The sequence below is a fragment of the Mycobacterium sp. NGS29 genome (genome assembly GCF_059812965.1).
Window position 1 is genome coordinate 57,672 of record NZ_JCALDR010000001.1, and the last position, 55,930, is coordinate 113,601.

Here is a 55,930-nt window from a genome sequence, read left to right on the forward strand (position 1 = left end):
TCCTGGTCAATCGACATGCAGCGCTACAACTTTCAGTTCACCGGGCAACGCTTCTACCGGATTCGCGACGGTGCCCTGTACGGGCAGCTGCGCGACGTCGCCTACCAGGCCACCACCACCGACTTCTGGAACTCGATGGAAGCAGTCGGTGGCCGCTCGACCTGGCGGCTCGGTGGCGCGCTCAACTGCGGCAAGGCTCAGCCCGGTCAGATCGCCGCGGTCAGCCACGGATGTCCGTCGGCGCTGTTCCGCGGCATCAATGTGCTCAACACCCGGACCGAGGGCGGCCGATGATCACACCTCAGCACGTCGTGAACATCGTCCTGGACGAGGCCGCCAAGAACGGCCGGGCCGACGAGACCATGGTGTTGGTGACCGACAAGGTCGAGGCAAACCTGCGCTGGGCGAACAACACGATGACCACCAACGGCGTCGCCGTTCAGCGCAGCGTGACGGTGATTTCGATTGTGCGCAAAGGAGACAGCGCCTACGTCGGCTCCGTGGTCTCCGGGGAGGCGGACCCGTCGGTGCTGCCCGGGCTGGTGGTGTCCTCGCAGGACGCCGCGCGTTCGGCGCCGGAGGCCGGGGACGCCGCGCCGCTGCTCGCCGACACCGGGGAACCCGCGGATTGGGATGCGCCGGTGCCCGGCACCGGGGTGGGGGTGTTCACCGGGATCGCCGGCCCGTTGAGCAAGGTGTTCCGGGGCCGCGACACGTTGTACGGCTATGCGCACCACAGTCTTTCGACGACGTTCCTGGCGTCTTCGACGGGACTGCGGCGGCGCTACACGCTGCCGACCGGGTCGATCGAACTCAACGCCAAACGGGGCGACGCCAGCGCGTGGGCGGGTATCGGCACCCCGGATTTCGTTGACGTGCCTATTGATTCGCTGCTGTCCGATCTGTCGACGCGGCTGGATTGGTCGTCGCGGACGGTAGAACTGCCCGCCGGCCGGTACGAGACGTTGATGCCGCCGTCGACGGTGGCCGACATGATGATCTATCTGGCCTGGACGATGGCCGGGCGCGGCGCGCAGGAAGGGCGCACAGCGTTGTCGGCACCCGGCGGCGGGACGCGGGTGGGGGAGCGGCTCACCTCGCTGCCGCTGACGTTGTTCTCCGATCCGATGGCCCCGGGCCTGGTGTGCACGCCGTTCGTGGCGGTGAGCAGTTCCTCGGAGACAGCGTCGGTGTTCGACAACGGCATGGAGATCGGGCAGGTCGACTGGATCCGCGACGGCGTGATCAACGCGCTGGCCTATCCGCGGGCGACCGCCGCCCGCTACGACGCCCCGGTGGCGGTGGCCGCCGACAACCTGGTGATGACCGGCGGCACCAACGAGTTGGCCGACATGATCGCGTCCACCGAGCGCGGGTTGCTGCTGACCACGCTGTGGTACATCCGCGAGGTCGACCCGACGTTGTTGCTGCTGACGGGCTTGACCCGGGACGGGGTGTATCTGATCGAGGACGGCGAGGTGACCGGCGCGGTCAACAATTTCCGGTTCAACGAGAGCCCGCTGGACCTGTTGCGGCGCGCGACCGAGGCCGGGGTCAGCGAGAAAACGCTGCCGCGGGAATGGGGTGACTGGGCGACGCGGGCGGCGATGCCGTCGTTGCGGATCCCGGACTTTCACATGTCGTCGGTGAGCCAGGCGCAGTAGCGTTGGGCTATGACCGGCCTGGATGCTGACTATTTGGCGCGGTTCGTCGCGCTGTCGGCCGGGGACGGGCGCCTGGCCGGGATGGTGCGACGGGTGTGCGCGCAGGCGTTGGGTTTGCCGCCGCTGCCGTCGGGCCCGGATGATGACGGAGTCTCCGAGGCGGACGCGGTGGTCGCGGCGTTCGCCGAGCAATTCAGCGTCGACGTCTCGGTGATCACCGTTGAACAACGCTCGCAGTTGCTGAAGTACTTGGGGGACAGGGCTTTTCGAACCGTTGTCTCGATCTTCATTGCCGACTTCGTGCCGCGGGTGCGGGCCGGGTTGGAAGCGTTGGACGTCGGGTCAGAGTATCTGGGCTGGGTCGGTCAGCCGGTGGTGTGGGACCACGACAGCGACCCGTCCGCGGTGTTGCTGGGCGAGTTCGCGCCGGCGGTGGCGCGGCTGCGGGCGCTGGATCCGGTGACTTCGGAGCTGGTGCGGTTGCGGGTGGCTGGTGCGCATAACTGCCGGCTGTGCAAGTCGTTGCGCGAAGGCAACGCCCTGGATGCCGGCGGTTCGGAGACGCTGTACGACGAGCTTGCGCGGTTCGAGAAGTCCGCGGTGCTGGACGCACGCACAAAAGCAGCGCTGCGCTATACGGATGCGTTAATTTGGACCCCTGCGCACCTCGCCGTCGACGATGCCGCCGAGGTGCGCTCTTGGTTTAGCGAGGCCGAGGCTGTGGAGTTGACCTTCGACATCATGCGCAACTCGAGCAACAAGATTGCGGTGTCGTTGGGCGCGGACGCGGCGCGGGTGGAGTCCGGCACCGAGCGGTACCTGATCGATGTCGATGGCCAAACGGTGTTCAGCTGAGATCGTGGTGAGGCGGACGGTTTTCGCGCTGGCGCTGGTGTGTGCGCTGAGCGGATGTTCGGGTGGGGGTTCGACGGCCCGGCCTCCGGTTGCGCCGCACGACACCGCGACGTCTCATCTCGAGCCGATCTATCCGGGCACGACGGTGTCGATCCCGCCGTCGTCGTCGGGCACGTCGACGTCTTCGACTCCGACGACGACCACCACTGTTGCCGGCCGCAGCCTGCCGGGGGACGGCACCTTCCGGATGGGCGTCGATCTGCAGGCCGGGACGTATCGGTCGCCGGGTGGCGAGTCCTGCTATTGGGAGCGGCTGCGCGGGTTCGGGGGACAGACCGCCGACATCATCGTCAACGGTGCGGGAATTCTGCCGCAGACGGTGAAGATCGCGCCGACGGATGTGGGGTTCCGGACGCAGGGTTGTGGGCGGTGGACGTTGGATGAGGGGGCTTCGCCTTCGCCAGTTGCGTTGCCGCCGGGGGCTACGGCGTGCCCGTCGACGTCCGGGCCGGCGGGCGGATTCGCGCACTCCGCGGTCGGGTCCGGGGACACCACGTGTCCGTTCGCCGAAGCGGTACGGGCGGCGTATGGCGCGGGTGGTCCTGCCGGTTCGGCTCCCAGGCAGGTCGAGGCGGTCAGCCCGGTGACCGGCCAGCGCTACACGATGACGTGTGCGGCGAACGGGTCGCTGGTGGTGTGCAACGGTGGAAATGGGGCGGTTGTCTATGTCTACTGATGGGAGCGTGGGGTGATCGGGGAGATCCTGGAAACCGGGCACAGCTATTGCCTGCGGTGCCGTGCTGACGCGGAGTATCAGGTCATCGACATGACCGGCAACGGTGACCGGATGGATCGGCAGTGGATGTGTCCTGGCGAGCACCGCGATACCCATGTGCAGGACGAATATCCGCAGCACACGTGGGAAGCGCGGCGCGAGCGGGCGAAGAAGGAGCAAGGTTGATGGCGGCGTTCCTGGGTACGGTCTGACTGTGTCTTTTCGGCGAGAGAGTCGGGTTCGCGGGCGGCGGTTGCGCTTCCATGAGGCGCTCGGCGAGCGCCTGGCAATGAGTGCTTTGGGCTACCAGCTCGCGGTACATCTGGCACCGCACATCGACAAGGTGCTCATTCCCCGGACCAACGGTCGGCTGAGCTCGGCGGGGTTGAACCGGGCGGGTCTGGTGGTTTCTGTTGGCGCCAAGACCGGGCAGCGGCGGGCGACGCCGCTGGTGCTGGTCGAGGATGCGGACGGCCTGCTGGCGATCGGCTCGAACTATGGCGGACCGAAGCATCCGGGGTGGAGTGCCAATCTGAAGGCGAATCCCGAGTGCACGGTCGAGTACAAGGGGCCGCCGCGCCGGTATCGCGCTGAGTTGCTGACGGGTGCCGAGCGGGAAGCCGCGTGGGAGACGGCGGTCGACTTCTACGCCGGGTACGAGGCGTACCGGGAGAAGGCGGCGCCGCGGGAGATTCGGGTGTTCCGGCTGCGGCCTATTGAGTGACCGGCTGTTGCTTGGTGGGGGCTGTTGCCGCGCTAGGGTGGTCGTGCTTCGCAGGGGCGGTAGCTCAGTCGGTTAGAGCCGCGGACTCATAATCCGTTGGTCGTGGGTTCGAGCCCCACCCGCCCCACAATGTGGTTGACCTGCGATGTTCGGCGCGTTGTTGCTTCGGGTGCCATGTGACAGCATTTCGGCCGATGCTCGACAGTTGTATCGGCTGATCCTTCACACTCCTTCGTTTTGAAAGGACGGAGTACGGCCGAGGTCGTGATGTTTTTCCGACTCCGGTTATCTGCTCGTCCTGTCCAGGCCGGTCAGCTCACTCCTCGAGGGCAGCCTGCTCGACGTTGGGCTTGGAACGCACCGGCGGCCGCGTCGACCGTCGCCTGGGAATGCGTTCGGTGATGCCACTGAGCGAGTTGACCATCCTGTTGAGGGTATCGACGGCAGACTCAAGGGTGTCGGCGGTGGGCGTCATCCTATCCATGGCGGGCTGCAGTCGGCTGAGGATTTCTGCGGCCTCGGTCAGTTGTTCAAGCGGGCCGTTCTTGGCGAGCAGCTTGTCGACGATGCCGTCCTCGGCAAACATCCGCTCGATGATGCCGTCCTCGGCGAGCATGCGCTCCATCGGACCGTCCTCTGCGAGCAGCCGTTCTACGAGCCCACCGGGCGCGAGGATCCGCTCAAGCGAGGCGCTACCTCCGACAGATGTCCGATCGAGTAACCCGCCGGGCGCGGTCAACAAATCGACCACCCCCCCGGGACGCATCAGCTTGTCCGCCGGCCCGCCGCGGACCAGAGCGCGCCCCATCGCCCTATCTTTTTCGGTGAATTCGGCGACTCGGTTCGCGCCTATGAGAGCGCCGCGTATGGGCAATAGATCGGTAATCGGGTCTACCGACTTAGGGCCGTCCTCGCCCAACGATTGCTTCACGGCCCCGAGCGCCATAGTCGCAGCGGCGAGTCCCGCGTCGGCCACTTTGACGCCGGCCCGGACGGGGGCTATCACTACACCGACAAGGAGCTCGTTGATGTTCACTCGGCAACTTTATAGCTCAGCATTGTCACCGAGGAATGGCCCATTTGTACGGGCAGCGCGTCAGCGGCGGAGCACAGGAGGCTGAAACAGTGATCGTCTATTCATTGTGATGAGCACCGGAGAGGTTGCTGCCGCACTGGTCTTCGTCGCGAAGGTGAAACTGTCCCCGGCGCCGCGCGGCGGGCGGTTAGTTCGCTAGGTAGAGCGAATAGTGCCCTGGCCCAGTTTCGTAACAGTACGAGTGTCGGTTGCTGGTGGCGTTCGCCTGTTGAGCCGCTCGCTGGCAGCCCGCTCGATCCGTCCCATAGTCTATGTAGCTTCCCGCGTTCGCTTCGGCTGCGCTGGTCATCGAAATTGTTGCTGAGATGATGCCGAGAAAAGCCAGCTTTCCAAGCGATTTCATCAGAATTGTTCCTTGTCCAGCGCCTGTCGACGTTGTGTTTTGTGCGACGTGAGTGTTTCGGCTGAAACTTGCAGTTGCGTCGCGAGATCCGCGACGCAAACAGGAACCAGCTCGGCGCCCTGACCGGCGACGAGCTGGGCTCCTGTGTTATTTCTCGCAGGCGATTCCGTCGTTATCCCGATCAAGCCATTGCCCGTATGCGGCATCGCCTCGCGGGATGTTGTATCTGCCATCCTTGGCTGCTGCTTTGCAGTTGGCGTACGGCGGGTCCGCTTGTGCTGCCGGTGCCGCGGACGCGCCGCCGCCCAAAATGGCGACGGCTGCTGCTGCCGCCAGAATCAGATTCCGGATCGACATCGATCCTCCCCCTTCGTTGGTGTTGAACGATGTGAGAGTACGAGACAAACCGGTACGCACGTGCCAAAACGACGAAAATATCTAATCTCGATTACTTTTTCGAAAGCGTCCGCGATCACTCTCTGCCCGCGTAAACTCCGCTCACCGCAAGAGGTGGTTTGCTGTGTCATGAGGTGCGGTTGCCGGAGGTCAAATAACAATTCGCGCGGGAACCGCAGCCATCAGCGAAAGCTCGAGACAACTTGTCGGCTCACTTACTCTGTCTCCGGCGGGAACGCTCCGTCGCGGTAACGCGGACGAAAGGATCGTAGGTCGCAGTGCCCGCCACTGACCCAGCCATGCACGCAGGAGTCTACGAATCGCTGCTTACGGGACGTCTCTACCAACAGCTCGCCGAACAGGATGGCGTGCGCGCGCTGTACGCAAACATCGACGAGGCCGAACATGCATTGGCGATCGCCCGTCACCTCGAGCCAATCATTGAGCGCGCCATGCGCGCAGCTGCGACCTCGGAGGCGCGCGTAGAACTCGTTCGGAAGATCCTGGCAGTGCTGCCGGATGCCTCGGCAGCAGTCGAGACCCTGCATCCGCTGGAACCCTCCACCATCACACGCCTCGAGGAAATTGCGAACGCAACCGAACTCAATGTCGCCCGTCTCCCACGACCAGCTACCCCTTTTTCCGATGCAGCGCTCATGACCAATGCGCGGAACGAACCTACGCTCGCTGCTGAGCTTCGCGCCGAACTCGCTAGTGCTGACAACGTCGATCTGCTTTGTGCGTTCGTCAAGTGGCAAGGCCTGCGTCTGCTAGAGGAACAGCTGAATGGATTGCGTCAACGCAACATCCCGCTTCGGGTCATCACAACGACGTATCTCGGTGCCACGGATGCGCGAGCTCTTGATGCGCTGGTAAACGAGTTTGGGGCCGAGGTTCGAGTCAATTATGAAACTGATCGAACACGCTTGCATGCCAAAGCCTGGATGTTGCGTCGTAACAGCGGCTTTCATACCGCCTACGTTGGTTCAAGCAATCTTTCACATGCTGCCTTAGTGGACGGACTTGAATGGAACGTTCGCCTCTCGGCAATGTCGACACCGCACCTGCTTGAGAAGTTCCGGGCTACGTTCGATTCCTACTGGGAAAACAGAGAATTCGAACTCTACCGCCCGGACGATGATGGCGACCGCCTGCGCATTGCGCTTGAGACGGCGTCCGGGACCCGAAAGCGTGACCCTCTCGCCGTGACTCTGTCGGGTTTGGAGGTTCACCCCAAACCCTTTCAGGCTGAGATGCTCGAAGAGCTTGACGGCGAACGCACTATCCACGACCGTCACCGCAACCTCATCGTGGCAGCAACTGGCACCGGCAAGACAGTCATCGCCGCTCTGGACTACCGACAGCTGGTGCGGGACGTGCACGGCCGGAACCTCACGCTGCTTTTCGTCGCGCACCGTAAGGAGATCCTGGCTCAGTCACAACGCATCTATCGAGAAGTTTTGACGGATGCAACATTTGGGGAACTGCTTGTTGATGGAAACGAGCCGTCCTCGTGGCGTCACGTGTTCGCCAGCATTCAGTCGCTTACCCACGCGAGAATTTCCCGCATCAAGCCAGATCACTTCGATGTGGTGGTGGTTGACGAATTCCATCATGCGGAGGCAGCTTCCTACCGAAGACTACTTCAACACATCAATCCTGTTGAGCTGCTTGGTCTTACCGCGACTCCGGAGCGGACAGATGGTGTCGACATTCGCAACTTTTTCGATGGACGAGTCGCAGCAGAGCTGCGGCTGTGGGAGGCGCTTGAGCAGAACTTGCTTTGCCCGTTCCACTACTTCGGTATCCACGACGGGACTGATCTCGAGCAAGTTCAATGGCGCCGCGGGGGCTACGACCTGTCAGCTCTAAGTAACATTTACACCGCGGATGACGCCCGTGTACGCATCGTGTTGAAGGAACTAAACGACAAGGTCGCCGACGTCGCTGCTATGCGCGCCTTGGGTTTCTGCGTCAGCGTTGAACACGCTCGCTACATGGCCCACCGGTTCGTCGACGCTGGAGTGCCTGCCCGCGCCATTTCAGCTGACACATCTGCTATCGATCGTCGCGAGGCACTCAAGGCGCTGCGCGACCGTGACGTCAACGTGCTTTTCGCAGTCGATCTCTTCAACGAGGGCCTCGACATCCCAGAGGTCGACACGGTGCTGTTTTTGCGCCCCACCGAGAGCGCGACGGTGTTCCTGCAACAACTGGGTCGCGGACTGCGGCTAGTCCAAGGCAAGACTGTGCTTACGGCGCTGGATTTCGTTGGACATCAACGACGAGAATTTCGCTTCGACCACCGGTTTAAGGCACTCTCCGGGGTCAGTGGTAGGAAGTTGCAGCAACAAATCAAAGAAGGCTTTCCGTTTCTGCCGTCGGGTAGTCAGATCGTGCTCGATTCCGTCGCGCGCGAATTGGTGTTGGAAAACGTGCGACAACAGGTTGCTCCTAAGCGTGCTGCGCTTGCAGCCGAGGTACGCGATTTCACCGGAAACCAGCTCGCGCCGTACCTCAGTGAGTTCGGGCGAGCCTTGGAAGATGTGCTCAGAAGTGATCGGTCATGGACCACGCTGTGTCGTGATGCGGGAAAATTGGGTCCTACCGTCGGTCCCAACGAGGCAACGCTAATCAGACGAGTTCGAGCCGTTGCGCACGTCGACGACCGTACGCGTTGGACGGCCTACCGTGCGATCCTTCGTGGAACCGCCAGCACGGATAGTGTTGCCGAGCAACGGTTGGCGGACATGTTGTTCTACTCGTTGAATCCTGCTGGCGGCGGATTCCCCAGTCCTGCAGCAGGTCTCGAGACCCTTCGAAATGAGATTGTCGTGGATGAGCTCGACCAAGTGATCGACATTGCATTCGACGGCGCTCGCCGAAGTACCTATCCCCTGGGAAGTCTCATCCCCGCCCTGACACAAGTACCGCTGGAACTCCACGCGAGTTACTCTCGCGAGGAAATCCTTGCTGCACTCGGGTTTGCGTCGCTGAGGCGCACCCCTAGCACGATGCGAGAGGGAGTCGCCTGGTGCGATTCGGTTAGCGCAGACGCTTTCCTGATCACGCTGAAGAAAACCGATTGCGACTATTCGCCAACGACGATGTACCGCGACTTCGCGATTAGTCCGGATCTGTTTCATTGGGAATCGCAGTCGACCACGTCTTCGACCTCACCGACGGGGCAGCGATACATTCATCACCACGAACGTGGTTCTCACATATTGCTTTTCGTGCGGGAATCGAAAACAAGTGCCTTCGGTGCTTCACCTTACGTGTTTCTAGGTCCAGCGCAATATGTTTCGCACGAAGGGGACCGGCCCATGGCGATCACCTGGCGGTTGTTCCGGTCAATGCCGACCGAGGTTTACCAAGCAGCCACCGTGGCGGTGGCGTAGCTGGCACTGTCGACGAAATACTGACTGAACGTGAAGAGCTAGATCCACGCGGGCGGAAAGCTGATGTCGAGGCGCGCAGACCGCTTATAGCCTGACCATGTCGGAATCCCTGCGGGTTGCCCCCGGTAGATACCTCTGGCAGCGGATACGACGCGCGTGTGCTGGGTCGGCCATTGCAGGTCTGAGGCAATCTGTTCGAGAATGTCACGTTCGCGGCCAAGTACCCGGTCAATAATGGCGACCGCTGGCAGAGCGCCACTCTTGTCCCCGTTGCAACGTGCGCACGCTAGTACCAGGTTCGAAAGTCCGTCAATGCCAACGATCGACCACGGGAGCACGTGATCAATCGGATTGTTGGCCGGCAGTTGCGTTTCGCAGTAGAAGCATTTCGGCCCGAACGCTTCTTTGAACGGCTCGCGCACGGCCCCCAACGCGGTGCGTTCTCGACCAAACAGATGCCCCGCTACGTCAGGAACCGCGGCGTCGAGGAACTTGTTCATGCGGCGAACGTCGTTGACCCACATGATTTCCAAGGCAGGCTTCAACAGGCCCGCCAGTCGGGCAAGGCCGTGGGCCACACCGGGTTTTAGCTGGATTGCGTCACCGTGTGCGCGCAGCGTCGATCGCGAAATCTGATCATGCAGGAACGAGTCGTCGTAGAGAAATTGGTCGCTCGTCGACGAGCCCCGTAGTTTCTGCAGCCGGTGCAGCGGCTGCTGAGCCAGGCAAGACACCACCTCATCGATGGCGCGGTCATACGCCGCTGGGGCACGTAGCCGCGCCGTGTCGACTGAGCTCGTGCCGCGACCAGCTACAGCGCGCAAGCCCAGGGTGGCGGACAGTATCCGTGCGCGAGGCTGCGTTGATTGCCGCAATTCTTGGCCGTCGAACGGTTTCACCTGCTGCCAGTAAATTTCCAGCACTCGGTGTGCCAGCTCGGCGAGGGGCACATCGAGGACGTCGCCAGGCTGATCAGGGAGATTTTCGATGCAGTGCTCGATGAGAGACATCAATGTCGCCAGCTTGTAGGTGGCTGTGCGCAGCCCTGTTTCGAGGATCGCGACTACTCGCTGGCCGAGCACCAGGGCATCATCGTCCATTACTGCAAACCCAACCTGGTGGTGACAACACCCCGTGATCCTGCACCTACCTAGTATGGCGAGGCGCCCCCTAGTCTGGGACAAGGGCGACCTGCTCTCCGACATCATCGGCAGCGTGCGCCCGTCATCAATGCCCGAAGAGCGGGTTACTGTCGGGGCCGCCACCCGCACGCCCCGCCCGACCTTCCACCCGCACGTCGCCAACCAGCGCAAACCCCGGCGGATTTACCTCCTACAAGCACTTCACGCTAACGTCGCATGCGCGGCGCGCTGCCGCGTTTGCTCGGAGGGATTCACATATGCGCCTGTTCAACGTCGCCGTACTCGTCACGGCTGGCACCATCTTCAGTTCTCCTGCCCTCGCGGTAGCCGCACCAAAGGATTACTGCGCCGACCTCAAGGGCAACAGCACCGGCAGCTCGTGTGAGATCCAGGTCACCGACCCCGCGTACACCGTCGACATCAGCATCCCGCTCGATTACCCCAACCAGCAGCCGATTGCTGACTACATCTCCCAGACCCGCGAGACGTTCATTAACGCGGCCAAAGGCGCGCCCCAAGGCCAACCCGCCGAGCTGAAGATCAAGCCGTCGGAATACAGCTCGGCAATTCCGCCGCGCGGCACGCAGGCTGTGGTGTTCAAGGTGTACCAAAACGTGGGCGCACAACCGCGGACCACGTTCAAGGCGTTCAATTACGACCAGACCTATCGCAAGGAAATCCTCTACACGGCCAAGCCGGACGACAAGAAAAATACGCCGTTGTGGCGGGTCGACGATCCGCTGAGGGTCGTAGCGCCCGTCGTCCAAGCGGAACTGCAGAAGCAGCAAGCACCGCCCGCACCGCCCGCGCAACCGGGACAGCCGGCCACGACCGCACCGGCACCGGCGCCGGCATTGCCGATCTCACAAACGGCGTTGAACGACCCCGCCAACTACCAGAATTTCGCGGTGGTCAACGAAGGGGTGATCTTCTTCTTCGACCAGGGCACCCTGCTGCCCGACGCGGTGCAGGTGTTGGTGCCTCGGTCGGCGATCGACCCGATGCTTGCTTGACGACCCACCTCGCACCCGCAGCACCTCAGTCCCGCTCGAACAAACTGAGGTAGCCAACTACTCAATCCCACTGCGATTCCCCTGGTTACGGTCGAAATCTCGACGTCGTCCAGGTCGGCGAAGAAACCCCGGACACCGTCCCGGGCCGATACGCGGTAGGAGAACAGCAGTGTCGTACGTATTTGCTGTGCCGGATTGGGTGGGCTCGGCGGCTGCGGACATGGCGCGCATCGGATCGTCTCTGCAAACCGCGAATGCGTCCGCGGCGGTCTCGACCAGCACCGTCCTCAGTGCGGCCGGGGACGAGGTCTCCGCCGCGATCGCCGCCATGTTCTCCGACTACGGGCGGGAGTACCAGGCGCTCAGCGCCCGGTTGTCGACATTCCACGATCAGTTCGCGACCGCTCTTTCCGGGGCCGGAACTGCCTACGCCGCGGCCGAGGCGGCCAGCGCAAACCCGCTGGAAGCCCTTGCACAGGGCGTGCTGAACGTGATCAACGCGCCCACCAACGCTTTGCTGGGCCGTCCGCTGATCGGCAACGGCGCCGACGGCGCGGCCGGGACCGGTCAGAACGGTGGCGCAGGCGGATTGCTGTTCGGCAATGGCGGCGCCGGCGGCTCAGGAGTTGCCGGCGGTGGCACCGGCGGGCGAGGCGGCGATGCCGGGTTGTTCGGTGACGGCGGCCGCGGAGGGGCCGGTGGAATCGGTTCGACCGGAATCCAGGGCGCCGACACCGTCACGCGCAACGGAGGCGTCGGCGGCACCGGTGGCCGGGGCGGGGCCGGCGGCACCGGCGGATTGCTGTGGGGCAACGGCGGCGCCGGTGGCACCGGAGGTGCCGGTGGCTGGGGAGGCTACGGCGCCACGGCCCCGAACGCCGGAGTTGCCGGGGGCACCGGGGGCACCGGTGGCACCGGAGGCATGGGCGGTCCCGGCGGCGCCCACTTGTCCCTGCTCGGCCACGACGGCGCCGCGGGACAGCTGGGCGACGGCGGCCGCGGCGGCAACGGCGGCAGCGGTTCCATCTACGGTGGCACCGGCGGCCTCGGCGGTGACGGAGGCATGGGTGCCAACGGTGGCCGCGGCGGCGACGGTGGCAGTGTCTCGGCCGAAGCGAGCGGCACGAATAGCACCGACGTCACCGGCGGTATCGGCGGCAAAGGTGGCACCGGCATCGCCGGAGTTGGCGGAGACGGCGGCAACGGAGGCAGCGCGTACATCCGGGCCGGCAGCGGAACCGGAAACGCCATCGGCGGCCAAGGCGGGATGGGCGGCACCGGAACCACCGTCGGCGGAAACGGCGGTGACGGGGGACCCGGCTCGCTCATGGGTTACAACTATGGCCCAGGCGGGGGAAGCGGTTATGCGATCGGCGGTGCCGGTGGCATGGGTGGAACCGGCCCTACCGGCGGCCGCGGCGGCGACGCCGCTTACGCCTTGAACTGGGGAAGCGGCACCGCCACCGGCGGCCACGGCGGCTACGGCGGTACGGGCAATCCCGGTCACGGAGGTAGCGGCGGAGAGGGCGGCGACGCCATGGCGACCACGCTGGCAAAAGCCTCCGCAGGTTCTGGTGGCATGCCCGGAACCGGGGGAGGCGGCTCAGTCGGCGAGTCGGGAACGGCCAGCAAGCTGTAGGTCCCGGACAACAGATGCGATTTACGTCATCGAAAACAGCTGCTGCATCACGATCACGCTCGCCACCCGCTGCAGGCCGCCTTCTACTGCGATCCGCTGATCGTCGGGCGACTCGAGCAATTGATCGAGCGCCGTGGAAACTCTGTTCATGTCGTAGATCGGCTGGTCTTTCGCCGCTTGCGAAGCAAAAGTATCCCGGTAGAAAGCGAGCATCGGGTCGTTCGGGTCGCGCGTCGGCGGCGTGGTGAACGGATGCTTCTGTCGGTCGTACACCTCGGGTATCAGCACGTCTTTCGCCGCTTCGCGCAGCACATGCTTTTCGCGAATTCCCTTGATTTTCATGCTGACTGGCACGCGGGCCGCGGCCTCGGCGACACGGTGGTCCAGGAACGGCACCCGCCCTTCGATGGAGTGCGCCATCTCCATCCGATCGGCCAGGTAATTCAGGATGAAGTTCGGCAGGACCGTTTTGGCGTTGATGTACAGCACCTGATTCAGGTGATCGCGTGCAGTGACGCGCTGTGCAATCGGCAACCGATCCAGCGACGACACCAGCGGCTGGTACGCCCGGACCCAGTCCGGCAGGTCGTCGCGCAATAATGGCGCCACGCTATTGGTCTGCGCCGCACCGACATTCAGCGTTGCCGGCAGCCAGCCGAGTCTGCGCTCCACCGCCTGCATCTCGGGGCTGCTTACCTGTTCGGGCATCATCAGCGCACGCGTTGCAGCATTGGCGCCGAGCATCTCATCGAGGAGTTTCAATCTCTGGTCGGCGCGCAATGTCTTGTCGTCGTTCAGCGCATCGACGCGGTAGTAGGGATACCCGCCCAGCATCTCGTCGGCGCCCTCACCGGTGAACACCACCTTGATGCCGGCGGCCCGGACGGCACGGCTCAGCAGATACTTGGCCACGCCGTGGCCGTTGAACATCTGCGTCTCGGCATGCCAGATCGCATCCGCGAAGGACTCGGCGATCTCACGCCCGGTGATCGGAATCGGGTGATACGTCGCACCGACCCGCTTGGCCTGTTCTTCGGCGACCCGGGCCTCGTCGTAAAGCGGATTCTCGAAGGTGAGGGTGAACGCGCGAATGGGCCGGTTCAGTTCCTGCTGCGCCAGCCCCAGGACGGCACACGAGTCGATGCCACCGCTGAGATACGACGCGACCTCGACATCGGCGACCAGCCGCTCCCGCACCGCGTCCTGCAGCGCGTGACGGAAGTCGGCGACGACCTCTGCTTCACTTCGTGTGTCTGCGCGCATCTGATCAGCCGTCGGGATCTCCCAATCCCAGTACGCATAGATGCGGACAACGCCATCTCGCGCAATCGCATAACACCCCGGCGGCACGGTGCTGATCCCGGCGAACTCGGTCTTCTCGTGGGATCTGCCGAACCCTCCGGTAGCACCCTCGAGGTCCCATCGGGCCGGCACGCCCAACGCCAGCAACGCCTTGATCTCCGACGCGAAGTACACGTCGCCGTCCACCGCCGCGTAGTAAAGCGGTTTGACGCCGAACCGATCCCGGATCGCATACATGGCGCGCTGCCGTTCGTCAGCGATGATCACCGCGAACTCGCCGCGCAGCTGCGTCGCCGCCTGGATACCCTGCTCGGCGTAGAGGTGCAGCGCGATCTCGCTGTCGCTGGCGGTGGAGAACGAATACCCGTTGGCACGAAGGCGCTCGCGAATCTCGCGGTAACCGTAGAACTCACCGTTGACGACCAGGTGCACCACGCCATCCGGGCTTGTCATCGGCTGAGTCCCGTTGTGCAGACCGATGATTGACAACCGTGTGTGTCCGAGCGTCCACTGCCCGTCGCGCGAGGTCCAGGTGCCACAGCCATCGGGCCCGCGGTGCTCCAACAGCTTGAGCGCGGCGTCACGCCGCTCGGTCGCAAGGCCGCGGCGCGTCATCGCAGCGAAGATTCCGCACATCGGTGTGCCCTTTCAAGACGTCCACGGTCACGCGCCAACTGGGCACGAACACACGTCACCGAGTCGGCAACGCTGCTGTTGGAGCCTAACGCCGCGGGCCTTCCGGCCAGCACATCAGTCGTGTTTCGCTGCGTACCGCAGCAGGACCGTGCCACCCGGAAAGGTGCGATTCTCCAACAGCCGCAACGAGATCCACGACGGCAGTGTCGGGAAGAACGGGATGCCGCCGCCCACCGCGGTGGGCGCCACCACCAGCCGGTATTCATCCACCAGTCCGGCCGCAACGATCGGTGCGGCCAGCGTCGCGCCGGCCACCTCCAGGGTGCCGTCGGTGTCGGCCTTCAGCTTGCGCACCACCTCGACCGGGTCGCCGCGTTCCAGCCGGGAGTTCCAGTCGACGGACTCCAGGGTGCGCGAAAACACGACCTTGGGCATATCGCGCCAGGTGCGGGCGTAGTCGACGATGAATGGGGTGGCGTCCGGGTCCTGGTCGGCGGTCGGCCAGTACGCGGACATCAGTTCGTAGAGTCGCCGCCCGTAGAACGACAGGGCGGTCTCCCGCTCGAAGTCGTTCCAGTACTGGTGCAGTTCGTCGCTTGGTGCAGACCAGTCGATGTTGCCCTGCGCGTCGGCGATGTACCCGTCCACCGACACGTTGAAGCCATAGATGAGTTTGCCCATGCAGATCAGACTGCACCGCAGGACCACATTCATCGCGGCGCCACGCGAGCGGGCAAGACTGCACGCAACGGGCAACTCCATTTACTCCGTCACTGTGCTATAGCAAATTGAGGAGCTCACACGTCATCAGGGAGGACTCGGCGTCATGTCAATCTCACGAGGCATCGTCACACTCGCCCTGCTTGCCGGGTGGGGGACGGTCGGGTCCGCCGGAACCGCGTGGGCGGCACCCGTAATGAGCGGACACTACCTGTCGACCGTGACTTCGGATTCGGGTGAGATCACCACGAGCGATTGGTATTTCACCCCGTGCGGGGAAGGGTGCGCGTCGGTCGCCAACACACCCGGCGCCCCAGCCTTCGGCAACGCGCGCATGGTCAACGGTCAGTGGACACTGGTCTGGCATTCGGACGCGTTCTGTCCGGGCGGATCGCGGGTTCCCGACGTGTACGTCAGCTACGCGACCTGGGATCCGATCACCCTGGAAGGCAAAGACGACTCAGGCATCGCCACCCCGATCTGCGGGTCGGGTGGTAGGCCGCCGCGCGTGACGCAGCATCTGCAACTCACTGCAGTCGGGTGAGCGGCTTGGGTTAGCCGTCGAGCCCGTACTTCGGCGGCACCTCGATGAGCTGGCCGGCGGCCAACAGGTCTTTCACCCTGGTGTTGCCGAGAAAGTACTGGTAGCCACCGCCCGGCTGGCCGGCGAAGTCTTTGATTTTCCCGTACTGGACCGTCAGCTCTTTCACGACGCAGTAAACGTGATAGTTGGCTTCGGGGGAGCCTTTGTAAGTGTTGAGGGATTGCGGCGGCAAACCCCGAGACGCGAACGGGGTGTGCTTCTCGTTGGCGAGGAAGTTCGCTTCGTCGGGTTTCCCGAACCGGTCGAACAAGTGACCCTTCTTCATGGTGAACGGCTTAGCTTCACCGGCGAACCCGAAGTTGGTCGGCCATTTCCACCCGTTGGTTTGGTCGTAGTACTTGTCCAGAAAAGCTTTGGGTTCCAGCGGCGGCGTGCCGAGTCGTTGGTAACCGACCAGCAGTCGCTTCACCGGCCCGGTGGGCAGAGTGTTGGGTCCCAGGATGTTGCCGGAATACGGGGCCGGGACGGGGAAAGGCTGGGAGTCTGCCGCTGCGGGTTCTCCGGTCCCGGCTTCCGGGCACTGCTGGTCCGCCTTCGCGGTAGCGGGAGATACGAGAGAAAGGCACACTGCGATCAACGCGCCGATGACCAGAGATTGGCTCCGCATCCAAAGCTCCTTCAGATTTGCTGTCTAGGCCCGAATATGGACCCTAGCGGATCGCTGCGTTGTCGTCCTCCTGTTCGCCCGGCCCCTACTTCTCCTCTTCCGCAATCCGCGGAATCAACCCACCGGCCAACACATCTTTCACCTGGCGCGGTGAAAGTCGGTGTCGCACAGTAAAAGTCGAGTCTTTGTCGACGATCGAGACCTCGAAAGACTCCTCTTTCTCCAGCTGATCGAGCCCCTCGATGCGCAGTTTGTCGTCCTGGTCGACAGCGTCGTAGTCATCCGGATCGTCGAACTCGAGTGCCAAAATCCCGTAGTTGGCCAGGTTTTGCCAGTGGATGCGCGCGAACGACTTGGCGATCACCACCCGCAGCCCCAGATAGCGCGGTGCGATCGCGGCATGCTCGCGAGACGAGCCCTGCCCGTAATTCTCGCCGGCCACGATGATGTGCCCTGTCTCCTCAGCCTCCTGCGCCCGCTTCGGGTAGGAGTCGTCGACCCGCATGAAACTGAACTCCGCCAGCTTCGGGATGTTGGATCGGTAGGGCAGCGCCTGCACGCCGGCCGGGGAGATCTCGTCGGTCGAGATGTTGTCCCCGACTTTCAGGAGCACCGGCGCCTCCACCTCGTCGGGCAAGGGCGACAGTTCCGGCAGGCTGGAGATGTTCGGTCCCTTCACCGGCTCCACCTTGGCCGCCTCGTCGGGATCCAATGGGGGTACGAGCATGGCGGTATTCACCGAATTCTCTTCGGGCAGATCAAGTTTCGGGTAGTCCATGCCGACATCAGCAGCCCAGTCCCGCGGATCAGTGATCTGTCCCGTCAACGCCGACGCCGCAGCGGTTTCCGGCGAGCACAACCAGACCGCGTCTTCCTTCGTGCCCGACCGGCCCGGGAAGTTGCGCGGCATGGTGCGCAATGAGTTGCGACCCACCGCCGGCGCCTGGCCCATGCCAATGCACCCCATGCAGCCGGCCTGGTGGATGCGGGCGCCGCCCATGACGAGTTCCAGCGTCGCGCCCATCTTCGTCAGGTCCGCCAGGATCTCTCGGGACGTCGGGTTGATGTCGAAGCTGACCTCCGGGGCGGTTTGGCGCCCAGCGACCATCGCCGCCGCGATCGCGAAATCGCGCAACCCCGGGTTGGCGCTGGACCCGATCACCGCCTGTGCAATCTCCTCGCCGGCCACCTCCCGCACCGGCACCACATTGCCGGGCGAGGACGGCTTTGCGATCAGCGGCTCGATCTCGGACAAATCGATGGTGTCCTCGACGTCGTACTCCGCCCCGTCGTCGGCCAGCAACTCGACCCAGTCGTCTTCGCGTCCCTCGGCGCGCAGGAACGCCTTGACGGCGTCGTCACTGGGGAACACCGTCGTCGTCGCACCGAGTTCGGCCCCCATGTTCGCGATCACGTGCCGGTCCATCGCAGTCAGGTTCGCCAGCCCCGGACCGTAGTACTCGATAATCCGGTTCACCCCACCCTTGACGTCATGTCGGCGCAGCATCTCCAGGATCACGTCCTTGGCCGAGCACCACTGCGGAAGTTCGCCCTCCAACCGGATGCCCCACACCTCGGGCATACGGATATGCAGCGGTCGTCCGCTGATGGCTAGCGCCACCTCGAGTCCGCCGACGCCGATCGCAAGCATGCCCAACGATCCGGCGGCCGGGGTGTGCGAGTCCGACCCCACCATGGTCTTGCCGGGGATGCCGAAGCGCTGCATGTGCGTGGGATGCGAAACGCCGTTGCCCGGTTTGGAGAACCACAGCCCGAACCGCTGGGCTGCGGTGCGCAGGTACTCGTGATCCTCGGCGTTCTTCTCGTCGCCCTGCAGCAGGTTGTGATCGACATACTGCACGCTCACATCGGTCTGCGCCCGGTCGAGTTTGAGTGCTTCGAGTTCCTGCATCACCAGCGTGCCGGTTGCATCCTGGGTCAATGTCTGGTCGATATGGATCGCGATCTCTTCGCCCGGTGTCATCTCGCCGTCTTCTAGGTGCGAATCAATCAGTTTCTGGGCGACATTCATGGACATGGTGGCTCCCTCCAGATGCGCGACAGTGCACTGGAAAGGGGAATACCCTCGAATGGCCGCGTCTAGCTCACCCGACGAAATCCTTCGTCACGTACAGGTAGTGGATGATCGTGGCCTGCGCGACGAGCATGGCCAGCGCGATGGTCACTACCACCACCCGCGCTGGTCGGTACTTCGCGTATATCAATGCCAGGACAAGGTAAATACTCAAACATGGCAGCGCATAGCGGTGGACGGCCACCAAACTGCTGTTGATCGAAAAGAAGACGATCGAGCACAGGCCGAAAATACCGAGCGGAATGCCCTTGCCCCGGTACCCCCATAACAGGTAGACGGAGCAGGCGAAGAGCACGGTGAGACATAACAGGGGAATGGCGAAATTCACGGTGATGTCATTGTCGAAACCGCGCGGGCCGAAGACAGCTTTGCCGGCTTCCCGGAAGTTCCGGTAGAGGGTAAAGACGACGTTCGGTTCGAACGTCAGGTAATTCCACGATTTGTCCGTCTTGTAGGCACTGAACATGGCGAAGAAGTCTCGGCGCACATCCAGCAAATAAAAGCCGTACAGTAGAAATCCTGCAGGTGCCAGCAGAAAGTAGGCAAGGTTGCGATTGATCGCCGCGCGGACACGCCACCGGTAGGCGCGAAGGTATTCCAGTCCGCACAGCCCGACAAAGAGGAGCGACGGCAGCCGCGTTGCCGTCAGAAATGCCAGCATGACCGCCATCGGGAGCCAGCGTCGTTGCAGTGCAAAGGCATACGCCCAGAATGCGAGTGCGACAAAGACAGCCTCGGTATAGAACTGGTGCATGAAGATCGCGGCCGGTGCCGCGAGGAACATCACCACACTGACGAAGCGGTATTTCGTCAACCCGAATTCGCGGCAGATGGTCAGCAGTGCCGCAATGGCGAAGCCGAGAGCAACAGTATTGACCAGCAAACAGAGCTGAGGATACGGAATGCTGTGAAACGTGACGGCCGACAGGGCGCCGACGATCGAAGGGAACAGCGGATAGAAAGCGGGCGACATCGGATTCTGGGTGTAATGCTCGTTGAGGATATTGAGATACCAGACCGCATCCCACTTCATGATGTGCTCGAGGAAGCCAGTCCTATCCGGGAGCAGCAGGGCGCCGAGCAGCGTGGCGAACGTTTGCCACCCCAGCGCCACAATGAATGCGATCGCAATATCGGAAGCCAGGACCGCTTTCAGCCATCGGTTGCTCGCGGTGGGCGTGGGCGTCGGCGCAGCCGCTGAATCGGCCGCGTGCTGAGCGACCGAACGCTCAGCCACGACTTCTTGCGTCACCCGATCCTGCTTGCGCTCGGCCCGTACGTCATGCGCCCTCCTCGACAGGCGTCGCTGCAATGTGCCTGCGCCGCCGATTCGTGTTTACCTACCCACTTGCGCAGGAATTTCCACGCTGAGGTGGAAGCGCGCTATCGACGTTCAGGAAGCTTGCCCGGTCAGGCGCCTACGAGCAAAACGTGTAGCCGATGAACTGCCGGTCAGCGGTACCGGAGGGGTAGTTCGTATAGTGCGCCGCGGGCATTCCGTTGTACTGGGCGTTCATCTTTTGTACCGCGGGCGGGGGAACACCTTTACCGAAGGCCAGAATCAGATCCGCGAATATCTTGAGGCCCTCGCGGCAACCGGAGTTCGCCCGCGGCGGCTGCGGGTTCCACGCACGCACGACGACCTCATGGGTGACCTGGTAGCCGGCGGCGCAATTGGGATCGCAGATCTTGAAGACGGCCACGCCGGTCCCGTCGGCACCCTGGGACCCCCAGGAACTCCACACGACGTCCTGCAGTGCGACGGCGACGCTGGCGCACCCCACGATCTTGAGCTTGGCCGGCCGTTCGTCCGGCGGGACTGTGCGGCTGTAACAGCCGGGAATGGCGAAGGTCGTCGCCGGGGTCGCGGTGTGCACGGGCGTCCTATCCGGGTGGCGCGTCACCTGTGTGGCAACGACCCCGACACCACCGATCATCGCGACTACCAAAGCGAAGAAGACCGCTGCTCGGGTGCCGCGGGGTGCCGCACGCCCCCGGCTCGACCAACGGTCGGTGGATTTGACGCTCACGGCCAACAGGTTTACCGCGTTAGGCCACAATCACACCCGATTGGGCGGGACTGTTAACCGAGTCGTCATGCCGCGCGGGCCGTGCGACACCCATCACCGGGGCCCCGGCATGCGCAGGAATCCCAGATCTTCTACTAACCTGGGGCATCAGCACGAGCCATCATCAAGGGGTGACGCGTTGATTCGCCGGCCGGTGGGATGGCGACAAGGAAGTCAGCGATCGAGCGGGGGGCTCGGTCGTCGATCAGACACCTGCCAGCAGTGCGGCGGAGATGTCTACTCAGCACAGGGGGACAAACCATGGCGATTACGGATGTGCCGGCCTTCGCCCACTTGACCGATGCCGACATCGAGAACCTGTCGGTCGAACTCGACTCCATCCGCCAAGACGTCGAAGACTCCCTGGGCGCGCGCGACGCCCGCTACATCCGCCGTACCATCGCCGCCCAGCGCGCACTGGAAGTCGCCGGCCGGGTGCTGCTGGCCGCCAGCGCGAAACGCGCTGGATGGTGGACCGGAACGGTGACGCTTGGTCTGGCCAAGATCATCGAGAACATGGAACTGGGCCACAACGTCATGCACGGCCAGTGGAACTGGATGAACGATCCCGAGATCCACTCCACCACGTGGGAATGGGACATGAGCGCGGCCTCCAAACACTGGGTCGCCGCCCACAACTTCCAGCACCACAAGTTCACCAACATCCTCGGCATGGATGACGACGTCGGTTACTTCGTCCTCCGGGTCACCCGCGACCAACCGTGGCAGCGCTACCACCTGGGCAACATCCTGTTCAATGTGCTGCTATCGATCGCGTTCGAGTGGGGAATCGGCTTGCAGACCGTCGATGTGGAGAAGCTGCTCAAGGCCGGCCCGGAACGCGACACCACCTGGCAGCAGACCCGCGAGTTCACCACCAAAGCGTTCAGGCAGCTGGTCAAGGACTACGTTGCGTTCCCCGCGGTCACATCGTTGTCGCCGCGTGCGACGTACGCATCGACGCTGAAAGCCAACGCGCTGGCCAACGTCATCCGCAACGTCTGGGCCAACGCGGTGATCTTCTGCGGCCATTTTCCCGACGGCGCAGAGAAGTTCGCGGAAACCGACATGGTGGGCGAGACCAGGGGCGAATGGTATCTGCGCCAGATGCTGGGCAGTGCCAACTTCGAAGCCGGGCCACTGCTGCGTCTGCTCAGCGGCAACCTATGCCACCAGATCGAGCACCACCTGTTCCCCGACTTGCCGAGCAACCGGTTGCATGAGGTGTCGATCCGAGTGCGCGCATTGTGCGACAAGTACGACTTGCCTTACACCACAGGACCATTCGCGATGCAGTACGCCAAGACGTGGCGTACCATCGCCAAATTGTCGTTGCCGGACAAGTACCTACGCGACACCGCCGACGACGCTCCGGAAACCCGCAGCGAGCGGATGTTCGACGGTCTGGAGCCCGGCTTCGGCGCCACCGATCATCGGACGGGGCGCCGCCGCGGACTGCGAACAGCGATTCAGCGTCGCCGGGGAGTCAAAGCTCAGATCTTCAGATAGCCCTTCTCGGCGGGAATCTGCGCTGCGGTGACCAGCGACGAGGCGTCACCGGCCAGCCACACCACGATGTCGGACACCAGGTTCGGGTCGGCCAGCGCATCCGTCGGCAACGCGCCCGGCGAGAAGCTGTGGATGAAGGTCGAATGGTCCTGGAACAGCTGATACATCGACAGGTCGTTGCCCATCGGAGTATCGGTGCCGTACGGGTGCACCGAGTTGACCCGGATACCGAACTCGCCGAGTTCGACGGCCAGCGAATTGGTCAGACCGACCACGCCGAACTTGCTGGCGCAATAATGCCCGCAACCGGGCACGGCCTTGATCCCGGCCGCCGAGCTGATGGTAATGATTGATCCGCCATTTCCCGCTGAGATCATCGGCGGCACAACTGATTTGATGGTATTCCACGGGCCGGTCAGGTTGATGTCGATAATGTCCTGCCACTGCTGAGCCGAGATCTCCCACAGCCGGCCCCAATTGAGCACCGCCGCATTGGCCACCACGATGTCGAGCCGGCCGAACTGCTCGATCGCCTTGGACACCAGGCGTTGCTGGCCTGCCAGATCGCGGACGTCGACTTCTTCGGCCAGGATCTTGCGGCCTTCGCCTTCGACCAGGCCCACGGTCTCAGCGAGATCCTCCGGGCTGGCCGGGGGATACCCGTTGTGCTCGGCCACCGGGGAACACGCATCGAGGGCGACGATGTCGGCGCCGGCCCGGGCGAGGCGCACACAGTGCGACCGGCCCTGGCCGCGCGCGGCGCCAGTCACGTACGCGACCCGGCCCGCTAATGGGTATTCGCTCATCCCGGCAGCTCCTTTGCTTACGGCCTGTCAGCTGGCCGAAAGTGAATGGTAGCCGCCTGCCGCGCCGCGCCGCATGCAGCGACCTGCCGCGGAAATCACCGGGATGGCGCCAAGGCGCATCAAAGGTGTTGCAGCTCGTACGCTTTCAGAGGTCCGTCACCGACCGTGCAGGCCGCCGCCGACCTACCGCGACGGGGAGTTGCGGCTGTCCTTCGTCGTGACCAACATTCAGCAGAATGGCTCCATTCCGAATCTGATGTTCGTCAATGAGGACGGCAACTGCGGGTTGTCCAGTCCATCCGCGACACCGCTAGCGGGGAAGCAGCTCCTCGATAGCGCTGATGACCTCGGGCGCGTCCGGTTCGGTACGGGGCCGAAACCGCTTGACCACTTCACCGTCCGGTGCGATCAGAAATTTTTCGAAGTTCCACTGAATGTCGCCGGCGTTGCCTTCGGAGTCGGCGGTCTTGGTCAGCTCGGAGTAGAGCGGGTGGCGGTTCGCGCCGTTGACGTCTGTCTTTTCCAGCAATGGGAACGTGACCCCGTAGGTCGTCGAGCAGAATGTCTGAATTTCTTCGGCCGTTCCCGGCTCCTGGCCCATGAACTGATTGCAGGGCACGCCGACGACGGTGAGCCCCCGGTCGCGGTAGTCCTTGGCCAGCTTCTCCAACGCCGCATACTGGGGGGTGAGTCCGCACTTGGAGGCGACATTCACGACAAGTGTTGCGCCGTAGGACAATTCGGTGAGCGTGGCCGGCTTGCCATCCAGGGTGGTCAGGGCGATATCTTTGAGGGTCACGTCGACGACGCTAACACCTGGCCCGCGGGCTAGATTGCCCGTATGCGCATTGTTCGCCTGTTCGCTGTCGTCCTGTCGATCCTCACCACAGGGTTGTTGCTGAGCACACCGGCCGGCGCGCAACCGCCGTCCAGGCTGGCCGATCACATCACCGACAACACCGGAGCGCTGACAGACTCCGATCGCGCGGCGGTCAGCGCCGCGATCGACCGGCTCTATCGTGATCGGCGCATTCAGTTGTGGGTCGTTTACGTCGACAACTACTCCCGGTTCAAACCCGAGAACTGGGCCGACCAAACCCGCGGCGCCAGCGGCATGGGCCGCAATGACGCACTGCTGGCCGTCGCCACCAACACCAAGCTGTACTCGTTCACCGCGCCGAGCCTCTCGGCCGGTGAATTGAACAGCCTGCAGAGCGACCGGATCCAACCGGCAGTGATCGCGAAGAACTGGAGCGGCGCCGCGCTCGCCGCCGCTGACGGGTTGAGTAGATCCGCAAGTCCGGCGCAGCGGAACTGGCTGCCGTGGGTGATCGGTGCCGGCGTCGCCGTGGTTCTACTTCTGTTGGTATTGCTGATTATTCGGGCGCGACGGCACCGGCGGTCGGTTACCGCGGGCGGGCAGATGCCGGTGGACGGTTCACTGGGGCAGGCGCTGTCCACCGCCGACGCTCGTTTGCGTCAGATCTCGGACTACGTCGCCAAGCACCGCGCGCACATCGGCGCCGAAGCCCAGGGCCGATTCGAAGAGGCGAAGCGTTGCCTTTCCGCCGCGCACGACAAGCAGGCGAGCAACGAGCAAGAAGCAATTGCCTACGCCAACCGCGCGTCGACACTGGCCGCTCAGGCGCAGACGCTGGCCAACTCCGACGTGCTGGGGGCGCCCGGCAAGCGACGTCGAACTAAATAGCCGCCGGGCGTCACGGCGCGCTCGGCATCCCGAACGCCTGCTCGGCTGGTTCGAGCGGGACCTGAACTGACCGAAGGAGTTGGCATGCTTGAACTCTCGCTGCACCACGATCCGTTTCTCGTTCTCGGCGCCGAATGAGTGAGCGCGGAGTGTCGCACCCGCCGAAGCCTTTCGAAGTGTACGAATCCGGGGCGCTCCTGCACGGCACCAAAGCCGATCTCGCGGTCGGTGATCTGCTGGTGCCCGGACGTCGGTCGAACTACGACCCGAATCGAATCATGAATCACGTCTACGTGACCCGAACGTTGGACGCCGCGGTGTGGGGTGCCGAACTGGCGCAGGGGGAGGGGCCGGGCCGTATCTACCTGGTAGCGGCCCAAGGCGCTCTCGAAGACGATCCGAACGTCACGGACAAGAAGTTGCCCGGCAACCCGACTCACTCTTACCGCACCCGTGAGCCCGTGAAAATCATTGGCGAACTTACGGATTGGGTGGGGCATCCCCCCGAACAGCTGCACGCCATGCGCGACGTCTTGGCCGACCTGCGCCGGCGCGGGCTTGACGTCATCTACGACTGACTCTGTCTGACGTCGGCTGTGCTGCCCGACCGGAGTCGCGCGGTTGGGGACCGAACAGATCAGTGCCCACCTCAGCGCGACTTTCCCAGCTATGCGCGACATTCGCACGTCGCCGCGCTCGGCTTGGCTGCGACGATCAATTGTCGCGCTTGCGTGGGAAAGTCGCCGTGAGGTGGGCTGCGGGGTGGGTATCTCCGCACTGTTACGCCTGGGGCGGATGTGACCCGTGGTACCTAGCGAAGCCACGTACGTTCCACGTGCCGGCGCCGAAACCCCTGGCCACACGGTTTCGTCCCGCGCGCAGCTGGAGCCTACGGGGAATAAATGGGCGGCCTTGGTGGGCTGCACACTCAGAATCGAGTGACAGGAGTAGCAATGAAGTTCGGGATCGCCACGTTCGTCAACGACGACAGCATCGACACGGTGTCACTGGCGCGCGGCATCGAAGAGCGCGGATTCGAGTCGCTGGTGGTCGCTGAACACACGCATATCCCGGCCAGTCGCCAATCGCCCTACCCGCTCGGGGGTGAATTGCCGTCGATCTACTACCGCACGCTCGACCCGTTCGTCACGCTGGCCGCAGCCGCGGCGGTGACGTCGAAGATCGAACTGTTCACCGGCATTGCGCTGCTGATTCAACGTGACCCGATCATCACGGCCAAGGAAGCCGCGAGCATCGACCTCATTTCCAACGGCCGCTTCGTGTTTGGCGTCGGCGCCGGCTGGAATCTCGAGGAAATGCGCGACCACGGCACCGACCCGAAGACCCGCGGTGCTCTGCTGGACGAACGCATCGAGGCGATCAAGGCACTGTGGACCGACGAACCCGCCGAGTATCACGGCAAATATGTGGATTTCGAACCGTCGTACAGTCGCCCCAAGCCCGTGCAGCAACCCCACCCGCCCATCTTCATCGGCGGCGACTCGGATGCCACTGTAAAGCGCGTGGTGCGGCATCAAGCGGGCTGGATTTCCAATCCCTTCCCGATCGACCGCATCAGCCGACGGGTCGACCAATTGCGCGACGCAGCCACGCACGACGTTCCACTGGCGATGTTCGGTGCGCCGCAGGATCCCGAATATTGGCGCGCTGCAGAAGAATTGGGATTCGGGCAACTGGCGCTGTTGTTGCCGACCAAACCGACCGACAAGTCGCTGCGCCTGCTCGACGAATACGCCGAACGGGTGGCGCAATACCGCGGCTAGACGCGTGTGCCACGCCGAACCTTGGAGCGAGTGACGGGATTCGAACCCGTGTATACGGCTTTGCAGGCCGCTGCCTAGCCGCTCAGCCACACCCGCGCACCCCATGACCGTGCCAGACTGCTCGCCAACTGCCCAGGGTTTGACTCGCCCGAATCATTTCGGTCTAGCCTGCCCTTGTGAAGTCATTCGCGGCCGGCCCGGTCATCCGCCGCCAACTGAACATCTACGACTTCCGGGGCTGGCGCGGCTGGGCCGCTTTCTTGTTGGATTACACCTGGGGCGCCGCGGGCACCGCGCTGGGATATGGCCTGCAACTGGTCAACGAGGTCATGCCGGATTCCGGATACGATGCCGTGCTCAGCCGGCGCGCCGGCGCTCATGTCTACCGCGGCGGCATCGGCATCCCCGGCTTTGTCACCACGTTGGGCAATGTCACCACCAGCCTGGGCACCGGTCCGGAGGCAGACAGTCTGATGCTCGATCACGAAATGGTGCATGTCTGGCAGAGCAGGCTCTTCGGCCCGTTGTTCCCGCTCAGCTACGCCGGCTGGATGGCCGCCGGATTCGTCGTCGCTACCGGGTACTGGCTGTTCCACCGAAACCAGAACTGGTACAGCCTGGTCCAAACAGCGGGCTATTACGACAATCCGTGGGAGGTGTGGGCCTACGCCAACCACCGCAACTGGCCACCGCCGGGCGCTGACCCGACGCTGCTCTGGTGCACAACAGGCGCACTCGAGCGCCGGTGAGGAGGACATTCGATGCGCCTCGGACTGATGGTCGGTTCCGACAAAGAGCGGACCCGCGCCGACCGCCTGGCGGGCCTGCTGGCTGATGCCTCAGCCGCCGAGGCGGACGGCTTCGCCTCATTCTGGATGCCGCAGGTCCCCGGCTATCTGGATGCGATGACCGCTGTGGCACTGATCGGTCAAGTGACTGCACGCATCGAACTGGGCACGGCAGTCGTCCCGATCCAGACGCGGCATCCGATGATCATGGCGCAGCAGGCGTTGACCACCGACGCCGCCTGCAACGGCAGATTCACCCTCGGTCTGGGCCCGTCGCACCACTGGATCATCAGCGACCAACTCGGGCTGCCCTACGACCGGCCGGCCCGTCTGGTGCGCGACTACCTCGACGTGCTGCACGCGTCATTCGCGGGACCCGGACCCGTGCAGATCGCCAACGACACCTACCGGGTCAACGCTTCCATCGACGTCGCGGACACACCTGGGATGACGGTTCTGCTTGCCGCACTGGGCCCGACGATGCTGCGGCTGGCCGGCGAACGAGCTGGCGGCACCATCCTGTGGATGGCCGACGAACGTGCCATCGGCGACTACGTCGCCCCCCGAATCACTGCCGCCGCCGAAGGACGTCAACCGCCGCGCATCGTGGCCGGCATCCCGGTCGCCGTGTGTGAGAACAGCCGCGTCGACGATGCTCGCGCTTACGCCAGTGAGATCCTCGGACACGCGGATTTCTCCCCGAACTACGTTCGACTGCTCGAGCAGGGCGACGCCCAGGACGTCGGCGACACGATGGCCGCAGGCGACGAAGCGGCCGTCGTCAAACGGCTGAACAGCTACCGGGACGCTGGCGTTACCGACCTGGCCGCCCGGATCGTCCCGCTCGGTGACGATCCCGCATCCAGGACCGAATCCCGGCTACGAACCCAACGGTTCCTCGCGTCCCTGTGCCCCGAACTCTAGATCGCGGCTGCGGGCGATGTTCTCGGTGATGATTTGGCAGGCCGTGTCGTAGAACGCGCTGATCAGGGTGGAGAACGACAGCTCGAACGGGTAGATCATGTGCACCGGCAGCGGGTCCAACGTCCACTGCGGCAGGATCGGCACAAGGCTGCCCTCGCGCAGTTCCGCGGTGCAGATGATCTGGGTGGGCATGGCGCCGACGCCGAGGCCCTGCCGAATGTACTGCTTGCACACCTGAAAGTTGTTGGCGCGGGCGCGAACTGGCGGGGATAGTTCGCAGCGCTGCTCGTCCCTGACCACGGTGAGCTTGCGCGGTCCGCCGAAGCCGAAGTCGATGAAGGGCAACTCGTTCAGCTGGGCCGGGTCGGTGATGGGCGCACCGAGTTCAGCCACGAAGGCGGGTGCTCCGCACAGAAACAGTTCAAGGTCGAACACTTTGCGTGCGATCAGTGTCGAATCTTGCAGGGGCCCAGGGCCGAACACCACGTCGAAACCGTCTCTGACCGGGTCGACCATGGTGTCGACCAGCCGTATGTCCAACCGCGACTGCGGATAACGCTGCAGAAAGCTGGCGCCCACCCGGGATGCGTAGTCGATGCCGACGAACACCGGTATCGCGACGCGCAGCTCACCCTGTGGTTCCTGCCTGCTCGCTTCGACCAGGGCGCGTACGCCGTTGGCTTCGCCGAGAATGTTCGTCGCACGGGCGTAGATCTGCTCGCCGAGGTCGGTGACGGTGAGTTGATGGGTGTTCTTGCGCAGCAGCTTGATGCCGAGGTCGGATTCCAGCTTGGTCAACTTGCGGCTCACGGTCGACTTCGGCATACCCAATAAGGCGGCTGCCTTCGACAGGCTGCGACTCTCCACGACCCTGCCGAAAATCAGCAGGGCATCGAGGTCGAAGGTCAGGTTCTGCTCCATGGGTTCGTTCCAACTATGCAACAGGGTGTTGCGGTTTTGCATCTGTTTGGAGCATTTCGACAGCTGTTACCGTCGGCGCGAGGAGGGCCTCATGAGTCACAACAGCCTGGTGACCAAACCCGCAAGCGGACACTGGACCGACGCCTACCCCGAACTCGGGCGCGGTCCGGTCTCGCTGGAAGACTGCGTGTCGACAGAGTTCTACGAAAAAGAACGCGAACACATCTTCAAGAAAACGTGGCTCTACATGGGCCGCGTCGAGCGCGTCCCGCGTTCGGGCAGCTACTTCACCCGCGAGCTCAGATTTCTGAACACCTCGATCATCATCGTGCGGGGCAAGGACGGCGTGGTCCGCGCTTTCCACAACATCTGCCCGCACCGTGGCAACAAAATGCTGTGGGAGGACGATCCCTTCCAGGAGGTGTCCGGCCGCGCGCCGTTGCTGTACTGCCGCTTCCACGGATGGCGTTATAAGTTGGACGGCACGCTGCACGCGGCCACCCGCAAGGATCTGCTGCTGGACTTCGACGCCGACAGTTGCCGGGTGCCGGCGGTCCAGTGCGAGGTGTGGGAAGGCTTCATCTTCATCAATCTCAACCCTGATAACACCGAGTCCCTGCGCTCCTACCTCGGTGAGCTCGCCCATGGCATCGAGGGCTACCCCTTCGAAGGTCCGCACCAGGTCTACAAGTTCACCGCCGAATTGCAGTGCAACTGGAAGATATTCGTCGATGGCTTCGCGGAAAGCTACCACGGCCCGTATCTGCACGCGACCTCATTCGGCAGCGTCACCGCGGAGGCCAGAGACGCCCTGGACAAGCCCAACCCGTTTACCGACGCGCTGGCCTATCAACTGAACGGCCCGCACCGGATGTTCTCCTTCTCCGGTGAGCCGTCGCGAAAGACGGAGTACTCCAAGCCAATCGAATGTGTGATGGAAGCCAGCGCGGCTGGGCCGTGGAACAAGAAACTCGATCGGGGTCCGATGCCGGAGGGCATCAACCCCACCAAATCCGAGAAATACGGCTTCGATTCGTTCCAGTTCTTCCCCAACTTCGTTATCATCTTCGGGTCGTCGGGATTCAGCACCCATGCACACTGGCCGACGGGTCCGCACTCGCACATCTTCGAAGCCGAGATGTACTACCAGCCACCGACATCGCATAAGGAGCGACTCGGCCAGGAACTCACCGTGACCTACCTCAACGACATCATCCTGGAAGACGCCAGTCCTTCCGAAGGGTTGCAGGCGATGCTCAACAGCGGTGTCCTCACGCATTTCACGATGAACGACGAGGAGATCTTGTTGCGGCATCTGCACAAAGTGGTCGGCGACTATGTCGAGGCCGGCGAAAAGGCAAAGATCAAGTGAAAAGCATCCTGCCGGAGGGATTCTCACATCTGGAACATCTGGTGCCGGAGTGGGCGATCGAAGACGGGCACCAGCGCTACGTCAAACGGGTGAGCAGCTCGATGGATCAGATCCGGACGTTCTATGACGAAATCTTCCCGTATGCCGAAGAGGCGGTCGCCTACGTCGACAAGTTCGACTACGCCGAGGAGTTGCCCGAAGACGTCGCGAACCTGCGCAACCTGCTCTATTCGCTGATCACCGTCTCGCTGGCCGTCGAGTTGTGGAAGCAGCCGCGGGTCAAGCATTCGGCCACCACGATCCTCACGAGAGTGAGCTGAAGCTCATGGGCCTCAGCTCCGCGCAGCTCGAAATCGTCGACGTGACAACGACGATCGGCAGCGAGATCAGAACCGACCTCGACACGCTGCTCAGCGGCCGCGAGGCCGCCTCGATCCGCGAGATCCTCGAACAACGCGGCGTGGTGTTCTTCCGCGGGCTGGACATCGGCGACGAGCAGCAAGTGGCTATCGCCAACACACTCGGCACTGTGGTCGCCAACGAAGGTCAGGGCGGCATCAACAAGATCTCACTCGACGAGAAGGTGAACCAGCGGGCCAAATACCTGAAGGGATCCATGTTTTGGCACTTCGACGGTTCCCTGCAGCCGCTGCCGAATCTGGCCACGCTACTGCGGGCGGTCACGCTCTCCGACACCGGCGGCCAAACCGAATTCTGCAACACCTACGCGGCCTACGACGACCTGCCGGAGACAGCCAAGCAACAGATCGCGCAACTGCGCGTCGTGCACAGCGCGGAACGCTCGCAGTACTACGTGACGCCGGAGATGAGCTACACCGAAGTGGCATTCTGGCAACAGTCGTCCACCAAGACCTGTCCGCTGGTGTGGACCCATCAATCTGGCCGCAAGTCACTGCTGCTGGGCGCAACCGCCGATTACGTCCTCGGATTGTCGGTCGAGGACAGCCGCGCGTTGCTTGCACGCCTTCGTGATTGGGCCACCCAGCCCCAGTATGTCTACCAACACCAGTGGCAGCCCGGCGATCTGCTGATCTGGGACAACACCGGCACCATGCACCGGGTGCTGCCCTACCCGGAGGACAGCGGTCGCCTGATGCACCGCACCATCCTGGCGGGCGAAGAGCCGCTGCGGTGAAACTCGGCATCGCCACCCCGGTCGTCACCAATGTCGGTGGGGCGCCGCTGCAGTGGGAGAAAGACGCAGGTATCCAGGAAATCGGACGGGTCGCAGAGGTCGCTGACCGACTCGGCTACCACCACATGACGTGCAGCGAGCACATCGGGCTGCCCTCGACCGAGACGGCGCGACGCGGCGCGCGCTACTGGGATCCGCTCGCCACGTTCGGCTACGTTGCGGCGCGCACCACGCGGATCCGCTTCGCCACCATGACCCTGGTGCTCGGCTATCACCACCCGCTGGAAATCGTCAAGCGTTACGGCACACTCGATCACGTCAGCGCGGGACGGGTGATCCTCGGGCTGGGCGTCGGGTCCCTGAAAGAGGAGTTCGACCTGCTGGGCGCCCCGTTCGAAGACCGCGGCGCCCGCGGCGACGACGCTTTGCGCGCACTGCGAGTCGCGCTGCCGAGCAACGAACCCACCTATGCAGGCGACTACTACTCATTCCGCGGACTGACGGTCGACCCGTGTGCGCTGCAGCAGCACCTGCCGCTGTGGATCGGCGGCCGCACCCGACGCTCCCTGCGGCGGGCGGTCACCCTCGCCGACGGCTGGTGCCCGTTCAACGTCTCCATCGAGACAGCAGCCCAGTGGCTGCCAAGGTACGAACTACCCGCCGGCTTCGAGGTCGTCATGCCTGCCGAGCATCCCCTCGATCCCGTCGCGAAACCGGACGCGACAGCGGAGACACTGCTGGCCCTGGCCGCCGGTGGCACCACCACAGTGTCGGCGCGCTTCGTCCATCACTCGCTGGAGCACTACCTCGAACAGCTGCATGCGCTGCGCGAAGTGCAGCGGGCGGCGTTCGGCGCCGACGACGGGTAAGCAACCCGAGTAGTCGATTACTCACCCGCTGCGGCTCGGCTCGGGGCCCCGCGCGCCACGACGATTCAAGCGTTGAGCAAGAACCACCCACCCAGGGTTTAGGTTGTTTCTATGACCAACCACCGGGGAGAAGCTGCTCTCGCCTGGCTGGGACGGCGTGACCTGGTTACCCGCATGCATGAACAGCTCGATGAGCTGGTGGCGGCACGGGACCAGATGGAACAACTGGTCCGGGTCATCGTCGAGATCGGTTCGGATCTGGACCTGAACGTGACGTTGCACCGGATCGTCAACGCGGCGATGGAACTGACCGGCGCCCCGTACGGGACCCTCGCTATCCGCGCATCGGATGAAGCGCTGACAACGTTCGTGCACAACGGCCTCGACGACACCACCGCGCGGCAGCTGGGCGCCCTGCCGGTGGGCGAGGGTATCCGCATCGACGACCTGGGCACTCACCCGCAGGCCGGTGCCCTAACCGCCTGCGACCCGCCACTGCGGGCACTGCTCGCAATACCCATCACAGTGCGGGGCGTCGACTTCGGCAGCCTCTACCTCGCCGACGACCGGCCCGGCCGGGTGTTCAATGACTCCCACGAAGGTGCCGTGTGGGCCTTGGCCTCCGCCGCGGCCGCCGCCATCGATAACGCGCGACTCTTCGAAGGGGAACGAGAGTCGGCGAAATGGACGAAGGCCAGCCGCGAAATCACCACCGCGCTGTTATCCGGCGACCCGCAGACGGGCCCGTTGCAGCTCATCGTGAACAGAGCGCTGGAGCTGGCCGACGCCGAGCAGGCGATTCTGCTGGTCCCGGGGGAGCCCGACCTGCCGGCCGACGAGGTGGACACGCTGGTCGTGGCCGCTACCGCCGGCCGGTACGCGTCGGAGGTGATCGGTCGGCAGGTCCCGATGGAAGGCTCCACCACCGGTGGCGTGGCGCGACGCGGCCTGCCGTTGATCACGGATTCCTTCGCCTACCCGATCGAGGGGTTCACCGACGTCGGCGAACGCCCGGCGATCGTCATGCCGTTGATCGCCCAGGACGCCGTGCTGGGCGTGATCGCGGTCGCCCGGCACCCGCAGCAGCCGCAGTTCGGCGCCGACTATCTCGACCTGGTGAGTGACTTCGCCCGCCACGCGGCCATCGCCTTGGCCCTGGCAGCCGGCCGCGAACATGCGCTCAACCAGGAACTTGCGCAAGCAGACACCCTCGACGACGCACTTCGCGCCGCGGCTGAGGAGTTGCGCCGGCAGTGGCGCGCCCGTCGTGTCCTGGCGGTCACCTTTCCCGCCGGCAGCTCCCAGCCAAACCCCGGCTACATCCCTCAGGTCGTGGCGGTCGGTGAGTCCGTGCAGTGGGCCGATCTTCCGGCGCGCACCCGCCAACTGCTGAACGCGTTACGCGAGGGCGACCTGCTCACGCCGAACACCACCGAGCCGGGTACCGCAGGCATCGCTCTGCAGCATCCCGAGGGCGTGCTGGTCGTCTGGATCGATCTGGACGACCGTCGACGGTTCACCCTCGAGGACCAGACGCTGCTCACGGTGCTGGCCGGTCGTCTCGGACAGGGCCTGCAGCGGGTGTACCAGGTCGACCAGCAGCGCGAGACGGCCCTGGCGCTGCAGCACGCGATTCTCGGACCGGCCCACCTGCCGGGCGGATTCGTGGTGCGATACCAGGCCGCCAGCCGGCCCCTGCAGGTCGGTGGCGACTGGTACGACGTCGTCGAGCTGGACGATGGTCGCATCGCGATGGTGGTCGGCGACTGCGTGGGCCACGATCTGACCGCCGCGACCGTGATGGGTCAGGTGCGCAGCGCGTGTCGCGCGCTGCTCTTCGACAACCCCAGTCCCGCCGCCGCCCTGTCCGGGATGGACCGCTTCGCTGCGCGGCTGCCCGGCGCCCAGTGCACCACCGCCGTGTGTGTGGTGCTCAACCCCGGGACCGGTGAGTTGGTGTATTCCAGCGCCGGCCATCCGCCGCCGATCCTCGTCCATGCCGATGGCACCGTCCAGATCCTCGACGATGGGCACACCATTGCGTTAGGGGTGCGACGCGACTGGTCTCGTCCCGAAGCGTCAGTGATCATGCCGGTCCGTTCCACACTGGTGCTCTACACCGACGGTCTGGTTGAGCGCCGCCGCGTCCCGCTGGAGCACGGTATCGCCGAGGTCGCCGCCGTCGTGCAAGGCGCCCAAACCGCCGAGCTGGATCAGCTGGCCAATGAGATCATGTCCCGCGTCGAACCGACGGGTGGTTATCAGGACGACGTCGTCCTGCTGCTCCACCGCCACCCGGCCCCGCTGGAATTGAAGTTCCCGCCCGATGCCAGCCACCTGGCGCCGACGCGTAGCGCTCTGCGCCGCTGGTTGACCAGTACCCGCATGCGTCCAGAGCAGACCACGAACGTGCTGATCGCCGCCGGCGAAGCCGTCTCCAACGCCATCGAGCACGGCCACCGCAACGATTCGCCGGGCACCATCTGTCTGGATGCGGTCGCGCTGGTCGACGAAGTGCAATTGACCATCACCGACACCGGTTCCTGGAAACCCGCCACCGAGCCGTCGGTCAAATCCGAGCGCGGACGCGGAATCGCACTGATGCGACGCCTGATGCAAGAGGTGACCATCGACACCGACAACGCCGGAACCATCGTCCGCCTATCTGCGAGGATTGCCTGATGTCCACCCTGCTGACCCTCGATACGGCGCGCACGGACGGCGGAAGGCTGGTGCTGCTTGCGGTGGGGGAGATCGATCTGAGCAATATCGATGCTTTCAACCAGGCTTTGGCCAATGCAACCGGCCAAGCCGCGGAGGAAAAGCTGACCGTCGATCTCAGTGCCGTGGAGTACCTGGACAGTGCCGCGATCAACGCGTTGTTCGCCCATGCCGACGACATTCATCTCATCGCCCACCCCCTGCTGATGTCGGCCCTCACCATGAGCGGTCTGGCCGAACTGGTCAGCATCGACACCGCTTCTCCGGCAGCGGAAATCTGACGCATTGTGGATCACCATCCTGGTGATGGCCCTGGCCGTCAGCCTGGAACCGTTCCGGATCGGCATGACGGTGCTCATGCTCAACAGACCGAAACCGACCCTGCAGTTGATCGCGTTCCTGTGCGGCGGCTTCGCCATGGGAGTCACCGTGGGTCTGGTCGTGATCTTCGTGCTGCGACGACGGGTAATTGCCGCTGGCCATCTCTCCTTGCCCAACGTCCAGGTCTTTCTCGGCGCATTGGCCGTGCTGGCCGCCGCTGTGCTGGCCGCGACCGTTCTCTGGCGTCGCGTCCGTGGCCCGGCCGCAGATGCTGACCGGCGTGAGTCCATCGTCCAAAGACTGCCGGCGCGGGTTCGGCAGCTCCTGAACGGCGAAGCGCTGTGGGTCGCGACGGTGGCCGGGCTGGGGATCGCCCTGCCGTCGGTGGACTACCTGGCGGCGCTGGCCGTCATCCTGGCCTCCGGCGCCGCCGCGATGACCCAGGTGGGCGCGTTGTTGTTGTTCAACGTCGTTGCTGCTGCGGCGGTGGAGATCTCGCTCGTCGCCTGCTTGCTGGCGCCGGATGCCACCCGCCGAACGATGACCGCAGTGAACAACTGGGTGGGCTCGCGGCGGCGCCTGGAAGTCGCCGGTCTGCTTGCTGCGGTGGGGTGCGTCCTGCTCACCGTGGGCGTCGCAGGGCGCTGATCAACGCCCAAACTTCCGATGTTTCGAACAGGTGTGCGACGGCTATCCCTCTCGGCGGAGGTGGGATGACATGAACGAAGAGAGCCGACAGGCGCCGCTGGAGAACGCGGAGAAGGATACGTCCGAGTGGGTCACCGGAGATGAGCCGATGACCGGAGCCCAGCGCAGTTATCTGGACACGCTCGCCCGGGAAGCCGACTACGACGTACCAGATGAGCTGACCAAGGCGAAAGCCTCGGACCTCATCGACGAATTGCAGCAGCAGACGGGTCGCGGCTCACGCTGACGAATCCGGTTGATTCGCAACGATGTTCACGAGGTCGACCTAAGCAGTTCGGCAATTTTCTTGAGGCGCTTGGCGACCAGTGCCTCGAGGTCCACGGATCGGTCGGGGGAGCAGCCGACGATCTCCGAAATCACATTGGCTTTGGCGATCACGGCGAATTCGCAAGTCCATTGCTGCCCGGCCAGGTTGGTGATCCACTGTGCAACATCGGGCGGACTCTGCATCAACGGCGTCGGGTTGACGGTGCTCTTGCGTCCGCTGTCACCCCAGGCGGTGACGGGGTGATGGCAGTCGGTCACGGTTTTGCGCACCGAGTTCAGGAAATCGGCGGCGTTGAAGGTGGCCGGATAGGTGGCCGAAACCTCCAGCAGCTGATGCTGGTCTAACCGTCGGTCCTGCTGGGTGCGGGCTTCGCGTCCGGTGTACGTCGCCGGGAACAGGGGATAGCGGCCGAAGCCGACCACCCCATGACATGCCGCTGGATCAGCGCCGATGAACAGCGCCGATTGCATGTCCTCCTCAGAAAGCGGATTGCCGGGCACCACGGAAAACGACCCCGACGGCGTCAACAGGTCGTCCAGTTGCGACGGCTGGATGGGTCCGCTCGACGATGTCGAGCCCCGCTCGGCGACCTTCGCAGTGCCAGGTACGACGTGGCTGCACCCGGCTAGGGCGACACTGCACACGAGCGCCAATCGGACAAGACCCGGCGCTGTCCGCCGTGGGTGGCGTCGGGCGGGCGAATCGCGACCGTCGGCAGCAGGCACGATCGGCTCTCCTTCGCAGAACATGAATGGCCTTCCTAGCATCCACCATGCGAACCGGAAATTCGCGACCTGAGCACCAACATTGACAGTGTAATGCTAACAGTGTCACTATCAACTCATGCCCGACAGTCCGTCGTGGACCCTGGATGAGCTGGTCGGCCGGGTGGCCGCCGCGCTGGACAGTCCTGCATACCCGGGTGCGCGCAACGGGCGGGTCCGCGACCTGCCTGATCGACGCGTCGTGCGCTGGTACACCACCACCGGGCTGGTGGACCGGCCGGTCATGCAGGGGCGTAATGCGGTCTACACCACCCGCCAACTACTCCAGATCGTCGCCGTGAAAAGACTGCAGGCACAGGGATTTTCGCTGGCAGACATCCAGGCCGAGCTGGCCGGGGCCGGCGAGGACAAGCTGCGGGCCATCGCCGGCGTGCCCGACCACCTGCTGGGCGTGCAGGCAGTATCGACACCCACGCCGGAGCCCGCCCGCAGAGCCCGGTTCTGGGCCGATCCGCCCACCGAGGCCGCAACCAACGGCACAAGCGATGCCGAGGTCACCACGCTGACCGCGGTGAGTCTGCCCGGTGGCACGCTGCTGCTGGTCCCCGGTCAGCCTGACCACGACGACATCCACGCGATCCGGGCGGCCGCCGCGCCGCTGATGCAACTGCTGGCCGATCGCGGTCTGCTGGCCCTTGATGATCGGAGCTCATCATGACCGTCCCCAACGTCACATCAGCGACCGCGGCGCAGCACGCCGACAGCCCCTCCGGGTTGGGCGCGCTGCGCACCGAGCGAGGCAACCTCCCGCTCGATCGCATCGACGTGCGGGTCGAGATCACCGGGCTCACCAGCCAAATCGAGGTGCGCCAGGAATTCGTCAACACCTTCGACATTGCGCTGGAGGCCAGCTACGTCTTCCCACTGCCCGCACACGCCGCGGTCACCCGGATGCAGGTGACGGTCGACGGCCGGCCCGTCGCCGCCGAGTTACGTGAGCGGGAGGCTGCTCGCCGGGCCTACGACGACGCGGTCGCGGCGGGCCGGGCGGCCGCCATCACCGAGGAGGAGCGACCGGACATCTTCACCATGCGGGTCGCCAACTTGAAGCCGGGTGAGCGGATCGGCGTCGCGATCACGCTGGTCAACCCGCTGAGCTACCGGGACGGCGAGGCAACGCTGCGCATTCCACTCGTCGTTGCGCCGCGATACGTGCCCGGCAAGCCGCGCACCGGCCTCCCGGTCGGCGACGGCTACGCCGACGACACCGACGCGGTTCCCGACGCGTCGCGCATCACCCCGCCGGTGCTCTTGCCCGGATTTCCCCATCCGGTTGCACTGAGCATCGAGGTCGGGATCGATCCCGCCGGTCTGGATCTGTCCGAGGTGCGCTCCAACCTGCCCACCGTGGCCTGCGACGATGGACGCTTACGGGTGCAGCCCGGCGAACGAGCTGACCGGGACTTCATCCTGCGGTTGCGTTATGGCACCGACGACCACACCGCGACGCTCGTCCTGGTTCCCGACGCCGACGGTGACGAGGGCACCTACCAGCTCACCGTGTTGCCGCCGGACGACGGCGCACCGCGGCGTCCGCTCGATCTGGTGCTGGTGCTGGACCGCTCCGCCGGCATGGCCGGATGGAAGATGCCTGCCGCGCGGCGGGCCGCTGCACGCATCATCGACTCCCTCCGCAGCGACGACCGGTTCGCGGTGCTCACCTTCGCCGACCGCTTCGACCACCCGCAGGGCCTCCCCGACGAACTGGTCGAGGCCAGCGACCGCAACCGGTACCGCGCCGTCGAGCATTTCGCCCGCGTCGATGCCGCCGGCGGCAAGGACCTCCTCGCGCCCCTGCGCCATGCACTCGAACTGCTATGCGGGACTGCGGATGCGCGTGACGCCGTCGTCGTCCTGGTCACCGATGGACACGTGGGCAACGAGGACCAGATCCTGCGCGGCGTCGCCGATGACCTGAGCGCGGTACGGGTGCATGCGGTCGGCATCGATCAGGTTGCCAACGGGGGATTCCTCGGCCGGCTGGCCGGAATGGGCGGCGGCAGCGCCGAATTCGTCGAAAGTGAAGACCGCCTCGACGAAGCGATGGAATCGATTCACCGCCGCATCCAAACGCCCCTCGCGTACGCGCTCACCCTGAGCGCCGAGGGGTTGGCGACCATCGACGACACCGCCAGCCCGGCCCGGCTACCCGACCTCTATCCGGGCATCCCGCTGGTGGTGGCCGGCCGGTACCGCGGGGATGCGACGGGGTCGCTGACGGTCAGTGGTGTCAGCGGTTCGGGCGAGGCGTGGTCCAGGACTGTGACGGTAGAGCGCTGTGACGCCCTCGGGGTCACCGCCCGCTGGGCGCGGGCGCATCTGCGCGACCTCGAGGATTGGTACGTCTCAGCATTCGCCGGCAACGGTCACGGCTCGCGCCCCGAACTGGCACAACGGATCGTCGACACCTCGGTGCGGTTCGGCGTGCTGTGCCGGTTCACCGCCTACGTCGCCAGCCGAGAAGGCCGGGTGATAGCCGAGGGGCAGATCCCGCACCGCGTGCTGCAACCCGTCGAAGCGCCGGCCGGTTGGGACCGGGGCACCGACTCAGGTCTTCCCGTCGCGATCACGTCCAGGTCCGCACGCGAGCCCCGAACAGTCAAGCTGCGCAACGTCATTGCGGTGGCGGTGGCGGGCCTGCTGGTGCTGGCTACCGGATGGGTCTGGTCGCTCGGCCGTGAGGACTCCGCCGCCGCCACGCGCAATGGCGCGGTGGCAGGCAAACCCGCGCCGTCCACGATGGCGGGCCGGCCGGCGATAAGAGGTGGAATAGCGGAAAACACCGTCGTCCCGGCACCTTTGGGGTCACCAGAAGCCCCGCAAGATTTCTCCACACCCCGCGATGTCGTCACCAACGGATCGCTGCGGCTGCGGGTGGCCGAACCCGCGGCGGCCGCCGACCGGCTGGTGTCGTCCGTCAGCGATGCCGGTGGACGGGTCGACTCCCGAGCCGAGCACTCGACGTCGTCGTCACCGATGGTTGATCTGGTGTTGCGCATCCCGGCAGACAAGGTGGATGCCATCTTGGCTGACGCCAAGAAACTCGGTGCAGTGCAATCGATGTCGATCCGCTACACCGATGTCACCACGCAGCGGGTGGACCTGGATGCGCGCATCGACGCGTTGCAAACCTCCGTCACCCGGCTGCTGGAACTGATGGCGAAGGCAACCAACACCGCCGACCTGCTCTCCGCCGAGTCCTCACTGACGCAGCGGCAGGCCGAACTCGACTCACTCAAGGCTCAGCGCACCGCGCTGCACGACGACGTCGCCTACGCCACCATTACCGTCAACCTCTCGGCCGAGCCGACGGTGGACCGTGCCGGTTTTCTCGGCTCGCTCGAACGTGGTTGGCATTCCTTGCTATCGACCGCTCACCGCGCTGTGTTGATGGTCGGATTCCTCATCCCATGGCTGGCCGTGCTGGCGGTGCCGGTCTTGCTCGGGGTGGTGGTGGTGCGCCGCAGGTATTCCCGCCCGCCAGGCTGAGCGTGTTTCAATTGTTTAAATTAGCGGCGGTTCGGATAGGATGGGTTGCATGTCTCCGATGAGCACGCTCGTCAGCCAGGTCGAGGAAAGAGTTCGGCGCGATCCCGGTTTCGCCAAGCTGCTCGACGCCATGCTGGGCGCGCCGACCTCGCCCATGGGGGAGCTGGAACGTGCCGCCGCCCGCACGCTGAACAACGAACGCCGCCAGGGACTGATGGACGACTTTCGGGCCGGGGCCATCTCCACGCGCGAAGTCCAGTCGCGCCTGGGTTACGAGACGCCGCAGGCGGTGCACGAGTTGCGCCGACGCGGCAAAGTGCTCGGCGCGACGGTCGGCAACAACACCTGGTTCCCGTCCTGGCAGTTCGCCGATGGCCGGTTGCGCACCGACCTGCCCCAGATCCTGGAATTGCTCGCGCGATTCACCTCCGACGCGGTGGCTGCTGACCGCGTCATGCGCATCAGACGCGACGAGTTGGCGGGCGCGTCGATCTCCGAAGGTTTGCGCCGGAAGAAGACCGCCGCCACGGCATGGCAGCTGCTCGCCGCCGTCGGTGCCTAGCGTTGCGGCCGGGTATCGCGGCCCGTTGCCCTGGCAGCGACCGGCCGGACTGGCCAGTCGCACCCTGTCCGCCGGCGTCGTGTTGTGGCGGGTCGAGGCCGCCGAACCTGCGCAGTGGACCTGGGGCGGATTTCCCCAGCCGCGCTTCAGGTTCGACCCGTCGTCGGGAGGATTCCGTACCCGCTACGCCGCGACCGCCCACGAAGGCGCCTTCCGCGAGCGCTACCGCGACACCGGACGGGTGATTCCCGCCGACCACGTCGATCAGCACGTGGTCCGTCTGGTCTCGAATCGACCGTTGCGGATTCTCGACCTGCGGACCCAACGCAACCTGGATGCCCTGGACGTCGACGACCAGATCAGCACGGGGCAGCAGGCCCGCGTCTGGCAACAGTGCCATCAGCTCGCCGACGCCGCCCGACGCTGGTGGCACGATCTGGACGCCATCGTGTACCGCTCGCGAACCACGCCCGAAACATCCACCAATTACGCCTTTTTTGCGCACGACGCGTTCACGATCGAGTCATGGTTACTCGCGGATCGCACCGATATCCTGGTCGACTTGGTGCTTCGGCATGACTTCACTGTCGACTGGGAGCTTTGAATCGTGACCGCAACCGCGTCGCGGCTGCGCACTGCGTTACGGGCGATCGTGCGCGCTTCGGCGTCTCGCCCTTATGCGGCCCGACGCGCCGCGCGGGACTTCGCCAAACCGCTGTTGCCGGCGGTGTGGGCCGAGATCCGCTGGGCGTTCCAGCCGCCGTGGACCTGGTTGTCCGGCGTGGTCGCCAACCTCGTCCTGGCTGCGGTCTGGTTGCTGGTGCAACCGCTGACCACCGTCTACGAGCACCACTCCACCCGTCACTTCCATCACCATCAGCTCGACTGGGTGGTCCTGGTCAGCACCTACTTCTCCTCGTTCGTTCTCGCCGATGTCACCACCACGAATCTTCTTGGTGCCGACCACTTTCGGGTCACGAAAGGGTTGTCCGACGGGGTTGCGCTGTGGCGGGTCCTGGTGATCAAGAATCTGGCGCTGATAGCGATCGTCGGGATACCGACCCTTGCGGCGGCGGCGGCGTTGACGGTGTGGAAGGAGGGAATATCCCAACTGGCGATGACGATTCCGAACGTCGCGGTGCCCATCATGTCTTGGATCGGCGTGGGCAACGTCATCTCGGTGCTGCATCCGGTCTCCGTCGAGCCCCTGTTGCGGCGCTGGCGGCAACGCCACAATCTGCGCCGCAGCATCGGCTGGCTGACGGCGATCACCCTTCCCTACGCCCTCTACTACGTCGCCGACCCGATGGACGGCGTCGAGCACCGCTTCCTGTGGACCCAGATTCCGGCCGCGATCGGACCGGTGCTCGGGCGCGACACGAAAAGCTTTGTCCATCTCGGCATGGCGCTGCTGGTGTGGGTGATCGGGACTTCGGCCGCGGTGGTGTGGGCGCGCAAGCGCGGCCTGCGATTCGGGTGAGGTGAGAAACCGTCCGGTACCGCCTCTTCCCTCGAAGGTCCCGGTAGGAGGACAATCGCTCGTTACCGGTTGCATACAGGAGGTGGGTGATGAACCGTTCTGTGCGGCGTTTCGCACTCGGCGCTGTCGCCCTGACGACAACGATGGTTCCGGTGGTGATCACTCCGGCGCCAAGCCGCGCCGACGACTGCGCACCCGGTTGGGCGTGGAGCGTGGAACTGAATGAATGCGTGTTCGTGCTGCCCGCGGTGAACGGCCCAGGAGGGCCGGGTGGACCGGGCGGACCGGGTGGGCCCGGCGGGCCCGCCGGGCCCGGGGGCCCAGGAGGTCCCGGCGGCCCGGGGCGACGCTGACGCTGCACCCCCGCGCAGACCGATTATTAACCTAGCTAAGTGTTATACTGGCTAAGTATCACCGGTTGGATGAGGGGAATGCTTCGTGCCACGTACCGACAACGACACCTGGGACCTGGCCACCAGCGTGGGCGCCACCGCCACCATGGTGGCCGCGGCCCGCGCGATCGCGACCAATGCCGACAACCCGGTGATCGACGACCAGTTCGCGGAACCGCTGGTCCGCGCCGTGGGCGTCGACTTCTTCACGCGCTGGGTGTCCGGCGACCTGGCCGCCGCTGACGTCGACGACGACGAATCGAGCTGGAAGCTCGAGCACATGCCGGACGCCATGGCCGCCCGCACCCGATTCTTCGACGGGTTCTTCCAGGACGCGGTGCAGGCCGGTGTCCGGCAGGCGGTCATCCTGGCCTCCGGGTTGGATGCCCGCGCCTATCGGCTGGACTGGCCGGCGGACATGACCGTGTTCGAGATCGACCAGCCAGAGGTGATCGCGTTCAAGACCACCACCCTGGCAGGCCTGGGCGCTGCTCCCAAAGTCGACTTGCGCACCGTCGCCATCGATCTGCGACAGGACTGGCCCACCGCGTTGCGCGAGGCAGGCCTGGACACGAACCGGCCGACGGCCTGGATCGCCGAAGGACTGCTCGGATACCTTCCGCCGGAAGCGCAGGACCGCCTGATGGACAACATCACCGCGCTCAGTGCGTCGGGCAGCCGGTTGGCGGTCGAAGCCATCCCGGACCGGCCCGAGCGCGACGTCGAGCAGGCGCGCGAGATGATGCGCCGGTCCACCGCCAAGTGGCGTGCGCACGGCTTCGAGTTGGACTGGGAGAACCTCGGCTTCGAAGGCGAGCGCAAGGATGTCGCCGAATACCTGCAACGCCTGGGTTGGCAGTCCAGCGGCACCCAGATGAGTGAGTTGCTGGCCGAGCACGGGCTGGACCTGGTTCCGCAGGCCCACGACTCGGTGACGATGGCCGACACCATCTACTACACCTCGGTCCTGACTAGGTGAGCGCACCGCGCCGGCGTCAAAAGCTGAGCTGACCGGCCCTTCGGTGCCCGGTCGGTGATCGAAACCGTCGGGTCACGCCCTAAAGCACTGGGGGACTGATCACATCAGGTGTATCCGCCCCACCTATGGGGTAGCCCACAGCCCGTGAGCGGTACGACGTCCAGCGATCAGGTCGGTTTCAGTGAAGCCGACCAGCTCTGGCTTTCGCACACCGGGACCGCTGACCCGCACACCGTGGCGATGTTCCGGCGCGACCTGAACGACTGGCTGAGCCGCAACCTGGAACTCGACGAGGACCGCTCGGCCGACATCGTGCTCGCCGCGGACGAAGCCCTGTCCAATTGCGCCGATCACGCGTACCAGGTCGTCGAGCAGGTCGGCAGCATGACGCTGCAGATCACCTACAGCCCGGTGACCACCGAACTCAAGGTCTGCATCAGCGACTACGGCCGGTGGATCGAACCCAATCCCGCGGCCATCAACGCGGTACGCGGTCGCGGCATCATGTTGATGCGCTCGTTGGCTGACGAGTGCTTTATCGACGGCGGGCAGGCTGGCACGACAGTCTGTCTGCGTTTTCACGGCTGTCCGCCTAATAGCTACGTGCTGAGCCAAGCCAGCTGACATGCGGCGTGAACCCGGGCAGATGCCCACCCTGTCTGCACGGAATGGAGGAGCGCAGCATGAGCCTGGCCGTCACTGAAGTGTTTGCCGCGCCGGTGCGGTTGACGCCCCGCCTGGTTGCCGAACTCGGAGCTGAACACAGCACGCTGCGTGCGGCCGTGCAGGGCTTCGACGCGGCGGTGATCGTCTACGTCGGCGGCGAGATCGACGCCAACAACGACGAGACCTGGCGTCGACTGCTCGCCGAAGCCTCGGCGTTCGCGACTGCGCCGCAGCTTTTCATTGTCGACGTGAACAGCGTGGACTTCATGTCGTGCTCGTCCTACCTGGCGCTGGCTGACGCGGCGCGCTGGTGCCGTCAACGCGGGATCGAGTTGTGCCTGGTCAGCCACCAAACGTCGGTGGCCCGCACGGTCGCCGCGTGCGGCCTCGCTGATGTCCTGACGGTGCATTGCGGGGCACCGCACAGTCTGCAGCTGACGGACCCGCCCCAGAACCAGGCGTGCTGACTCAGCTTCCAGGTCATCTGAAAGTTGCGGTGCTGCATCAGCCGCGCCACCGGGAAGCCGGATCGCCGTGGACATGGCCGCCGCCCCCGGATTGCCTGCCTTGCGGAAGTGGTCGACGAACTGGTTGCCGCCAGGCGACCGACGACCACCGACTGTTAGCCGCCACCCGAGGCTGACCGGCGGATCGCGTCTCGATACATTCGGACGCGATCGACACGTCGGAAGGAAACTCATGAACGCGCAGGTCGAGCAGCTGGAATTCCAGGCCGAGGCCCGGCAACTGCTGGATTTGATGGTCCACTCGGTGTACTCGAACAAAGACTCGTTTTTACGGGAGTTGATCTCGAATGCTTCTGATGCGCTGGACAAGGTGCGCCTCGAAGCGCTGCGTAATAAGGATCTGGACGTCGACACCTCCGACCTGCACATCGAGATCGACATCGACAAAGATGCCCGGACTCTCACCATCCGGGACAACGGCATCGGCATGACCCGTGCCGAGGTGGTGGATCTGATTGGCACACTGGCCAAGTCGGGGACCGCCGAACTTCGCCAACAGCTCAAAGAAGCCAAGAACGCCGAGTCCTCCGAAGAGCTCATCGGCCAGTTCGGCATCGGTTTCTACTCGTCGTTCATGGTGGCCGACAAGGTCGAATTGCTCACCCGTAAGGCCGGTGAGAGCGAGGCCACCAAGTGGGAATCCACCGGTGCAGGCACCTACACCATCGAAGCCGTCGAGGGTGCGCCGCAAGGCACGTCGGTGACCCTGCATCTCAAGCCTGAGGACCTCGAGGACGAGCTGCACGACTACACCTCGGAATGGAAGCTCAAGAGTCTGGTCAAGCAGTATTCGGACTTCATCGCGTGGCCGATCCGGATGGAGGTCGAGCGCACGATCCAGGTCCCCGTTGCAGGTGCTGACGAGGGGTCCGACGAGACCCGCGAAGAGACGGTCACTGATACCGAAACGCTCAACTCGATGAAGGCGCTGTGGGCGAAGTCCAAAGACGAGGTCACAGCCGAGGAATACAAAGAGTTCTACAAGCACATCGCGCACGCCTGGGACGACCCGCTGGAAGTCATCGCGATGAAAGCCGAAGGAACCTTCGAGTACCAGGCATTACTGTTCATCCCGTCGCAAGCGCCGTTCGACCTGTTCAACCGCGACGTCAAGACCGGTGTGCAGCTGTACGTCAAACGGGTGTTCATCATGGGCGACTGCGACGAGCTCATGCCCGAGTACCTGCGGTTCATCAAGGGTGTCGTTGACGCACAAGACTTGTCGCTCAACGTATCTCGCGAGATTCTGCAGAAGGATCGGCAGATCAACGCAATCCGCCGGCGGCTCACCAAGAAGGTGCTCGCCACGATCAAGGACATTCAGTCGGAGCGGCCCGAGGACTACCGCACCTTCTGGACCCAATTCGGGCGGGTGCTCAAAGAGGGCCTGATGTCGGACTTCGACAATCAGGAGACCCTGCTGACCATCTCCTCTTTCGCCTCGACGCACAGCGAGGAGGAGCCGACGACGCTGGCCGAATACGTGGCACGGATGAAAGACGGCCAGACGCAGATCTTCTACGCCACTGGTGAATCCCGCCAGCAGTTGGAGAAGTCACCGCATCTCGAGGCGTTCAAGGCCAAGGGTTACGAGGTGCTGTTGCTCACCGACCCGGTGGACGAAGTCTGGGTCGGCACCGTCAGCGAGTTCGACGGCAAGGCACTCCAGTCGGTGGCCAAAGGCGAGGTGGACCTCGGTTCCGACGAGGAGTCCTCGTCGGCCGAGCGCGAAGAACAGGAGAAGGATTTCGCCGACTTGCTGACCTGGCTCAAGGAGACATTGAGCGAGCACGTCAAGGAGGTACGGCTGTCCACTCGGCTGACCGAGTCACCGGCCTGTCTGATCACCGACGCCTTCGGTATGACTCCGGCGCTGGCCCGGCTGTACCGGGCCTCCGGGCAGGAGGTGCCGGTCGGTAAGCGGACTCTGGAGCTGAACCCGAATCACCCGCTGATCACCGGGTTACGCCAGGCGCACGCCGACCGTCCGGACGACGCTGCGGTCGCCGACACCGCCGAATTGCTGTACGGAACAGCGCTTCTCGCAGAAGGGGGAGCGTTGGAAGATCCGGCGCGTTTCGCCGCACTGCTCGCTGAACGGCTGGCCCGCACCGTCTAGACAGGCGATTGAAAGCTGTCCGCAGCGGTTATCCGGTCCGCATGACGGTGTTCAGAGCCCTCAACCCGTGCGGCGAGGTCGTGGCGACCAGCAATTTCGACACCGCGGAGGCAGCGCACCGGTGGTTCGCCGAGTCCGTCGCCGGCCGATATGCGTCGGGTTGGCGGATGCAGGTCGACGACGACGGGCAGTGGGCGAACTTCGACGACACCGGCGGCTTCACAGCTCCGCTGAGTCGCCGCCGCGTGCCCGGTTAGAACGGCAGCTTTTCGCGAACCAGGTCGGTCAGGAAGCGGCCTGCCGACACCGGTCGGAACGCGCGGGCCGCGGCCGTCAGTGCGTCGTGTGAATCCTTGCTCAGTTCGATGTCGGCGGCGGCGACATTGAATTCCAGCTGTTCGACGCTGGATGCGCCGGGAATGGCGACCACTCCCGGCAGGTTGATCAGCCAGGCCAGCGCGACCTGGGCAGGCTTGGCGTCCACCTCGGCGGCGACGTCGCGCAGCGTCTGCAGCAGCGGCTCGACCCGCCGGAGGTTCTCGGTGCCGAACAGGTAGTTCAAACTCCGCACACCGCCGGGGCGATTGTCGGGACCGTACTTGCCGCCGAGCAGGCCCTGCGACAGCGGGCTGTAGGCGATGACGATCCGATTCTCCCGCTCCGCGAACGGGACCATGTCGTCCAACGCGCCCGGGTTGGCCAGTGAGAAACTGACCTGGTTGCTGATGACCGGGCGCCCCAACGCCGCATCGGCTTTCTTCCAGCGCTCGAGGGAATAGTTCGAGACGCCGGCGGCGCCGATCCTGCCGTCATCGAGCAGGTCCCGCATGCCGGGCATGATCACCGTGTCGGGCACCACCGGGTTGGACTGGTGGATCTGGTACAGCGGGATGCGGTCCAGTTGCAAACGTCGCGCGCTGGCCTGTTCGCGCTGCTTGATCACTGCCGGGAACGGCGCGACCGGGAACACCTTGCTCGCCACCGCCACCTCGGCGCGTTCCTCGCCGAGTGCCTCGCCGAGGATCCGTTCGCTCTTGCCCAGGCCGTACACCTCGGCGGTGTCGAACAGGGTGACTCCCAGGGCACGGGCGCGCTGCACGATGTCGCGTGCGGCCCCTGAGGCGTAGTTTTCGCCGTACCCCCACTCGCGTGAACCGAACTGCCAAGTACCCAGACCGATCCGGCTCACCCGTCCGACGCCGTCGACGTCAATATATTTCATAAGCCCACCGTATACGGCCGTATTGTCCGGCTCACCCGCGGTGCGGCTGCTCTGGCACGAAAAACGTTGGCCGCAAATAGTTTCCGCCGATAAACCTAGCGCGACGGAATGGCACCGCGACCTGTGGTCAACTGGCGGGCGGTGGGGCGGCGTCGTCGGAATGCGCGTGGTGCCATTGCAACTCCGCGGCACGAACCTGCTGGTGAGTGTGGCGTAACCACACCAGGCCGGCGGCACCGACCGCGAGCGCAACGAGCACCGCCGCCACCCCGACCGACGTGTGGTGCGTGGCGAACGCGGCCAACCCTACGACCAGCGCGATCACACCAGCGGCAACCGCGATGATGCCCGGCGCATTGGCACCGTTCTTCATTGACTCGCCGGCGTGCCGGCGGGTGGTTCGGTAGTGGTCGACCGGGTCGATCTCGGGCTGGCTCATTTCTTTCCTCCTGAGAAGGAGAACTACCCGTCAGTTAGCGGAGCTAAACGGTGACGGGCCCGACCGGGCCACCAGTCCGCAGGCGGTCGCGGCAACGACATGCTGCGAAACCGGTAACCCCGTTCTCGTCCGGCCTCGGGCGTATGTCATGCTCTGTCGCGGAGGTCGATATGGCGAGAACGGTGGTGATCGGCGCCTCGAGCGGGTTGGGGCGCTGTATTGGTGTCGGATTGGCACAGCGTGGGGATCGGGTGGCGCTGCTCGCCCGACGGCGTGAGCGCATCGAAACAGCTGCGGCCGAGGCCGGGCACGGCGCGATCGCTGTCGAATGCGATGTGACTGATCAGGCATCGGCGCAGTCGGGAATCGGCGCGGCAGCCGAGGCGCTGGGCGGCATCGACAACGTCGTCTACGCACCCGCGATCAGCCCGCTGGTCCCGCTGGCCGATACCGACGCCGCGACATGGCGGCAAGTGTTCGACACCAACGTGATTGGGGCGGCGTTGGCGACCGCGGCGGCGATTCCGCACCTGACATCGGTGGCGGGCAAAGTGGTTTACCTGTCTTCGGATGCCGGCACTTTCGGACCGCCGTGGCCCGGACTCGGCGCGTATGGCGTCAGCAAGGCAGCGCTGGAGCGTCTGGTCGAGGCGTGGCGCGCTGAGCACCCCGACGTCGGCTTCACCAACCTGATCGTTGGCGAGTGCGCCGGCGGCGAGGGAGACGCCCAGACGGGGATGAATGCCGGCTGGGATCGGGAATTGGCCATGCAGGCATATCCGCTCTGGGTGTCCCGGGGCTGCATGCCGGGCAAGTTGATGCCCGTCGACGACCTCGTCGACGTGGTGCACACCATTCTGCGCACCAACGCATCGACGTCGATGCCCGTGGTGGTCGCCCGCGGGGCGCCGGCCGCGGCGGGAGCCGTGCTGGAATACGGCAAACGCTGAGCGGCGGGAGCGGGGTGGCCTCCGATGTTGACGCTGCGCTGGCGGCGGGGCTCTCTCGCACTTCGCCGCCGTGGGCGCAGAGCCGAGTAGCCATGCGCGCAGCGTCAACGCACCCTAGGTGCGCGGATGGATGAAAACCCCTTCCGCTGAGACCAATACGCCATCTGCGCCGCTGATCTGCCCGACGGCGAATGTCTTGACGCCTTCGCTCCGGTCGACCCACGCGTCGGCGCGCAACGGCTGATTCAACGGGGTGCGCTGGTGATAGCGCAGCGTCAGCGTCCCGGTGTACGCGGGCCGTCCCGGCCGGTGCGCGGTGGCACCGAGAATGTGGTCGAGAATCATTGCCGAGATCCCGCCGTGCACGTGCCCCATCGGGCCCTCGAACGCGGCGCCGAGCACAAACTCCGCCCATACCGATCCGTCGCTTTCGTGATGAACCACCAGCGGCGGAGCAGACGGATTGCGCACTCCGATAACGACATTGCCCGACGCGATGCCCTGCCCATCGTTGATGTCGCGTTCGCCGAACGTACCGGGCATCAGCTCGGCGCTGAGTTCGCTTGTCACGCTGTCGATCTTGGCCGTGGCGGCGGCGATGATGTCGTGGCCCACCTCGGTGCGAATCGTCGCGTCGATCAGGCGTCGCACCGACATCGCCAGCGACTCGTACACCGGCAACGAATCAGTCATCGACGCAAACGAATCCACCATGTCGCCACCATAGAACAGTGACCCGGCCGCGCCGGCAACGCCGTGTCCCAATCAGCGGTCATCGTAAGCGAGTCGGTGCATCCGGTTGTTAGTCTGGCGCAGTGGAGCAGACCAGCGACAAGGGCAAGCCGGCACTTGCCGCCACCAGCTGGGCGTTGCTGGGCATGATGTCCTATGAGGACGAAGTCTCCGGCTACGACCTGAAGAAGTGGATCGACTGGAGCGTCGACCTCTACTACTGGAGCCCGTCGTACAGCCAGATCTACACCGAGCTGAAGAAGCTGGAGAGCCTCGATCTGGTGACGTCGCGCGTCGAGCGTGACGAGGGCACCCGCAGCCGCAGGCTCTACAGGATCACCCCGGCCGGGATGGCAGCGATCACCGACTGGACCAACAATGCGCCCCTGGACCCGCCGGTCCTCAAGCACAGCATGCTGTTGCGGGTGACATTCGGGCACCTGAGCAACCCGACCCGGCTCAAGGAACTGCTACACGAACACGTGGCGTACGCAGAAGCCCGATATCGCAAGGCGATTGAGGACGCTGAGGGGGCGGAGGCCGAACCCGCTTGGGCGTACTCGGTGATGGCACTGCGGTGGGCGGCAAAGTACTACGCTGCCGAGCGGGAGTTTGCCCTGGAACTCATGAAAGACATCGACGAAGCCAACGCCATCATCGAGCAGGCAGCCAAGGGCGGGTTCGGTAAACCGCGGCCCACCCCGGGATACTGGCGTGAAATTGAAAAGCAGGTCGACGCCAAGCGCGCCGCCGACTAATTCGACGCGTCGCAGGCGGCGATGTAGCCGTAGACCAGGCCCTGTGCGATCGTGGCGCCTGCGCCCGGGTAGGTGGTGCCGAACGCATTGGCGGCGGCATTGCCGATCGCGTACAGACCGTGGATCGGGGTGCCATCCTCGCGCAGCACCCGCGCCCGCCCGTCGGCTCTGACGCCACCGCAGGTACCGAGGTCGCTCAGCACCATCTTCACCGCGTAGAACGGCCCGTTGCGCAACGGGCGCAGGTTCGGGTTGGGCCGGATAGTTGGGTCTCCGTAGTAACGGTCATAAGCGCTGCGGCCCCGACCAAAGTCCGGATCCGCACCGGCACAGGCATTTTCGTTGAACCTGCTCATCGTGTCGGTGAACTCCGCGACCGGCAGCCCGATCCGCGCGCCGAGTCCGGCTAAGGTGTCGGCGCGAGCGGCGATGCCGGCGTCGTACCAGGCCTGCGGCACCTTCATCCGCGGAAACAGCTCGGCGCCAAAGACATAACTGTTGCGGTACTGCTGGTCGAAGACAATCCACATTGCCTCAATCGGGTTGCCGGAACGCTCGAGAGCCAGCAGTCGCTGCCCGAAGGACATGTAGTCGGCTGCCTCGTTGGTGAACCGGCGACCGTGCTGGTTCACGATCAGGCAACCCGGCAGCGATCGTTCAGCCAACATCACAGCGGGCGACTTGCCGGGCAGCGGCGCGATCGCAGGGAACCACCACGCCTGATCCATCAGGTCGATGCCGGCGCCCCGATCCTGCGCTGTGCGAATTCCGTCGCCGGTGTTGCTGTCGGCGCCCAAACTCAGATGCGCGCCCAGCGATGCGGACTGAAACTTCCACCGCATGTCCATGTTGTGGTCGAAACCCCCGGTGGCCAGGACCACCCCGCGGCGGGTGGTGATGGTGATCTCCCGGCCCCGGTGCGCCACGACCGCACCGGTGACCCGGCCTGCCTCGCCGTCGAGCCGCACCAGCGGGGTGTCGGTCCAGATCGGGATGCCGGCGCGCAGGACACCGGCGAACAGGCCGGCCATCAGACCCTGCCCGCCCGCTGCGTACCGCCTGCCCACCGCCAACCCGGCCACGCCCTGCGCGATCCGCTTACCGAAGGTGGGAATTCCCTTGCGCGGCACCCGGGTTACCAGATTTATCCAGCGGTAGTCGGCACCCGTCGTCGGGATCGCGAACGCGGCTTCCAACACGCCGGGTCGCAATCGGTCCCGATAGGGACCGAGCATCGAGGTGTTGAACGGATAGCACTCACAGGTGCGGCCCGCCGCACTGCCGCCCGGTTCCTCCGGGTGGTAGTCGGAGTAGTCCCGGGCCCAGAACAGCCGCAGCGGGGTGGTCCGCCGCAGCATATGGACCGTCGCAGGAAGCTGGTCCAGGAAGCCGGCCGATCGCTGCGGGGGTGCCGATCCTGCGACCACCGCGTCCAGGTAGGTGGCCGCCTGCGCGGCGGAGTCCCCGGCGCCGGCCTCGTCCAGCACCGGCCCGCCTGGCAGCCACAGGGCACCGCCCGAGCGGGCGGTCGATCCGCCGACGTAGGACGACTTCTCCACGACCAGCACCGACAGCCCGAGCTCGTGGGCGGCCAGCGCCGCAGCCAGCCCGGTGCCGGACCCGACCACCAGCAGGTCGACGCAGGTGTCGTCGACGGGAAGTCCGGCCGGGATGGTCGTGCTGGGTGCGCTCACCCCTGGGACGCTAGGCCGGTGCGGCACCGTACCGGAAGAGGTCTCCTGATCAGTGGAACAGGTGATCCCCCATCGCCGGCCGGGAGCGTTCAATGGGTCCTATGAGTTCGCACACCGACGCCGATGAAATCCGGCTCATCGAAGCGCAGGCCGCGCCGACCCGGTTCGCCCGCGGCTGGCACTGCCTGGGTCTGGTCCGGGACTTCGGGGACGGCACACCCCACGCGATCAACGCCTTCGGTCAGAAGCTGGTGGTATTTCGCAGCGGGGACGGCGACATCAATGTGCTCGACGGATACTGCCGTCACATGGGCGGTGACCTGTCGAAGGGCGAGGTGAAAGGCAACGAGATCGCCTGCCCGTTCCACGACTGGCGGTGGGGCGGGGACGGTCGGTGCACACAGGTCCCGTATGCCAAGCGCGCGCCGCGGCTGGCCCGCACGGCGACGTGGACCACGCTGGAGCAGGACGGCATGTTGTTCGTCTGGAACGACCCCGAACGCAACCCGCCGGCACCGGATGCCACCATTCCGCGCATCGAAGGCGCCTCCAGCGACGAGTGGACCGACTGGCATTGGTACACCACCGTCGTCGACAGCAACTGCCGCGAGATCATCGACAACGTCGTCGACATGGCGCACTTCTTCTACATTCACGGCTCGCTGCCCACCTACTTCAAGAACATCTTCGAAGGGCACGTGGCGACGCAGTACATGAACGGCGACGGCCGGCCGGACATGGGCGGCACCGAGGGTGCGCGCATGCTCGGCACCACCTCGGTGGCGTCCTACTTCGGCCCGTCGTTCATGATCGACGACCTCACCTACCACTACGAGGACGGCGACCAGCAGACCATCCTGATCAACTGCCACTATCCAATCGACGCGAATTCCTTTGTGCTGCAATACGGCATCATCGTCAAGAAATCGGCGTCGCTACCCGACGAGCAGGCCATGCAGACCGCGATCAGTCTCGGCGACTACGTCAAGATGGGTTTCGAGCAGGACGTCGAAATCTGGCGGCACAAGGCGCGCATCGACAATCCGCTCCTGGTCGAAGAGGACGGACCGGTCTATCAACTGCGGCGCTGGTATCAGCAGTTCTACGTCGACGCCGCCGAGGTGCAGCCGGATATGGTGGACCGCTTCGAGTTCGAGTTGGACACCACCCGGCCCTACGAGGCCTGGATGAAGCAGATCGAGGCGAATATGGCGGCCAGGGCGGGCTCGGTCCCATGAGCCTGTCGTCCCGCGCCGACAACCGCCTCGACGACATGCCGATGGCGTCGGTCGGCTGCCACAGCTGCGGTGCGCAGGTACTGGTCCGCAAGAGCAGCTGGAACCAGACCAGCGTGCAGTGGGACGCCGACGCATCAGCGCGATGCCTCGAGCGCCGGGCCGCCATGCAGATCGCCGGCCACCATCGCGGACTGTTCCTGGTCTGTTCGGCGCTGCGGGACTCGATCGAGGCGGCCGTTGCGGCGGGGGAGTTGGCGATCGTCGACGACGGCTGAGCGCCATGCCGGGGGTGCCGAACAGCCGGCCGCACCCGTCCTACAATTCGCTTCGATGAATGTTGCGGTGGTCACCGGGGCCAGTCGCGGTGCCGGACGCGGTATCGCGGCGGCATTGGCCGCCAAGGACTGGCGGGTGTATGCCACCGGTCGCACCATCACCGATGCTCCGCCCGGTGGGATTGCGGTGCGCCTCGATCACCGTGACGACGACGCGGTGGCCGCATTGTTCGAGCGGGTTCGTGCCGATCATGGCGGCCTGGACCTGCTGGTCAACAACGCCGCGGCGGTGTCCGATGATTTGGTGAACCCAAAGCCGTTCTGGGAGAAGCCTCTTGAGCTTGTCGACGTACTCGATGTCGGCCTGCGATCGAGTTACGTCGCGTCGTGGTATGCCGCACCCCTGCTGGTCGCACGGGGCCGCGGGCTGATCGCGTTCACGTCGTCACCAGGCTCGGTGTGCTACATGCACGGTGCTGCCTACGGCGCCCAGAAGGCCGGGGTGGACAAGATGGTCGCCGACATGGCAGTGGATTTCGGCGGCACGGGCGTCGCGACGGTCTCGATCTGGATGGGCATCTTGCTCACCGAGAAGCTGCGCGGCGCCTTCGCAGCTAACCCGAAGGCGCTGGCCAAGACGGCAGAACACGCCGAAACCCCGGAATTCACCGGCTATTTGATCGATGC

The 55,930-nt window shown here is 64.7% G+C and carries 57 protein-coding genes and 2 tRNA genes (2 of these 59 only partly in view); 40 read left to right on the plus strand and 19 right to left on the minus strand.

The features are described from left to right. The 7 genes from AC5Y5Z_RS00255 to AC5Y5Z_RS00285 form a co-directional block, all read left to right on the plus strand. On the plus strand, nt 1-294 hold the 3' portion of the coding sequence (locus AC5Y5Z_RS00255; protein ID WP_499922712.1) for a TldD/PmbA family protein. It extends 1,224 nt beyond the left edge of the window; only the last 294 of its 1,518 coding nucleotides appear in the window; its start codon lies beyond the left edge, outside the window; the stop codon is at nt 292-294. Continuing rightward, the gene (locus AC5Y5Z_RS00260) at nt 291-1,664 is read left to right on the plus strand and encodes a metallopeptidase TldD-related protein (RefSeq protein ID WP_499922714.1); all 1,374 of its coding nucleotides are present in this window, start codon (nt 291-293) and stop codon (nt 1,662-1,664) included. The genes AC5Y5Z_RS00255 and AC5Y5Z_RS00260 overlap by 4 nt, the downstream gene beginning before the upstream one ends. 9 nt (nt 1,665-1,673) lie before the next feature. After that, nucleotides 1,674-2,519: a carboxymuconolactone decarboxylase family protein gene (locus tag AC5Y5Z_RS00265; protein WP_499922716.1), complete on the plus strand. Its 846-nt coding sequence runs from the start codon at nt 1,674-1,676 to the stop codon at nt 2,517-2,519. Between the two features lie 7 nt (nt 2,520-2,526). Beyond that, the gene (locus tag AC5Y5Z_RS00270) at nt 2,527-3,255 is read left to right on the plus strand and encodes an Rv1352/Rv1906c domain-containing protein (protein WP_499922718.1); all 729 of its coding nucleotides are present in this window, start codon (nt 2,527-2,529) and stop codon (nt 3,253-3,255) included. 12 nt (nt 3,256-3,267) lie between these two features. Beyond that, nucleotides 3,268-3,480 carry a hypothetical protein gene (locus tag AC5Y5Z_RS00275; RefSeq protein ID WP_499922720.1) on the plus strand — a complete coding sequence of 71 codons (213 nt, stop codon included), beginning with the start codon at nt 3,268-3,270 and terminating at the stop codon, nt 3,478-3,480. 28 nt (nt 3,481-3,508) lie between these two features. Beyond that, nucleotides 3,509-4,018, plus strand: coding sequence for a nitroreductase family deazaflavin-dependent oxidoreductase (locus tag AC5Y5Z_RS00280; RefSeq protein ID WP_499922721.1), 510 nt, complete (start codon nt 3,509-3,511; stop codon nt 4,016-4,018). 53 nt (nt 4,019-4,071) lie between these two features. Next, a tRNA-Ile gene (locus tag AC5Y5Z_RS00285) sits at nt 4,072-4,145 on the plus strand. Nucleotides 4,146-4,334: 189 nt separating this feature from the next. Here the strand turns inward: AC5Y5Z_RS00285 and AC5Y5Z_RS00290 are convergent. From AC5Y5Z_RS00290 to AC5Y5Z_RS00300, 3 genes are all read right to left on the minus strand, one after another. Then, on the minus strand, nt 4,335-5,054 hold the full coding sequence (locus tag AC5Y5Z_RS00290; RefSeq protein WP_499922723.1) for a hypothetical protein: 720 nt from the start codon (nt 5,052-5,054) through the stop codon (nt 4,335-4,337). A 402-nt stretch (nt 5,055-5,456) separates the two neighbouring features. Next, nucleotides 5,457-5,690: a hypothetical protein gene (locus tag AC5Y5Z_RS00295; RefSeq protein WP_499923186.1), complete on the minus strand. Its 234-nt coding sequence runs from the start codon at nt 5,688-5,690 to the stop codon at nt 5,457-5,459. After that, on the minus strand, nt 5,605-5,814 hold the full coding sequence (locus AC5Y5Z_RS00300; protein WP_499922725.1) for an excalibur calcium-binding domain-containing protein: 210 nt from the start codon (nt 5,812-5,814) through the stop codon (nt 5,605-5,607). Before AC5Y5Z_RS00300 ends, AC5Y5Z_RS00295 begins: the two co-directional genes overlap by 86 nt. Before the next feature lie 338 nt (nt 5,815-6,152). On the opposite strand from AC5Y5Z_RS00300, the gene AC5Y5Z_RS00305 reads away from it, so the two are divergent. Continuing rightward, nucleotides 6,153-9,254, plus strand: coding sequence for a DEAD/DEAH box helicase (locus AC5Y5Z_RS00305; protein ID WP_499923151.1), 3,102 nt, complete (start codon nt 6,153-6,155; stop codon nt 9,252-9,254). A gap of 38 nt (nt 9,255-9,292) precedes the next feature. Here AC5Y5Z_RS00305 and AC5Y5Z_RS00310 read toward each other — a convergent pair whose 3' ends face one another. Further along, nucleotides 9,293-10,354 (minus strand): DUF8808 domain-containing protein, encoded by a 1,062-nt coding sequence (locus tag AC5Y5Z_RS00310; RefSeq protein WP_499922727.1) that lies wholly within the window; start codon nt 10,352-10,354, stop codon nt 9,293-9,295. 299 nt (nt 10,355-10,653) lie between these two features. Here AC5Y5Z_RS00310 and AC5Y5Z_RS00315 point away from each other — a divergent pair, with 299 nt between their 5' ends. Both AC5Y5Z_RS00315 and AC5Y5Z_RS00320 read left to right on the plus strand, forming a co-directional pair. Beyond that, nucleotides 10,654-11,409, plus strand: a complete 756-nt coding sequence (locus AC5Y5Z_RS00315; protein WP_499922729.1) for an esterase — start codon at nt 10,654-10,656, stop codon at nt 11,407-11,409. A gap of 169 nt (nt 11,410-11,578) precedes the next feature. Further along, nucleotides 11,579-13,048 carry a PE family protein gene (locus AC5Y5Z_RS00320; protein ID WP_499922731.1) on the plus strand — a complete coding sequence of 490 codons (1,470 nt, stop codon included), beginning with the start codon at nt 11,579-11,581 and terminating at the stop codon, nt 13,046-13,048. A gap of 21 nt (nt 13,049-13,069) precedes the next feature. Here the strand turns inward: AC5Y5Z_RS00320 and asnB are convergent, their stop codons facing one another. Together asnB and AC5Y5Z_RS00330 are read right to left on the minus strand one after the other, a co-directional pair. Further along, the gene (gene asnB / locus AC5Y5Z_RS00325; protein ID WP_499922732.1) at nt 13,070-14,986 is read right to left on the minus strand and encodes an asparagine synthase (glutamine-hydrolyzing); all 1,917 of its coding nucleotides are present in this window, start codon (nt 14,984-14,986) and stop codon (nt 13,070-13,072) included. 114 nt (nt 14,987-15,100) lie between these two features. Next, a complete protein-coding gene (locus tag AC5Y5Z_RS00330) occupies nt 15,101-15,667 on the minus strand; it encodes a dihydrofolate reductase family protein (protein WP_463824696.1) in 567 nt (188 codons plus the stop codon). 145 nt (nt 15,668-15,812) lie between these two features. On the opposite strand from AC5Y5Z_RS00330, the gene AC5Y5Z_RS00335 reads away from it, so the two are divergent. Beyond that, a complete protein-coding gene (locus tag AC5Y5Z_RS00335) occupies nt 15,813-16,250 on the plus strand; it encodes a hypothetical protein (protein ID WP_499922733.1) in 438 nt (145 codons plus the stop codon). 10 nt (nt 16,251-16,260) lie between these two features. Here the strand turns inward: AC5Y5Z_RS00335 and AC5Y5Z_RS00340 are convergent, their stop codons facing one another. The 4 genes from AC5Y5Z_RS00340 to AC5Y5Z_RS00355 form a co-directional block, all read right to left on the minus strand. Further along, complete coding sequence (locus AC5Y5Z_RS00340) at nt 16,261-16,917, minus strand: TNT domain-containing protein (RefSeq protein ID WP_463824694.1); 657 nt, start codon at nt 16,915-16,917, stop codon at nt 16,261-16,263. 85 nt (nt 16,918-17,002) lie between these two features. Continuing rightward, on the minus strand, nt 17,003-18,955 hold the full coding sequence (locus AC5Y5Z_RS00345; RefSeq protein ID WP_499922735.1) for an aconitate hydratase: 1,953 nt from the start codon (nt 18,953-18,955) through the stop codon (nt 17,003-17,005). A 67-nt stretch (nt 18,956-19,022) separates the two neighbouring features. Continuing rightward, nucleotides 19,023-20,264, minus strand: a complete 1,242-nt coding sequence (locus AC5Y5Z_RS00350; protein ID WP_499922737.1) for a putative hexosyltransferase — start codon at nt 20,262-20,264, stop codon at nt 19,023-19,025. A gap of 166 nt (nt 20,265-20,430) precedes the next feature. Then, a complete protein-coding gene (locus AC5Y5Z_RS00355) occupies nt 20,431-20,949 on the minus strand; it encodes a hypothetical protein (RefSeq protein ID WP_499923153.1) in 519 nt (172 codons plus the stop codon). Between the two features lie 393 nt (nt 20,950-21,342). Between AC5Y5Z_RS00355 and AC5Y5Z_RS00360 the strand changes: the two genes are divergently transcribed. Next, nucleotides 21,343-22,590, plus strand: coding sequence for a fatty acid desaturase family protein (locus AC5Y5Z_RS00360; RefSeq protein WP_499922739.1), 1,248 nt, complete (start codon nt 21,343-21,345; stop codon nt 22,588-22,590). Here AC5Y5Z_RS00360 and AC5Y5Z_RS00365 read toward each other — a convergent pair. Both AC5Y5Z_RS00365 and AC5Y5Z_RS00370 read right to left on the minus strand, forming a co-directional pair. After that, nucleotides 22,575-23,396, minus strand: a complete 822-nt coding sequence (locus AC5Y5Z_RS00365) for a mycofactocin-coupled SDR family oxidoreductase (protein ID WP_499922741.1) — start codon at nt 23,394-23,396, stop codon at nt 22,575-22,577. The genes AC5Y5Z_RS00360 and AC5Y5Z_RS00365 overlap by 16 nt on opposite strands. Nucleotides 23,397-23,706: 310 nt before the next feature. After that, nucleotides 23,707-24,195: a glutathione peroxidase gene (locus tag AC5Y5Z_RS00370; protein WP_499922744.1), complete on the minus strand. Its 489-nt coding sequence runs from the start codon at nt 24,193-24,195 to the stop codon at nt 23,707-23,709. 42 nt (nt 24,196-24,237) lie between these two features. On the opposite strand from AC5Y5Z_RS00370, the gene AC5Y5Z_RS00375 reads away from it, so the two are divergent. From AC5Y5Z_RS00375 to AC5Y5Z_RS00385, 3 genes are all read left to right on the plus strand, one after another. After that, nucleotides 24,238-25,104, plus strand: coding sequence for a TPM domain-containing protein (locus tag AC5Y5Z_RS00375; RefSeq protein ID WP_499922747.1), 867 nt, complete (start codon nt 24,238-24,240; stop codon nt 25,102-25,104). Nucleotides 25,105-25,238: 134 nt separating this feature from the next. Then, the gene (arr, locus tag AC5Y5Z_RS00380; RefSeq protein ID WP_499922749.1) at nt 25,239-25,682 is read left to right on the plus strand and encodes an NAD(+)--rifampin ADP-ribosyltransferase; all 444 of its coding nucleotides are present in this window, start codon (nt 25,239-25,241) and stop codon (nt 25,680-25,682) included. A gap of 375 nt (nt 25,683-26,057) precedes the next feature. Then, the gene (locus AC5Y5Z_RS00385) at nt 26,058-26,888 is read left to right on the plus strand and encodes an LLM class F420-dependent oxidoreductase (RefSeq protein ID WP_499922751.1); all 831 of its coding nucleotides are present in this window, start codon (nt 26,058-26,060) and stop codon (nt 26,886-26,888) included. 22 nt (nt 26,889-26,910) lie between these two features. On the opposite strand, the gene AC5Y5Z_RS00390 is transcribed toward AC5Y5Z_RS00385, so the two are convergent. Continuing rightward, a tRNA-Cys gene (locus tag AC5Y5Z_RS00390) sits at nt 26,911-26,984 on the minus strand. Between the two features lie 80 nt (nt 26,985-27,064). Here AC5Y5Z_RS00390 and AC5Y5Z_RS00395 point away from each other — a divergent pair. Further along, a complete protein-coding gene (locus AC5Y5Z_RS00395) occupies nt 27,065-27,637 on the plus strand; it encodes a hypothetical protein (RefSeq protein WP_499922752.1) in 573 nt (190 codons plus the stop codon). 12 nt (nt 27,638-27,649) lie between these two features. Beyond that, nucleotides 27,650-28,600, plus strand: coding sequence for a TIGR03564 family F420-dependent LLM class oxidoreductase (locus AC5Y5Z_RS00400; RefSeq protein WP_499922754.1), 951 nt, complete (start codon nt 27,650-27,652; stop codon nt 28,598-28,600). Here AC5Y5Z_RS00400 and AC5Y5Z_RS00405 read toward each other — a convergent pair. Next, nucleotides 28,556-29,521 (minus strand): LysR family transcriptional regulator, encoded by a 966-nt coding sequence (locus tag AC5Y5Z_RS00405; RefSeq protein WP_499923154.1) that lies wholly within the window; start codon nt 29,519-29,521, stop codon nt 28,556-28,558. The genes AC5Y5Z_RS00400 and AC5Y5Z_RS00405 overlap by 45 nt on opposite strands. A 91-nt stretch (nt 29,522-29,612) precedes the next feature. Between AC5Y5Z_RS00405 and AC5Y5Z_RS00410 the strand changes: the two genes are divergently transcribed. From AC5Y5Z_RS00410 to AC5Y5Z_RS00445, 8 genes are all read left to right on the plus strand, one after another. Further along, on the plus strand, nt 29,613-30,893 hold the full coding sequence (locus AC5Y5Z_RS00410) for an aromatic ring-hydroxylating oxygenase subunit alpha (protein ID WP_463824683.1): 1,281 nt from the start codon (nt 29,613-29,615) through the stop codon (nt 30,891-30,893). Further along, on the plus strand, nt 30,890-31,213 hold the full coding sequence (locus AC5Y5Z_RS00415; RefSeq protein ID WP_463824682.1) for a hypothetical protein: 324 nt from the start codon (nt 30,890-30,892) through the stop codon (nt 31,211-31,213). Before AC5Y5Z_RS00410 ends, AC5Y5Z_RS00415 begins: the two co-directional genes overlap by 4 nt. Nucleotides 31,214-31,218: 5 nt before the next feature. Further along, nucleotides 31,219-32,049 carry a TauD/TfdA dioxygenase family protein gene (locus AC5Y5Z_RS00420; RefSeq protein ID WP_499922756.1) on the plus strand — a complete coding sequence of 277 codons (831 nt, stop codon included), beginning with the start codon at nt 31,219-31,221 and terminating at the stop codon, nt 32,047-32,049. After that, the gene (locus AC5Y5Z_RS00425; RefSeq protein ID WP_463824680.1) at nt 32,046-32,918 is read left to right on the plus strand and encodes a TIGR03619 family F420-dependent LLM class oxidoreductase; all 873 of its coding nucleotides are present in this window, start codon (nt 32,046-32,048) and stop codon (nt 32,916-32,918) included. Before AC5Y5Z_RS00420 ends, AC5Y5Z_RS00425 begins: the two co-directional genes overlap by 4 nt. A 111-nt stretch (nt 32,919-33,029) precedes the next feature. Then, nucleotides 33,030-35,600, plus strand: a complete 2,571-nt coding sequence (locus AC5Y5Z_RS00430; RefSeq protein ID WP_499922759.1) for a SpoIIE family protein phosphatase — start codon at nt 33,030-33,032, stop codon at nt 35,598-35,600. Beyond that, nucleotides 35,600-35,920: an STAS domain-containing protein gene (locus tag AC5Y5Z_RS00435; protein ID WP_463824678.1), complete on the plus strand. Its 321-nt coding sequence runs from the start codon at nt 35,600-35,602 to the stop codon at nt 35,918-35,920. Before AC5Y5Z_RS00430 ends, AC5Y5Z_RS00435 begins: the two co-directional genes overlap by 1 nt. A 4-nt stretch (nt 35,921-35,924) precedes the next feature. Further along, nucleotides 35,925-36,608, plus strand: coding sequence for a GAP family protein (locus AC5Y5Z_RS00440; protein ID WP_499922762.1), 684 nt, complete (start codon nt 35,925-35,927; stop codon nt 36,606-36,608). Between the two features lie 70 nt (nt 36,609-36,678). Continuing rightward, complete coding sequence (locus tag AC5Y5Z_RS00445) at nt 36,679-36,894, plus strand: DUF3072 domain-containing protein (RefSeq protein WP_463824676.1); 216 nt, start codon at nt 36,679-36,681, stop codon at nt 36,892-36,894. A gap of 26 nt (nt 36,895-36,920) precedes the next feature. On the opposite strand, the gene AC5Y5Z_RS00450 is transcribed toward AC5Y5Z_RS00445, so the two are convergent. Then, on the minus strand, nt 36,921-37,580 hold the full coding sequence (locus AC5Y5Z_RS00450; protein WP_499922768.1) for a sensor domain-containing protein: 660 nt from the start codon (nt 37,578-37,580) through the stop codon (nt 36,921-36,923). A 199-nt stretch (nt 37,581-37,779) separates the two neighbouring features. Between AC5Y5Z_RS00450 and AC5Y5Z_RS00455 the strand changes: the two genes are divergently transcribed. The 10 genes from AC5Y5Z_RS00455 to AC5Y5Z_RS00500 all read left to right on the plus strand — a co-directional run bounded on the left by AC5Y5Z_RS00455 (nt 37,780) and on the right by AC5Y5Z_RS00500 (nt 48,192). Further along, nucleotides 37,780-38,379 (plus strand): MerR family transcriptional regulator, encoded by a 600-nt coding sequence (locus tag AC5Y5Z_RS00455; RefSeq protein ID WP_499922770.1) that lies wholly within the window; start codon nt 37,780-37,782, stop codon nt 38,377-38,379. Then, entirely contained in the window at nt 38,376-41,210 is a 2,835-nt protein-coding gene (locus AC5Y5Z_RS00460; protein WP_499922773.1) for a DUF4349 domain-containing protein, read from the plus strand. The genes AC5Y5Z_RS00455 and AC5Y5Z_RS00460 overlap by 4 nt, the downstream gene beginning before the upstream one ends. Before the next feature lie 49 nt (nt 41,211-41,259). Further along, nucleotides 41,260-41,772 (plus strand): hypothetical protein, encoded by a 513-nt coding sequence (locus AC5Y5Z_RS00465; protein WP_473139517.1) that lies wholly within the window; start codon nt 41,260-41,262, stop codon nt 41,770-41,772. Then, on the plus strand, nt 41,765-42,376 hold the full coding sequence (locus tag AC5Y5Z_RS00470; protein WP_463824671.1) for an RES family NAD+ phosphorylase: 612 nt from the start codon (nt 41,765-41,767) through the stop codon (nt 42,374-42,376). Before AC5Y5Z_RS00465 ends, AC5Y5Z_RS00470 begins: the two co-directional genes overlap by 8 nt. A gap of 48 nt (nt 42,377-42,424) precedes the next feature. Continuing rightward, complete coding sequence (locus AC5Y5Z_RS00475; RefSeq protein ID WP_499923156.1) at nt 42,425-43,252, plus strand: hypothetical protein; 828 nt, start codon at nt 42,425-42,427, stop codon at nt 43,250-43,252. 438 nt (nt 43,253-43,690) lie between these two features. Beyond that, on the plus strand, nt 43,691-44,623 hold the full coding sequence (locus tag AC5Y5Z_RS00480; protein ID WP_499922780.1) for an SAM-dependent methyltransferase: 933 nt from the start codon (nt 43,691-43,693) through the stop codon (nt 44,621-44,623). Nucleotides 44,624-44,767: 144 nt separating this feature from the next. Next, nucleotides 44,768-45,247 carry an ATP-binding protein gene (locus AC5Y5Z_RS00485; RefSeq protein ID WP_499922781.1) on the plus strand — a complete coding sequence of 160 codons (480 nt, stop codon included), beginning with the start codon at nt 44,768-44,770 and terminating at the stop codon, nt 45,245-45,247. A 59-nt stretch (nt 45,248-45,306) separates the two neighbouring features. Continuing rightward, on the plus strand, nt 45,307-45,756 hold the full coding sequence (locus AC5Y5Z_RS00490) for an anti-sigma factor antagonist (RefSeq protein ID WP_499922782.1): 450 nt from the start codon (nt 45,307-45,309) through the stop codon (nt 45,754-45,756). Between the two features lie 232 nt (nt 45,757-45,988). After that, entirely contained in the window at nt 45,989-47,935 is a 1,947-nt protein-coding gene (gene htpG, locus AC5Y5Z_RS00495; RefSeq protein ID WP_499922784.1) for a molecular chaperone HtpG, read from the plus strand. Nucleotides 47,936-47,976: 41 nt separating this feature from the next. Then, entirely contained in the window at nt 47,977-48,192 is a 216-nt protein-coding gene (locus tag AC5Y5Z_RS00500) for a hypothetical protein (protein ID WP_463824666.1), read from the plus strand. On the opposite strand, the gene AC5Y5Z_RS00505 is transcribed toward AC5Y5Z_RS00500, so the two are convergent. Beyond that, nucleotides 48,189-49,157 (minus strand): aldo/keto reductase, encoded by a 969-nt coding sequence (locus AC5Y5Z_RS00505; protein WP_499922786.1) that lies wholly within the window; start codon nt 49,155-49,157, stop codon nt 48,189-48,191. The two genes, AC5Y5Z_RS00500 and AC5Y5Z_RS00505, sit on opposite strands and share 4 nt — an antisense overlap. Nucleotides 49,158-49,284: 127 nt before the next feature. Then, nucleotides 49,285-49,596, minus strand: a complete 312-nt coding sequence (locus AC5Y5Z_RS00510; RefSeq protein WP_463824664.1) for a hypothetical protein — start codon at nt 49,594-49,596, stop codon at nt 49,285-49,287. Nucleotides 49,597-49,778: 182 nt separating this feature from the next. Between AC5Y5Z_RS00510 and AC5Y5Z_RS00515 the strand changes: the two genes are divergently transcribed. Next, the gene (locus AC5Y5Z_RS00515) at nt 49,779-50,546 is read left to right on the plus strand and encodes an SDR family oxidoreductase (RefSeq protein ID WP_463824928.1); all 768 of its coding nucleotides are present in this window, start codon (nt 49,779-49,781) and stop codon (nt 50,544-50,546) included. Between the two features lie 114 nt (nt 50,547-50,660). Here AC5Y5Z_RS00515 and AC5Y5Z_RS00520 read toward each other — a convergent pair whose 3' ends face one another. Next, the gene (locus AC5Y5Z_RS00520) at nt 50,661-51,260 is read right to left on the minus strand and encodes a PaaI family thioesterase (protein WP_463824663.1); all 600 of its coding nucleotides are present in this window, start codon (nt 51,258-51,260) and stop codon (nt 50,661-50,663) included. Between the two features lie 164 nt (nt 51,261-51,424). On the opposite strand from AC5Y5Z_RS00520, the gene AC5Y5Z_RS00525 reads away from it, so the two are divergent. After that, nucleotides 51,425-52,036 carry a PadR family transcriptional regulator gene (locus AC5Y5Z_RS00525; RefSeq protein ID WP_499923158.1) on the plus strand — a complete coding sequence of 204 codons (612 nt, stop codon included), beginning with the start codon at nt 51,425-51,427 and terminating at the stop codon, nt 52,034-52,036. Here the strand turns inward: AC5Y5Z_RS00525 and AC5Y5Z_RS00530 are convergent. Beyond that, nucleotides 52,033-53,730: a 3-ketosteroid-delta-1-dehydrogenase gene (locus AC5Y5Z_RS00530; protein WP_499922788.1), complete on the minus strand. Its 1,698-nt coding sequence runs from the start codon at nt 53,728-53,730 to the stop codon at nt 52,033-52,035. The genes AC5Y5Z_RS00525 and AC5Y5Z_RS00530 overlap by 4 nt on opposite strands. A 101-nt stretch (nt 53,731-53,831) precedes the next feature. Between AC5Y5Z_RS00530 and AC5Y5Z_RS00535 the strand changes: the two genes are divergently transcribed. The 3 genes in view from AC5Y5Z_RS00535 to AC5Y5Z_RS00545 are tightly spaced (at most 55 nt apart) and all read left to right on the plus strand, a layout consistent with a single transcriptional unit that may run on beyond the window. Further along, the gene (locus tag AC5Y5Z_RS00535; RefSeq protein WP_463824661.1) at nt 53,832-54,968 is read left to right on the plus strand and encodes a 3-ketosteroid-9-alpha-monooxygenase, oxygenase component; all 1,137 of its coding nucleotides are present in this window, start codon (nt 53,832-53,834) and stop codon (nt 54,966-54,968) included. After that, complete coding sequence (locus AC5Y5Z_RS00540) at nt 54,965-55,243, plus strand: ferredoxin (protein WP_463824660.1); 279 nt, start codon at nt 54,965-54,967, stop codon at nt 55,241-55,243. Before AC5Y5Z_RS00535 ends, AC5Y5Z_RS00540 begins: the two co-directional genes overlap by 4 nt. A gap of 55 nt (nt 55,244-55,298) precedes the next feature. Further along, on the plus strand, nt 55,299-55,930 hold the 5' portion of the coding sequence (locus AC5Y5Z_RS00545) for an SDR family NAD(P)-dependent oxidoreductase (RefSeq protein ID WP_499922790.1). Its footprint extends 160 nt past the window's final position; 632 of the gene's 792 nt are visible here — the first part of the coding sequence; the start codon lies at nt 55,299-55,301; its stop codon lies beyond the right edge, outside the window.

Coding starts and splice junctions, on each gene's coding strand:
- AC5Y5Z_RS00260 (WP_499922714.1), top strand. CDS start 291: ATGATCACACCTCAGCACGTCGTGAACATCGTCCTGGACGAGGCCGCC.
- AC5Y5Z_RS00265 (WP_499922716.1), top strand. CDS start 1,674: ATGACCGGCCTGGATGCTGACTATTTGGCGCGGTTCGTCGCGCTGTCG.
- AC5Y5Z_RS00295 (WP_499923186.1), bottom strand. CDS start 5,690: ATGGCAGATACAACATCCCGCGAGGCGATGCCGCATACGGGCAATGGC.
- AC5Y5Z_RS00300 (WP_499922725.1), bottom strand. CDS start 5,814: ATGTCGATCCGGAATCTGATTCTGGCGGCAGCAGCAGCCGTCGCCATT.
- AC5Y5Z_RS00305 (WP_499923151.1), top strand. CDS start 6,153: ATGCACGCAGGAGTCTACGAATCGCTGCTTACGGGACGTCTCTACCAA.
- AC5Y5Z_RS00310 (WP_499922727.1), bottom strand. CDS start 10,354: ATGGACGATGATGCCCTGGTGCTCGGCCAGCGAGTAGTCGCGATCCTC.
- AC5Y5Z_RS00315 (WP_499922729.1), top strand. CDS start 10,654: ATGCGCCTGTTCAACGTCGCCGTACTCGTCACGGCTGGCACCATCTTC.
- asnB (WP_499922732.1), bottom strand. CDS start 14,986: ATGTGCGGAATCTTCGCTGCGATGACGCGCCGCGGCCTTGCGACCGAG.
- AC5Y5Z_RS00330 (WP_463824696.1), bottom strand. CDS start 15,667: ATGGGCAAACTCATCTATGGCTTCAACGTGTCGGTGGACGGGTACATC.
- AC5Y5Z_RS00335 (WP_499922733.1), top strand. CDS start 15,813: ATGTCAATCTCACGAGGCATCGTCACACTCGCCCTGCTTGCCGGGTGG.
- AC5Y5Z_RS00340 (WP_463824694.1), bottom strand. CDS start 16,917: ATGCGGAGCCAATCTCTGGTCATCGGCGCGTTGATCGCAGTGTGCCTT.
- AC5Y5Z_RS00345 (WP_499922735.1), bottom strand. CDS start 18,955: ATGTCCATGAATGTCGCCCAGAAACTGATTGATTCGCACCTAGAAGAC.
- AC5Y5Z_RS00355 (WP_499923153.1), bottom strand. CDS start 20,949: ATGATCGGTGGTGTCGGGGTCGTTGCCACACAGGTGACGCGCCACCCG.
- AC5Y5Z_RS00360 (WP_499922739.1), top strand. CDS start 21,343: ATGGCGATTACGGATGTGCCGGCCTTCGCCCACTTGACCGATGCCGAC.
- AC5Y5Z_RS00365 (WP_499922741.1), bottom strand. CDS start 23,396: ATGAGCGAATACCCATTAGCGGGCCGGGTCGCGTACGTGACTGGCGCC.
- AC5Y5Z_RS00375 (WP_499922747.1), top strand. CDS start 24,238: ATGCGCATTGTTCGCCTGTTCGCTGTCGTCCTGTCGATCCTCACCACA.
- arr (WP_499922749.1), top strand. CDS start 25,239: ATGAGTGAGCGCGGAGTGTCGCACCCGCCGAAGCCTTTCGAAGTGTAC.
- AC5Y5Z_RS00385 (WP_499922751.1), top strand. CDS start 26,058: ATGAAGTTCGGGATCGCCACGTTCGTCAACGACGACAGCATCGACACG.
- AC5Y5Z_RS00400 (WP_499922754.1), top strand. CDS start 27,650: ATGCGCCTCGGACTGATGGTCGGTTCCGACAAAGAGCGGACCCGCGCC.
- AC5Y5Z_RS00405 (WP_499923154.1), bottom strand. CDS start 29,521: ATGGAGCAGAACCTGACCTTCGACCTCGATGCCCTGCTGATTTTCGGC.
- AC5Y5Z_RS00410 (WP_463824683.1), top strand. CDS start 29,613: ATGAGTCACAACAGCCTGGTGACCAAACCCGCAAGCGGACACTGGACC.
- AC5Y5Z_RS00420 (WP_499922756.1), top strand. CDS start 31,219: ATGGGCCTCAGCTCCGCGCAGCTCGAAATCGTCGACGTGACAACGACG.
- AC5Y5Z_RS00430 (WP_499922759.1), top strand. CDS start 33,030: ATGACCAACCACCGGGGAGAAGCTGCTCTCGCCTGGCTGGGACGGCGT.
- AC5Y5Z_RS00435 (WP_463824678.1), top strand. CDS start 35,600: ATGTCCACCCTGCTGACCCTCGATACGGCGCGCACGGACGGCGGAAGG.
- AC5Y5Z_RS00445 (WP_463824676.1), top strand. CDS start 36,679: ATGAACGAAGAGAGCCGACAGGCGCCGCTGGAGAACGCGGAGAAGGAT.
- AC5Y5Z_RS00455 (WP_499922770.1), top strand. CDS start 37,780: ATGCCCGACAGTCCGTCGTGGACCCTGGATGAGCTGGTCGGCCGGGTG.
- AC5Y5Z_RS00460 (WP_499922773.1), top strand. CDS start 38,376: ATGACCGTCCCCAACGTCACATCAGCGACCGCGGCGCAGCACGCCGAC.
- AC5Y5Z_RS00465 (WP_473139517.1), top strand. CDS start 41,260: ATGTCTCCGATGAGCACGCTCGTCAGCCAGGTCGAGGAAAGAGTTCGG.
- AC5Y5Z_RS00490 (WP_499922782.1), top strand. CDS start 45,307: ATGAGCCTGGCCGTCACTGAAGTGTTTGCCGCGCCGGTGCGGTTGACG.
- htpG (WP_499922784.1), top strand. CDS start 45,989: ATGAACGCGCAGGTCGAGCAGCTGGAATTCCAGGCCGAGGCCCGGCAA.
- AC5Y5Z_RS00500 (WP_463824666.1), top strand. CDS start 47,977: ATGACGGTGTTCAGAGCCCTCAACCCGTGCGGCGAGGTCGTGGCGACC.
- AC5Y5Z_RS00505 (WP_499922786.1), bottom strand. CDS start 49,157: ATGAAATATATTGACGTCGACGGCGTCGGACGGGTGAGCCGGATCGGT.
- AC5Y5Z_RS00510 (WP_463824664.1), bottom strand. CDS start 49,596: ATGAGCCAGCCCGAGATCGACCCGGTCGACCACTACCGAACCACCCGC.
- AC5Y5Z_RS00520 (WP_463824663.1), bottom strand. CDS start 51,260: ATGGTGGATTCGTTTGCGTCGATGACTGATTCGTTGCCGGTGTACGAG.
- AC5Y5Z_RS00525 (WP_499923158.1), top strand. CDS start 51,425: ATGATGTCCTATGAGGACGAAGTCTCCGGCTACGACCTGAAGAAGTGG.
- AC5Y5Z_RS00535 (WP_463824661.1), top strand. CDS start 53,832: ATGAGTTCGCACACCGACGCCGATGAAATCCGGCTCATCGAAGCGCAG.
- AC5Y5Z_RS00540 (WP_463824660.1), top strand. CDS start 54,965: ATGAGCCTGTCGTCCCGCGCCGACAACCGCCTCGACGACATGCCGATG.